At 72.4% G+C, this 48,990-nt stretch carries 44 protein-coding genes; 19 read left to right on the top strand and 25 right to left on the bottom strand.

The window, feature by feature from the left end; translation table 11 throughout:
- Nucleotides 1–456 precede the first annotated feature (456 nt).
- The 6 genes from AC060L_RS09320 (at nt 457) to AC060L_RS09295 (ending at nt 6,631) form a co-directional block, all read left to right on the top strand.
- A complete protein-coding gene (locus tag AC060L_RS09320) occupies nt 457–2,412 on the top strand; it encodes a sensor histidine kinase (protein ID WP_483798122.1) in 1,956 nt (651 codons plus the stop codon).
- Complete coding sequence (locus AC060L_RS09315; RefSeq protein WP_483798121.1) at nt 2,409–2,945, top strand: roadblock/LC7 domain-containing protein; 537 nt, start codon at nt 2,409–2,411, stop codon at nt 2,943–2,945. Before AC060L_RS09320 ends, AC060L_RS09315 begins: the two co-directional genes overlap by 4 nt.
- A gap of 98 nt (nt 2,946–3,043) precedes the next feature.
- Nucleotides 3,044–3,505, top strand: coding sequence for a DUF742 domain-containing protein (locus tag AC060L_RS09310; protein WP_483798258.1), 462 nt, complete (start codon nt 3,044–3,046; stop codon nt 3,503–3,505).
- Nucleotides 3,506–3,617: 112 nt separating this feature from the next.
- A complete protein-coding gene (locus AC060L_RS09305; protein WP_483798120.1) occupies nt 3,618–4,223 on the top strand; it encodes a GTP-binding protein in 606 nt (201 codons plus the stop codon).
- A gap of 60 nt (nt 4,224–4,283) precedes the next feature.
- Entirely contained in the window at nt 4,284–5,531 is a 1,248-nt protein-coding gene (locus AC060L_RS09300) for a styrene monooxygenase/indole monooxygenase family protein (RefSeq protein ID WP_483798119.1), read from the top strand.
- Between the two features lie 8 nt (nt 5,532–5,539).
- Nucleotides 5,540–6,631, top strand: coding sequence for an NAD(P)-dependent oxidoreductase (locus AC060L_RS09295; protein ID WP_483798118.1), 1,092 nt, complete (start codon nt 5,540–5,542; stop codon nt 6,629–6,631).
- Here AC060L_RS09295 and AC060L_RS09290 read toward each other — a convergent pair whose 3' ends face one another.
- Complete coding sequence (locus AC060L_RS09290; RefSeq protein WP_483798117.1) at nt 6,632–7,255, bottom strand: DJ-1/PfpI family protein; 624 nt, start codon at nt 7,253–7,255, stop codon at nt 6,632–6,634. It lies immediately after the preceding gene.
- Nucleotide 7,256: 1 nt separating this feature from the next.
- Nucleotides 7,257–8,234: a GlxA family transcriptional regulator gene (locus AC060L_RS09285; RefSeq protein ID WP_483798116.1), complete on the bottom strand. Its 978-nt coding sequence runs from the start codon at nt 8,232–8,234 to the stop codon at nt 7,257–7,259.
- A gap of 391 nt (nt 8,235–8,625) precedes the next feature.
- Here AC060L_RS09285 and AC060L_RS09280 point away from each other — a divergent pair, with 391 nt between their 5' ends.
- Nucleotides 8,626–10,974 carry a HelD family protein gene (locus AC060L_RS09280; RefSeq protein ID WP_483798115.1) on the top strand — a complete coding sequence of 783 codons (2,349 nt, stop codon included), beginning with the start codon at nt 8,626–8,628 and terminating at the stop codon, nt 10,972–10,974.
- Here the strand turns inward: AC060L_RS09280 and AC060L_RS09275 are convergent.
- On the bottom strand, nt 10,965–13,823 hold the full coding sequence (locus AC060L_RS09275) for an NACHT domain-containing protein (RefSeq protein ID WP_483798114.1): 2,859 nt from the start codon (nt 13,821–13,823) through the stop codon (nt 10,965–10,967). The two genes, AC060L_RS09280 and AC060L_RS09275, sit on opposite strands and share 10 nt — an antisense overlap.
- Before the next feature lie 90 nt (nt 13,824–13,913).
- Here AC060L_RS09275 and AC060L_RS09270 point away from each other — a divergent pair, with 90 nt between their 5' ends.
- Nucleotides 13,914–14,066, top strand: coding sequence for a hypothetical protein (locus tag AC060L_RS09270; RefSeq protein WP_483798113.1), 153 nt, complete (start codon nt 13,914–13,916; stop codon nt 14,064–14,066).
- Nucleotides 14,067–14,073: 7 nt separating this feature from the next.
- On the opposite strand, the gene AC060L_RS09265 is transcribed toward AC060L_RS09270, so the two are convergent.
- The gene (locus tag AC060L_RS09265) at nt 14,074–15,060 is read right to left on the bottom strand and encodes a quinone oxidoreductase family protein (RefSeq protein ID WP_483798257.1); all 987 of its coding nucleotides are present in this window, start codon (nt 15,058–15,060) and stop codon (nt 14,074–14,076) included.
- A gap of 217 nt (nt 15,061–15,277) precedes the next feature.
- On the opposite strand from AC060L_RS09265, the gene AC060L_RS09260 reads away from it, so the two are divergent.
- Both AC060L_RS09260 and AC060L_RS09255 read left to right on the top strand, forming a co-directional pair.
- On the top strand, nt 15,278–15,547 hold the full coding sequence (locus tag AC060L_RS09260) for an ArsR/SmtB family transcription factor (protein WP_483798256.1): 270 nt from the start codon (nt 15,278–15,280) through the stop codon (nt 15,545–15,547).
- A 31-nt stretch (nt 15,548–15,578) separates the two neighbouring features.
- Nucleotides 15,579–16,130: a GNAT family N-acetyltransferase gene (locus AC060L_RS09255; RefSeq protein WP_483798112.1), complete on the top strand. Its 552-nt coding sequence runs from the start codon at nt 15,579–15,581 to the stop codon at nt 16,128–16,130.
- Nucleotides 16,131–16,146: 16 nt separating this feature from the next.
- Here AC060L_RS09255 and AC060L_RS09250 read toward each other — a convergent pair whose 3' ends face one another.
- From AC060L_RS09250 to AC060L_RS09210, 9 genes are all read right to left on the bottom strand, one after another.
- Nucleotides 16,147–16,791, bottom strand: a complete 645-nt coding sequence (locus AC060L_RS09250; RefSeq protein ID WP_483798111.1) for a class I SAM-dependent methyltransferase — start codon at nt 16,789–16,791, stop codon at nt 16,147–16,149.
- 168 nt (nt 16,792–16,959) lie between these two features.
- Nucleotides 16,960–17,580: a hypothetical protein gene (locus AC060L_RS09245; protein ID WP_483798110.1), complete on the bottom strand. Its 621-nt coding sequence runs from the start codon at nt 17,578–17,580 to the stop codon at nt 16,960–16,962.
- Entirely contained in the window at nt 17,577–18,920 is a 1,344-nt protein-coding gene (locus tag AC060L_RS09240; RefSeq protein WP_483798109.1) for a DUF58 domain-containing protein, read from the bottom strand. Before AC060L_RS09240 ends, AC060L_RS09245 begins: the two co-directional genes overlap by 4 nt.
- The gene (locus tag AC060L_RS09235; RefSeq protein ID WP_483798108.1) at nt 18,917–19,999 is read right to left on the bottom strand and encodes an AAA family ATPase; all 1,083 of its coding nucleotides are present in this window, start codon (nt 19,997–19,999) and stop codon (nt 18,917–18,919) included. The genes AC060L_RS09240 and AC060L_RS09235 overlap by 4 nt, the downstream gene beginning before the upstream one ends.
- Nucleotides 20,000–20,053: 54 nt before the next feature.
- Nucleotides 20,054–20,590, bottom strand: coding sequence for a hypothetical protein (locus tag AC060L_RS09230; RefSeq protein WP_483798107.1), 537 nt, complete (start codon nt 20,588–20,590; stop codon nt 20,054–20,056).
- Complete coding sequence (locus AC060L_RS09225) at nt 20,590–21,486, bottom strand: DUF4129 domain-containing protein (protein WP_483798106.1); 897 nt, start codon at nt 21,484–21,486, stop codon at nt 20,590–20,592. The genes AC060L_RS09230 and AC060L_RS09225 overlap by 1 nt, the downstream gene beginning before the upstream one ends.
- A 294-nt stretch (nt 21,487–21,780) precedes the next feature.
- Nucleotides 21,781–22,401 carry a hypothetical protein gene (locus AC060L_RS09220; protein ID WP_483798105.1) on the bottom strand — a complete coding sequence of 207 codons (621 nt, stop codon included), beginning with the start codon at nt 22,399–22,401 and terminating at the stop codon, nt 21,781–21,783.
- Nucleotides 22,401–23,378: a DUF4129 domain-containing protein gene (locus tag AC060L_RS09215; RefSeq protein ID WP_483798104.1), complete on the bottom strand. Its 978-nt coding sequence runs from the start codon at nt 23,376–23,378 to the stop codon at nt 22,401–22,403. The genes AC060L_RS09220 and AC060L_RS09215 overlap by 1 nt, the downstream gene beginning before the upstream one ends.
- Before the next feature lie 202 nt (nt 23,379–23,580).
- Complete coding sequence (locus tag AC060L_RS09210; protein ID WP_483798103.1) at nt 23,581–24,207, bottom strand: hypothetical protein; 627 nt, start codon at nt 24,205–24,207, stop codon at nt 23,581–23,583.
- Nucleotides 24,208–24,455: 248 nt separating this feature from the next.
- On the opposite strand from AC060L_RS09210, the gene AC060L_RS09205 reads away from it, so the two are divergent.
- Both AC060L_RS09205 and AC060L_RS09200 read left to right on the top strand, forming a co-directional pair.
- Entirely contained in the window at nt 24,456–25,301 is an 846-nt protein-coding gene (locus AC060L_RS09205) for a helix-turn-helix domain-containing protein (protein WP_483798102.1), read from the top strand.
- A complete protein-coding gene (locus AC060L_RS09200; protein WP_483798101.1) occupies nt 25,298–25,507 on the top strand; it encodes a DUF397 domain-containing protein in 210 nt (69 codons plus the stop codon). Before AC060L_RS09205 ends, AC060L_RS09200 begins: the two co-directional genes overlap by 4 nt.
- 95 nt (nt 25,508–25,602) lie before the next feature.
- Here the strand turns inward: AC060L_RS09200 and AC060L_RS09195 are convergent, their stop codons facing one another.
- From AC060L_RS09195 to AC060L_RS09165, 7 genes are all read right to left on the bottom strand, one after another.
- On the bottom strand, nt 25,603–25,989 hold the full coding sequence (locus AC060L_RS09195; RefSeq protein ID WP_483798100.1) for a hypothetical protein: 387 nt from the start codon (nt 25,987–25,989) through the stop codon (nt 25,603–25,605).
- A 131-nt stretch (nt 25,990–26,120) separates the two neighbouring features.
- On the bottom strand, nt 26,121–27,014 hold the full coding sequence (locus AC060L_RS09190; RefSeq protein WP_483798099.1) for a C1 family peptidase: 894 nt from the start codon (nt 27,012–27,014) through the stop codon (nt 26,121–26,123).
- A 301-nt stretch (nt 27,015–27,315) separates the two neighbouring features.
- Entirely contained in the window at nt 27,316–29,877 is a 2,562-nt protein-coding gene (locus AC060L_RS09185) for an ABC transporter permease (RefSeq protein WP_483798098.1), read from the bottom strand.
- A 75-nt stretch (nt 29,878–29,952) separates the two neighbouring features.
- Entirely contained in the window at nt 29,953–30,714 is a 762-nt protein-coding gene (locus AC060L_RS09180) for an ABC transporter ATP-binding protein (protein WP_483798097.1), read from the bottom strand.
- 244 nt (nt 30,715–30,958) lie between these two features.
- Nucleotides 30,959–31,693, bottom strand: a complete 735-nt coding sequence (locus AC060L_RS09175; RefSeq protein WP_483798096.1) for a succinate dehydrogenase/fumarate reductase iron-sulfur subunit — start codon at nt 31,691–31,693, stop codon at nt 30,959–30,961.
- Nucleotides 31,690–33,633: a fumarate reductase/succinate dehydrogenase flavoprotein subunit gene (locus AC060L_RS09170; RefSeq protein ID WP_483798095.1), complete on the bottom strand. Its 1,944-nt coding sequence runs from the start codon at nt 33,631–33,633 to the stop codon at nt 31,690–31,692. Before AC060L_RS09170 ends, AC060L_RS09175 begins: the two co-directional genes overlap by 4 nt.
- The gene (locus AC060L_RS09165) at nt 33,630–34,337 is read right to left on the bottom strand and encodes a succinate dehydrogenase cytochrome b subunit (RefSeq protein WP_483798094.1); all 708 of its coding nucleotides are present in this window, start codon (nt 34,335–34,337) and stop codon (nt 33,630–33,632) included. Before AC060L_RS09165 ends, AC060L_RS09170 begins: the two co-directional genes overlap by 4 nt.
- A 96-nt stretch (nt 34,338–34,433) precedes the next feature.
- Between AC060L_RS09165 and AC060L_RS09160 the strand changes: the two genes are divergently transcribed.
- The gene (locus tag AC060L_RS09160) at nt 34,434–35,468 is read left to right on the top strand and encodes a LysR family transcriptional regulator (protein WP_483798093.1); all 1,035 of its coding nucleotides are present in this window, start codon (nt 34,434–34,436) and stop codon (nt 35,466–35,468) included.
- Nucleotides 35,469–35,579: 111 nt separating this feature from the next.
- Here the strand turns inward: AC060L_RS09160 and AC060L_RS09155 are convergent, their stop codons facing one another.
- Nucleotides 35,580–37,352 (bottom strand): S53 family peptidase, encoded by a 1,773-nt coding sequence (locus AC060L_RS09155; RefSeq protein WP_483798092.1) that lies wholly within the window; start codon nt 37,350–37,352, stop codon nt 35,580–35,582.
- Between the two features lie 244 nt (nt 37,353–37,596).
- Here AC060L_RS09155 and AC060L_RS09150 point away from each other — a divergent pair, with 244 nt between their 5' ends.
- The 3 genes from AC060L_RS09150 (at nt 37,597) to AC060L_RS09140 (ending at nt 41,860) form a co-directional block, all read left to right on the top strand.
- Nucleotides 37,597–38,397, top strand: coding sequence for a TetR/AcrR family transcriptional regulator (locus AC060L_RS09150; protein WP_483798091.1), 801 nt, complete (start codon nt 37,597–37,599; stop codon nt 38,395–38,397).
- A 76-nt stretch (nt 38,398–38,473) separates the two neighbouring features.
- Nucleotides 38,474–39,634 (top strand): serine hydrolase domain-containing protein, encoded by a 1,161-nt coding sequence (locus tag AC060L_RS09145; protein WP_483798090.1) that lies wholly within the window; start codon nt 38,474–38,476, stop codon nt 39,632–39,634.
- 345 nt (nt 39,635–39,979) lie between these two features.
- A complete protein-coding gene (locus tag AC060L_RS09140; protein ID WP_483798089.1) occupies nt 39,980–41,860 on the top strand; it encodes a hypothetical protein in 1,881 nt (626 codons plus the stop codon).
- Nucleotides 41,861–41,955: 95 nt separating this feature from the next.
- On the opposite strand, the gene AC060L_RS09135 is transcribed toward AC060L_RS09140, so the two are convergent.
- Both AC060L_RS09135 and AC060L_RS09130 read right to left on the bottom strand, forming a co-directional pair.
- A complete protein-coding gene (locus AC060L_RS09135; RefSeq protein WP_483798088.1) occupies nt 41,956–42,348 on the bottom strand; it encodes an SCO5389 family protein in 393 nt (130 codons plus the stop codon).
- 214 nt (nt 42,349–42,562) lie between these two features.
- Nucleotides 42,563–44,608, bottom strand: coding sequence for a transglycosylase domain-containing protein (locus tag AC060L_RS09130; protein WP_483798087.1), 2,046 nt, complete (start codon nt 44,606–44,608; stop codon nt 42,563–42,565).
- Nucleotides 44,609–44,731: 123 nt separating this feature from the next.
- On the opposite strand from AC060L_RS09130, the gene AC060L_RS09125 reads away from it, so the two are divergent.
- Entirely contained in the window at nt 44,732–45,367 is a 636-nt protein-coding gene (locus AC060L_RS09125; RefSeq protein ID WP_483798086.1) for a DedA family protein, read from the top strand.
- A 95-nt stretch (nt 45,368–45,462) separates the two neighbouring features.
- On the opposite strand, the gene AC060L_RS09120 is transcribed toward AC060L_RS09125, so the two are convergent.
- The gene (locus AC060L_RS09120; protein ID WP_483798085.1) at nt 45,463–45,648 is read right to left on the bottom strand and encodes a hypothetical protein; all 186 of its coding nucleotides are present in this window, start codon (nt 45,646–45,648) and stop codon (nt 45,463–45,465) included.
- A gap of 237 nt (nt 45,649–45,885) precedes the next feature.
- On the opposite strand from AC060L_RS09120, the gene AC060L_RS09115 reads away from it, so the two are divergent.
- Nucleotides 45,886–46,239 (top strand): hypothetical protein, encoded by a 354-nt coding sequence (locus AC060L_RS09115; protein WP_483798084.1) that lies wholly within the window; start codon nt 45,886–45,888, stop codon nt 46,237–46,239.
- 29 nt (nt 46,240–46,268) lie between these two features.
- Here AC060L_RS09115 and AC060L_RS09110 read toward each other — a convergent pair whose 3' ends face one another.
- A complete protein-coding gene (locus tag AC060L_RS09110) occupies nt 46,269–48,374 on the bottom strand; it encodes a S9 family peptidase (protein ID WP_483798083.1) in 2,106 nt (701 codons plus the stop codon).
- A gap of 276 nt (nt 48,375–48,650) precedes the next feature.
- Here AC060L_RS09110 and AC060L_RS09105 point away from each other — a divergent pair, with 276 nt between their 5' ends.
- Nucleotides 48,651–48,935, top strand: a complete 285-nt coding sequence (locus AC060L_RS09105) for a hypothetical protein (RefSeq protein WP_483798082.1) — start codon at nt 48,651–48,653, stop codon at nt 48,933–48,935.
- Nucleotides 48,936–48,990: the final 55 nt, after the last annotated feature.

Below are 48,990 nucleotides of genomic sequence, written 5' to 3'. Positions count from 1 at the left end.
CGGCGAGTACTTGTCGTTGTCGCGACTTCCCTTTCTCTCTTTTTTTTCCCTCCCCCCCCCCCCCCCCTGGGCCCGCTGGTCGGCGCCACCGGTTGGCTTCGCCAATTGTTACTGGTGAGTATCCGTCAAGGGTGCGTAAGGGAAGCCAACGGCGTTCCACTATTCGGGAATTATCCGGCTCGGGATATCTGAGATCTCCGTCACATTCCGATCTCCGCAGTCGCCGCTTGACGGTCAGTGATGCATTGGTGACCTGCGGAGATGTGGGCCGGGCTGAACCTGGTGTGGATGATCCGACAATGCAGCGATTATAGTTGATCTTGTTTTTGGGGCGTGATCTGCGATTCACTCTTGTTCCGTGTGAGCGGCGGAACGGGGTGCGGCCGTCTTCCAGAGAGTAAGAACCGGGGCCAGGATCGGGCTCGGTTGCTTGAGGCGACGAGATTGAGAGCACCGTTGCGTAGAAGGATCGCGCGTCAGAAGCCCGCGCGCCGCCGCCCGGTCCGGGTGCCGGCCGGCCGGCTCCCGCGCCGCCTCGCCGGACCCCTGATCACGCTGCCGGCGCTGACCGCGCTCTGCGGCAATGCCGCCAACGGCAGCGCCGGTGGGTTCTGGGCCGCCGGTGCCGCCGCAGGCGTGGTGCTGCTCGGCGGTACCGCGGTGGTGGTCCGCCGGGTCACCGCCCGTCCGCTGGAGCAGGCCCGTGACCTCGCCACCCGCAACCTCGCGGCGCTGCTGGACGAGCGCGCCGGGCTGCTGGAGGAGCGCAACGCGCTGGTCGCCGAGCGCGACGCGCAAGCCGACAAGGCGCAGGCGCAGCTCGTCGAGCGCCAGCTGCTGGCCCGCCAGCACGAGGAACTCCAGCGCCAGCACCTTGAGTTGACCCGCGAGTGGAGCGAACTCGGCTCCGCCCAGGGCCAAAGCGCCCAGCGGATGGAGGAACTGCTGCGCGAGTGCGAGCTGTTGCTCGCCGAGCGGGACGGTCTGGCCAAGGAGCGCGACGAGCTGGTCGGCAGCGTGGACGCCACCTTCGTCAACCTCGCGATGCGCACGCTGACCCTGGTCGAGCGCCAACTCGTGCTGATCGAGGCGCTGGAGGGCCGCGAGTCCGACTCGGCGCAGCTGGAGAGCCTGTTCCGGCTCGACCACCTGGCCACCCGGATGCGCCGCAACAGCGAGAACATGCTGCTGCTCGCGGGGCTGGAGAACAGCCAGCGCAGCCGCAAGACCGTCACGCTGCTGGACGTCGTGCGCGCCGCGGTCTCCGAGATCGAGCGCTACGAGCGGGTCAAGCTCGGGTTCCTGGCCGCCGTCCGCCTCAGCGGCGCGGTCGCCGACGACAGCAGCCACCTGCTCGCGGAACTGCTGGAGAACGCCACCGCGTTCTCGCCGCCGCAGGAGCAGGTCGAGATCGGCGGCTGGCTGCTGGACAACGGCGAGGTGATGGTCTCGGTCACCGACCGCGGCATCGGCCTGCCGGCCGAGCGGCTGCGCGCGCTCAACGACCAGCTCTCCGAGCCGGCCGAGCCGAGCGCCGACCGGCGCGACGCGCTGCTGGCCGGCGCGCTCAGCGGGCGCAGCATGGGCCTGTTCGTGGTGGCCCGGCTGGCCCGTCGGCACGACATCCGGGTGCAGCTGCGGGAGAACGCCCAGGGCGGCGGCATCACCGCGATGGTGGTGCTGCCGCGCGAGGCGCTGCACCAGGACGGCGTCACCACAACGGACCTGGACGACCAGCGCCGGGCCGAGCGGACGGCGGCGCAGGCCGCCGAGCAGGCCCGGCTCGCGGCGGAGCAGGCGGCGGAGGCTGCCGAGGCGGCCGCGGTGCTGCCCCCGCAGCGCGACGGCGGCCGGGACGGTGGCCGGCCGTCGGCACAGCAGGCGTGGCGGGGCGAGGTGGCCCCGGATGCGGCGCTGCCCGCGCTGCCCCGGCGTAAGCCGGCGGGCGCGGCTGCGGCAACTGACGCCGAGTCTGCGCCGGTTGCCGCACCCGCCCCGGTTGCCGAGCCTTCCGCCCCCGTCCCTGCGCCCGTCCCTGCGCCCGTCCCTGCGCCCGCCCCCGACGCGGCGGCCACCGGTCCGGTGCCTGCCGCGCCCGCCGGCCCGGTCACCGAGCTCGGCCTGCCGCGCCGGGTGCCGAGCGGCGGCGGGCTGCCGGGCACCGGGGAGGCGCCGACCTCCGGCCTGCGCCGGATCGCCGCCGAGTCCTCGGACACCGTGATGCTCCGTGCCATACCCAGCCAGACGGCCGGGCCCGCCGCCAGTGCGGACCCCGCCACGCCCGCCCCCACCGCCGCCCCCACCGCGCCCCGCTCCCGTACCTCCGCCGAGGAGCTGCGCCGCAGACTCGGTGGCTTCCAGAGCGGGCTGCGCCAGGCGGCCCGCGAGTCCGCCGAGGGACAGGACCGATGACCGACTTCGACTCCAGCTCCGCCTGGCGCAACCCCGGTGACGCCGGGTCGCCCGTATCGCAGGGCGGTTTCGCGACCCCGCCGGCCGTCACCGGCACCGCGGCGGCCCCCGTGCAGGCACCGGCCAGCCAGGGGGCGATGAACGTCCGCTGGCTGCTCGGCGACTTCCTCGGCTCGGTCGCCGGCGTCGAGGACGCCGTGGTGGTCTCCTCGGACGGCCTGCTGCTGGCCGACTCCCAGCAGGGCAGGCGCGCCGAGGAGCTCTCCGCCATCGTCTCGGCGCTGACCAGCCTCGCGGGCGGCCTGGCCCGGGCGATCGAGTACGGCGGCGTCAAGCAGACCATGGTGACCATGAACGACGGCCACCTGGTCGTGATGGCCATCAGCGACGGCTCCTGCCTCGGCGTCTACGCCGCGCTCAGCTGCGATCTGGGCGTCCTCGCCTACCAGATGGCGCTGCTCGTCGAGCGCGCCGGCCATGCGCTGACACCCCAGGTGCGCAGCGAGCTGCACCGCGCGATGGCCGTCCGATGACCCCTGACGACGCACTGCACGCCGACCCGCTGCACGCCGACCCGCTACGCACTGACCGCTCGCCCAACCTGTCCAATGACCTCGTGGAGGTGGGAAGCATGTCCGGCACCGCCGGCATCAGCCTGAGTTCCGGTGGAGCGACCGCTCCCGGTACCGCCCGGCACAGCCGGCGGACCGACGCCGCCCGCCCCGGCCAGGGGCGTTCCTCCCGGGTGCGCCCGTACGCGATCACCCGTGGCCGGACCAGGTTCGGCCGCGTGCTGCTGGTCGAGACCCTGGTGTCGGCGCTGAACCGGCCGGCCGACCCGGCCGACCGCACGCTGCCGGAGCTGGCCGCGATCTGCGACGTCTGCCGTGGCCAGATGCGCTCGATCGCGGAGATCTCGGCGCTGCTGCGGATCCCGCTCGGAGTGGTCAAGGTGCTGGTCAGCGACCTCGCCGACCAGGGCCGGATCCGGGTGCACGGCGCGGACTCGGCCGACGAGTCCTCGCTCGACGAGCTGCCGGGGGCCAAGCGGGTGCTGCTGGAGAGGGTGCTGGGTGGACTTCGCAAGCTCTGAGCACGGTCCCGCCGAGCTCGGCCCTCCGCAGGGGGCCCGGCACGGTGGGTCCCAGCCCGGACCCCGGCACGACAGCAGCTCCCGTAGCAGCATATCTGATGGATCGTCACACATGTCTGGCAACACGGTCATTCCCCCCGGTGTCCCGCTGGTCGCCGGTTCCGCCACCTCGACCAAGATCGTGGTGGCGGGCGGCTTCGGCGTGGGCAAGACCACGTTCGTCCGCTCGGTCTCCGAGATCCCGCCGCTCACCACCGAGGCGGTGATGACCGAGGCGAGCGTCGGCATCGACGACACCGCCGCGGTCCCGGCCAAGACCTCCACCACGGTGGCGATGGACTTCGGCCGGATCAGCCTCGAATCCGACCTGGTGCTCTACCTGTTCGGCACGCCCGGCCAGGGCCGGTTCTGGTTCATGTGGGACGACCTGGTGCGCGGCGCGGTCGGTGCGGTGGTGCTAGCCGACACCCGCCGACTGGCCGACTCGTTCCCCGCCCTGGACTACTTCGAGGGCAGCGGGCTGCCGTTCGTGATCGCCGTCAACCAGTTCGACGGCGCACCGGTCTACTCGGCCGAGGCCGTCCGCGACTCGCTCGCCATCCCGGAGCACATCCCGGTCCTGCTCTGCGACGCCCGGCAGCGCGCCTCCACCGTCGAGGTGCTCACCGCGCTCGTGCTGCACGCGCTGGCCGCCGAGCCGGCCGTCACGGCCGTCTGATCCATCATCACCCCACCCTCGGCTCGGCTGAGTTCACTAGCAAGAAGGCAGGCAGCAGCGATGCGCAAGATTCTGATAGTCGGCGCCGGACAGGCCGGGCTCCAGCTCGCACTGGGCCTTCAGGCCAACGGCTACGACGTCACGGTGATGACCAACCGCACCGCCGACGAGATCCGCGGCGGCCGGGTCCTCTCCACCCAGTGCATGTTCGACACCGCGCTGGGCCACGAGCGCGCGCTGGACCTCAACTTCTGGGAGGACGAGGCGCCGAAGGTCGAGGGCCTCGGCGTCTCGGTCACCGGGCCCGAATCGGCCAGAGTGATCGACTGGGTCGGCCGCCTCGACGGCTACGCGCAGTCGGTGGACCAGCGGGTCAAGATGTCCGGCTGGCTGGAGACCTTCGCGCAGCGCGGCGGCCAGGTCGTGGTGCACGGCGTGGCCGTCTCCGACCTGGACTACTTCGCCCGCACCTACGACCTCGTGCTGGTCGCCGCCGGCAAGGGCGAGCTGGTCTCGATGTTCGGCCGCGACGCCTCCCGCTCGCCGTACGAGACGCCGCAGCGCGCGCTCGCCGTCTCCTACGTGCACGGCCTCGCCCCGCGCCCGGAGCACGAGTTCCGCGCGGTGCGCTGCAACCTGGTGCCCGGTGTCGGCGAGCTCTTTGTGATCCCCGCGCTGACCACCAGCGGCGACTGCGACATCCTCTTCTGGGAGGGCATCCCCGGCGGCCCGCTGGACGCCTTCGGCGACGTCAAGGACCCGGTCGAGCACCTGCGGGTCACGCTGGACCTGATGAAGACCTTCACCCCCTGGGAGTACGACCGCACCCGCGCGGGCGTCGAGCTCACCGACGCCGGCGCCACGCTGGCCGGCCGCTACGCCCCCGTCGTGCGCTACCCGATCGGTGAACTCCCCAGCGGCGGGCTGGTGCTGGGCGTCGCCGACGTGGTGGTCGCGAACGACCCGATCACCGGCCAGGGGTCCAACAACGCCGCGAAGTGCGCCGCCGTCTACCTCCAGGCGATCCTGGCGCACGGCGACCAGCCCTTCGACCGCGCCTTCATGCAGGCCGCCTTCGACCGCTACTGGGACTCCGCCCAGCACGTCACCAAGTGGACCAACGCGATGCTCGCGCCGCCGCCGGAGCACGTGCTGAACCTGATCGGTGCCGCCGGCCAACTGCCGCCCGTCGCCAACCGGTTCGCGAACGGCTTCGACAACCCGGCGGACTTCGAGAACTGGTTCTACGACCCGGAGAAGGCCGGCGCCTACCTCGCCTCGGTCGCGCCCGCGCCGGTCGAGGGCTGAGCGGCCCGATGACGACGGCGTCCAGCAGCGGCACGGTCGCACCGCGCGTACTGCTGCTGGACGCCGCGCCCGACGACCTGCTGGACCAGGAGCTGGCCCGGCTGCTCGGCCACGGACTGGCCGTCACGCTGAACCTGCGCCGGACCCCGGACGCCGATCGCGGCCGGGTGCGCGCCGCCTGGTCCGGACGGGTCGCCTTCACCGACTTCGACCCCTTCGCCGAGCCGGAGTTGACCGCGGCCGTGGTCCGCGACGGGATCGGCTACGACGCCGTCAAGTCCCGCGGCGGCTACCCGCTGCGCGACGGCTTCCTCGCCGCGGCCACCTCGCCGGCTCTGGCGCACCCGCTGCGGGTGGTCGGCCGCGCGGGCGCCGGGACGGACCACGTCGAGCTGCCCGCGGCCGCCCGCCGCGGCGTTCTGGTCACCCACACGCCGGGCTCCAACGCCGTCGCCGTCGCCGAGTTCGCGCTGGCCCAGCTGCTGGCCCTCGTTCGGGACCTGCCGAGCCTCGACTCCGCCTGCCACGCGGGTCACTGGCAGAGCCCAGGGCCGTCCCGCTCGCTCGCCGAACTCGCCGTGGGCGTGGTCGGGTTGGGCCGGATCGGCCGCGCGTTCGCCGACCGGGCCGGCGCGCTGGGCATGTCCGTCCAGGCGCTCGCCCGTACCTCGCAGGCCCGTCGCCCGCCCGCGGACCTCCGCTCGGTCGACTCGCTGGCCACCCTGCTCGCCACCAGCGACGTGGTCTCGCTGCACGTCCCGCTCACCGAGCGGACCCGGGGCCTGCTCGGCCGCGCCGAGCTGGCGCTGATGCGCCCGGGGGCGATCCTGCTGAACACCGCGCGCGGCGGCATCGTGGACGAGACCGCGCTGGCCGAGGCGCTCGCCGACCCCGCCCACCCGCTCGCTGCGGCCGCCATCGACACCTTCGCCCACGAGCACGCGGCCTTCCGCTCCCCGCTCTTCGGCCTGCCGAACGCCCTGCTCACCCCGCACGTGGCCGGCATGACCCGCGGTGCGATGCTGACGGCCGCCCTGAGCTGCGCGGACCACCTCGCCGCCCTGCTGGCCGGCCGCCCGGACGGCGTCCCGACGGTCTGACTAGGGCCGCTGGCCGGCCAGGTAGTCCTTGGCCGCCTGCGAGGCCTTCGCGTACGAGCCGGAGTCGAACGGCGGCTGCGGGTCGTACTCGATCTGCAGCTGGATCGCCTCCGCGACCGTGCGTCCGGCGATCAGCTCGGCCAGCGTGAGCGCCATGTCGATCCCGGCCGAGACCCCGGCCGCGGTGATCGTCCGGCCCTGCACCACGACCCGCTCGGCGGTGTAGGTGGCGCCGTAGGCCTCCAGCAGCCCGACGCTGGCCCAGTGCGTGGTGGCCCGCAGGCCGTCGAGCAGCCCGGCCGCGCCGAGCAGCAGCGAACCGGTGCACACCGAGGTGGTCCATTCGGCCGTCGCGTGGATCCGGCGGATCCAGTCGAGCAGTTCCTCGTCGGCCGTGTGCCGCTGCGTTCCGTAGCCGCCGGGGACGAGCAGGACGTCGGCCGAGCCGACTTCCGCGAACGCAGCGTCCGCGGTGAGCCCGAGCGATCCGGCCCCGCCGCGGACCACACCGGTGCTGGCGGCGGTGAAGACGACCTCGGCCTCCGGCAGCCGGCGCAGCACCTCGTAGGGCCCGACGGCATCGAGGGCGGTGAAGTCGTCGAAGAGCGGGATGGCGATACGCATGTCAGTCTTCCTTCTTCCTTGGCATTCTTGAAGAGAACCGGGTCCGGTACTCGGCCGGCGTGACCCGGACGATCCGTTTGAAGCTGCGGTGCAGGGTCTCGACCGTGCCGAACCCGCAGTTGCGCGCCACCGACTCGACCCCGGAGCCGGTCGTCTCCAGCAGCCGGCGCGCGGCCTCGATCCGCGCCCGCTCCACGTACGCGGCCGGGGTGCAGCCGGTCTCGGCCCGGAACACCCGGGCGAAGTTGCGCTCGCTCATCGCGGCCCGCCCAGCCAGTGCCGGCACGCTGAGGTCGGCGTCGAGATGGTCGGTGATCCAGTCCTGGAGCTCGCGCAGTGGCGCCCGGGCCGGCCGCTGGGCGGCCAGCTGTCGGCTGAACTGCTCCTGACCGCCGGGCCGTTGGACGAACATGACGAGCTGCCGGGCGACCTCGCGGGAGAGTTCGGGTCCGTGGTCCGCCTCGGCCATCGCGAGGGCCAGGTCGAGGCCGGCGGTGATCCCGGCGGAGGTCCAGACGTCGCCGTCCCGGATGAAGATCGGGTCCGGATCGACCGTGACCCGCGGATACCGCTGCGCGAGCTCCGCGCACCGGGCCCAGTGGGTGGCCGCGCGCCGTCCGTCCAGCAGCCCGGCCTCGGCGAGCAGGAACGCCCCGCTGCAGACCGAGGCAGTCCGCCGTGCGCGGCCGGCCGCCTGCCGGAACCACGCGAGGAAGCGCTCGTCCTCACACGCCCGCAGCACGCCCTGGCCACCGACGGCGATCAGCGTGTCGATGGCCCCGCCGGCCTCCTCGATGGTCCTGGTGGGCGAGACCGCGAGCCCCCCGGTCGAGCCGACCGGCCCCGGCGCCGCAGCCACCGTCTCGATGACCAGCCCGCCGACCCGGCGCGCGACCTGCGTGAAAACCTCGTGCGGCCCGGTCAGATCGAGGATCTGGAAGTCCGGGTAGATGGCGAAGACGATGCGTCGGGCGGTCACCCGTCCATCGTGGTCTGTGCTGGATCATGGCCGCAATGACAGACACCTGACGATTCCTGCCATCGGCCGCCGTCGCCTGGCAGCGCCTGGCAGCGCCTGGCAGCGCCTGGCATCGAGCCGGCTTCGCGGGATTCGAGGGAAAGCAGAAAAAGCACCCCCCGCCACTTCCACCATATAGCGCACCGGGGGGCTTGTGGCAAGGCCCTGGTGGTGCCGCAGAATTGTCGGCCGAGGGCCGGAGCCTGCGGAAATGAGAGATGGGGGTCGGGCCGGGAAATGCCGTGAAACACCAGCGGTGGTCGGGTCCGGGCGCCTGCTGCGCATAGGGTTCGTTCTACCGCTGCGCTCAATTGTTCGAGTAATTGAGATTTCTGAGTCAATGGAGTAACTCATGGTCCCCACGTCCTCGTCCGAACTCAACGACTGGCGGAGCGCGGAGCTGCGAGCGGAGAACGCGTACGTCGGCGAGCTGTACGACCGCCTCGAAGCGCAGCGCGCACTCGCGACGGCCCGGCTGCGCGAGCTGCACCGGCAGGACAGGGGCGGCACGAGCCAGTCCCGGATGGAGCGCGACACGCTGGAGATCCACTACGTCCGCCGGCTCTCGGAGCTGCACGCCGCCGAGTACGGGCTCTGCTTCGGCCGGATCGACGACGCCGACGGCGAGCGGCGGTACATCGGCCGGATCGCCCTGGCGGACGAGGAGTACGAGCCGGTGCTGACCGACTGGCGCGCGCCGGCCGCCGAGCCGTTCTACCGGGCGACCCCCGCCGAGCCGGGCGGCGTGGCGGCGCGCCGGCACCTGCGCAGCAAGGGCCGGACCGTCGTCGACTTCGATGACGACGCCTTCGGCGTGAGCGCGTCGCAGGGCGGGGAGGGCTCAGGGTCCGGCGCCGGCGCCGGCTCTCACCTCAGTGGCGAGGGCGCGCTGCTCGCCTCACTGACGGCGGCCCGGACCGGACGGATGGGCGACATCGTCTCCACCATCCAGGCCGAGCAGGACCGGGTGATCCGCTCCGAGCTCGGCGGCGTGCTGGTGGTGCAGGGCGGTCCGGGCACCGGAAAGACCGTGGTCGCCCTGCATCGCGCCGCGTACCTGCTCTACACCCACCGTGACCGGCTGGCCAAGCGCGGCGTGCTGGTGATCGGGCCGAACACGGCGTTCCTGCGCTACATCGACCAGGTGCTCCCCGCGCTCGGCGAGAGCGAGGTCGTGCTGAGCAGCATCGGCGAGCTCTACCCGGGCGTCACCGGCACCGACACGGAGACGCCCGAGGCGGCCGCCGTCAAGGGCGATGCCCGGATGGCGCAGGTGCTCGCCGCCGCGCTGGAGGGACACCGGCAGCTGCCGGAGACCGAGTGGACCATCACGGTGGGCCGGAGGTCGGCCCACCGGGAGGAGCTCCTGCTCAGCCGGGCGCTCTGCGAGCGGGCGCACCGCGCCGCGCACAAGAGCGGCGAGCCCCACCACCAGGCCCGGGCCGCACTGGTCGAGCGGCTCTCCTCGGAGCTGGCGCTGCGGATCGCCCGCGACCGGGACGCGGACATGGACCTGGACGACGTGGTGATCATCGCCGACGGGCTCGTCGAGGAGCCCGACTTCCAGGCCGTGGTCGAGAAGCTGTGGCCGCGGCTGACCCCGGAGCAGCTGGTCACCGCACTGTTCACCTCCCCGGAGCTGCGGGCGAGCGCCATGCCGGACTTCACCGAGGCCGAGCGTGCGACCCTGCAGCGCGCCACCCTGCAGCGCGAACAGCCGGGCGGCGCCCAGCAGGCAGCTGCCGTCTGGACCACCGCGGACGTTCCGCTGCTCGACGAGGCCGCCGAACTGCTCGGCCCGCTGCCCGGCGGCTCCGCCTCCCGCCGGGCCGAACGCGCCGCCGAAGCGGCTGAGTTGGAGTTCGCGAAGATCGTCCTCGACGACTTCGGTGTCGGGCTGGCCGAGATGGACGCGCAGATGCTGGCACGCCAGTACCGCGGCGAGGAGGCGCTCCGGCCGCTGGCCGAGCGCGCGGTCGAGGACCGGACCTGGGGCTTCGGGCATGTGATCGTGGACGAGGCGCAGGAACTCTCCGCCATGGACTGGCGGTTGCTGACCCGCCGCTGCCCGGGCCGGTCCATGACGATCGTCGGCGACCTCGCGCAGACCGGCGCGCCGGCCGGGCTGAGCTCCTGGAGCGAGGCGCTCGACGAGTACACGGCGGGCCGCTGGCGCACGGTGGAGCTCACCATCAACTACCGGACCCCGGCCGAGATCATGCGGGTCACCGAGGGCGTCCTGCGGGCCGTCGACCCGGCGCTCAGCGCCCCGACCGCAGTGCGCAGCGGCACAGTCACCCCCTGGAGCCTGCGGATCCCGGAGGACGGCCGAGGCCCGGCGCTGCGGGCCGCCGTCGAGAAGGAGATCGCGGCACTGGACGGCGGCCGGCTGGCGGTCATCCACGCACCGGCCTGGCCGGAGGAACTGGCCGACGAGCTGGCCGGGTTGGCCGGCGTCGCCACCCTCGCCGACGGCCCGTCGGCGCTGGACTCGCCGGTCGTCCTGATGACGGCCGCGCAGGCGAAGGGACTCGAGTTCGACGCCGTCCTCGTCGTGGAGCCCACCGAGATCCTCGCGGCGCACACCCGCGGCGTGAACGACCTCTACGTCGCACTCACGCGTGCGACGAAGAGCCTCGGGGTCATTCACAGCCGCGACCTGCCGGAGATGCTGACGGGCCTGGAGCCGCGTCAGGGGTAGTGCTTCACCTGGCCTGGGGCGAACGCATCGGTGCCGAGGACGGTGCAGTCGCCCCAGACCTCGATGGTGAGGTCGGGGAGGGCGGCGAGGGGGGAGAGGTCGGCGGTGTCGGTGGGGAGGAGATAGCTGATGGTGAGCTTGCGCAGGGCCGGGAAGAGCTTCGGGATGTGGGCGAGTTCCAGGTCCTCGGTGGCTCGGTAGAGGCTGAGGGACGTGATGCTGGGGAAACAACTCACAAGACGGCTCTGAGGGATGCCCAGCGAGAGGTTCCGAAGGCGCGGGAGAGACTTGAGTTCCGTGAGGTCCTGCGTGCACTCCAGCGGAAGGGAGAGGCTGTGGAGCTGCTGCCAGCGACTGATGCCGTCGAGGCTGGTCCGTTCCAGGGAGTCCGACAGCAGGTGGATCTCGGTGAGGTCATCCGTGACCGGCAGTCGGCGCAGCTCCGGGTACGCGATCGGTCGCTGCAGGATCAGCTGGGTGAGGCCGTTCAGGAGCTGGAGAACCGACAGGTCGACAGACTCGTGGAGGCTCAGATTGAGCCTCGTGAGCGGGGGCTTGCGCAGTGGGGAAAGGTCCGTGACCTGGTCGCACTCGACGATGCCGAGGCTGGTGAGCTGGGGGCACTGGTTGAGGAAGTCGATATCGGTGAGCGCTGGGTTGTTGTATATGTGCAGGTCGGTTCTCAGCTGTAGCTGCGGGGTTTCGAGGATCTCCGCAGCCTCGAACGCTCCGCCGAGGGTTACGGCCGGGAAGTTCCGCGCAGCAGGGATGGCGCGTAGCTGTTCGACGTTGCTCACGAAGACTCTGCCGTCTCCGGGACAGTGGGCCAGGATCTCGCGGGAGTACTCGGCCGGGTCGAGAAGCTGTACCTCCATCCCGTAGCCGAGCTGACTCCAGAGCGCCGCACCCGGCAGGTCACGGAACCGCTTCAGGAACGGCAGGGCCGGTTCACCGCCGATCATGAGTGCCGTGCGTGCGACGTAGCTCATCTCCCGGTCGGTGAGCCCCGCGGGTCCGGGCAGCAGATCGAGCACGATCGGCCCGCAGGCCGCCAACTGCTCTGCCTGCCGGAGTGACCGGGGCGGGAGCAGTGCTGCCAGGCGCTCTTCGACCTCCGCCCGCACCCCCGGCTCCATCTCCGTTGCCAGCCCCAGGCCGGCCGCCGCCAGCAGGTGCAACCGGGTGCGGTGCTTGGCGACCTTGTCACCCCGGTCCAGCAACTTCCTTACGATCCGTGCCGCTTCGTCCGGCCGGGCGTGGGCGACGGCGATCCGCAGCACGTCCTCCCACTGCTCGTCGCTCGCGTGCTTGCCGAGCAGCCCGAAGTCGCGGGACTCCACCGCGGCCTTCGCGCCGAGGTAGTCCTGGAAGGTGCGGTGGACGAAGTCAACTGTCTCGGCGGTCGGTTGGCGCAGCAGGCCGGTGCGCGCGATCAGGTGGTCCAGCACCGGGCCGGCATCCCCCTGTGCGGCCACGGCCGGCATCGCCGGCAGCGCGGCGGCGATCTCGTGCTCGGCGTCCGCGCGCTCGGCTTCGGTCTGGCCGTTGCGGATCATCCACCAGGCGAGGCGTTGCAGGAGCTGGATGCTCTGCCGCTCGTCCAGCGTGACGCCCTCGGGGGCTCGGATGTCCCGTTCGTGGTCGCGTCGGATCATCAGCATCGAAAGCGCTGCCGCATAGAGCGCCATCCGGCCGTGCGGCAGGTGGCCACGGCGGTCCCGGTTGAGCGCGCAGACCAGGGCGCAGAGCAACGGAGTGGTGGCGAGCTGGGCGAGGTCGCGCTGGGCGCGCACGGTGTCCTTGAGCTGCTCCTCCAACTCGTCCAGGCGCACAGCCTCTTCGCGACTGGCATCGGCACGCGCCGCCTCGTGCCAGCGCTCCACGAAGACGGCGACGTCGCGAGTGTTCATCGGACGTACCGTCAGCTCGATGAAGCGGTCGCTGGTCAGCCAACCCTCCTCGACGGCGGACGGACGCGTGGTGATCGCGTAGAAGGCGCGTGGATACGCCGCAAGCAGCTCCTCCAACCAGCGGTATGTGCGGGCCTGTTCGGTCTGTGGCACCTCATCGACGCCGTCGAGCAGGATCATGCCCCGGCCGTCGGCGAGCACCCGGTCGGCCCAACCCGCAGGCTGGGTCAGGGCGAGCGGGCTGTCGAGACTGCCGAGGAAGTCTTCGGCGGCGGGAAGCGTGCTGCGTCGGGTCAGGGTGCGCAGTGGCAGCAGGAAGGGAATGCGCCCGTTCAGATGCTCAAGCTCGGGCGGGAGTTCGTTGTCGGCGGCGCAGCATGCGAGCCACTGCAAAAGGGTGCTCTTCCCGCTGCCGGCCAGGCCACGGACCAGCACTCTCTCCCGCCCTGCGATCGCCTCCTCCGCGCGCTGGACCCGGACGGAGGTCAGCTCTTCCCCGTGATCGCCGTGTGGGCCGAACTCCGGTGCCGTCGCAAGCTCCAGGCTCAGATACGCCGTGTCGAGCGGCCAGCGGGCCCGGTCGGGGCGGCTGAGGTCCAGGCCGATGATGTCGAGCCGGTTGTGCCGGTTGACCACGTACCGCAGGTAGCGGGCCTCGAACTCGGCGTCGGCGCCGGCCGGGCCGGCGGGCTTCGCGACGACGATCCGGTGCAGCCGCAGCAGCGGCTCGACGGGCGTCCGCAGGGTCTGGGCCAGCAGCGTCAGCGTGCGCTCGGACGGGATGGCCGAGCCGTTGAGGGCCTGGCTGACGGTGGTCCGGCTGAGCGCCGTCCTCGCGACCAGCTGATCGACGCTCAGATCGCGCTGCGTGCGCAGTCGCTGTAGCTGCTCGCCCAGCAGGGTCAGTGCCGCCCGTGCGCTCAGGGAGAGTTGATCCACGCGTTCATCATCGTTCAGTCGAACACCGGTGAACACGGGATCCGGCAGATTCGACCTGTCTCGTCCAGGTCGCACATCCCGGAGGCCGTCGTGCTGCTCCTGCTCTCCGCCCTCGTCGTCACCACCGTGCTGCTCGGCGTGGTGTTGCCCGCCGTCTGGTCGCGGCAGCCCGCGCGGCGCAGTGCCGCGCGGGCCGTGCTGCGGATGCTGCTCGCGGCGCTCCGGCGTCAGACCGGGAGCTGAGGTGCCGTCACTCGCCCGCGACGCGCAGCAGCAGCTTGCCGGTGGTGCCCCGGCTCTCGATCAGGCGGTGGGCCTCGGCCGCCTCGGTGAGCGGGAGTTCGGCGCTGATCAGCGGGTCCACCTCGCCGTTCGCGACCAGGGCGAAGGCGCGCTCGGCGATGTCGCGCAGGGCCTGCGGGTCGGTGGCGGCGAGGCTGAAGACCGAGAGGCCGGCGACCGAGTGGCCCGGCATCAGGTCGGCCTGGCCGACCTGCCAGGGGGCGTCGCCGCTCGCGTTGCCGAAGGAGATCTGGCGGCCGAAGGTGGCCAGTGAGGCGAGGCTCTGCCGGTGGGTCTCGCCGCCGACCGCGTCCAGCACGAGATCGACGCCCCGCCCGGCGGTGGCCAGCCGGACGGGCGTGCTGAAGTCGTCGCCGACGAAGACCTCGTCGTACCCGTGCTTCAGCGCGTACTCGGCCTTCGCCTCGCTGGAGACGACGCCGAACACCCGCCCCGCACCGGCCAGCCGGGCGAGCTGGCCGACCACTCCGCCGACGCCGCCGGCCGCGCCCTGGACCAGCACGCTCTCGCCGGCGCGCAGTCGGCCGACCTCGTGCAGCAGCGCGTGCGCGGTGGGCAGCACGGTCGGCAGCGCGGCGGCGGTGCGCAGCGAGATGGCGTCGTCGAGCACGAAGACGGTGGTGGCATCGGCGACGGCGACCTCGGCGTACCCGCCGAAGCCGGTGAACGCGGTGACCGGCCGGCCGACGCGCAGCCCGGACCGCTCGTCCACGCCGGCGCCGACGGCGCGGATCCGCCCCGAGACCTCCAGGCCGGGGACGAACGGCAGCGACTCCACCCGGTAGCCACCGGCGCGGGCCTTGATCTCGGCGAAGTTGACGCCGGCGTACGCGACATCGATGGACACCTGGCCCGGCCCCGGCTCGGGCGCCGCCACCTCGGTCGGCTTCAGGACCTCGGGGCCGCCGAACTCGTTCACCACGATCGCGCGCATGATGGCCATCCCTCGTAGAGTGTCAGCTGTGTTCGACTGTTCAATGCAGACCGAACACTTTGATAGTACGAAGAAACTCGTACATTGGGCAAGGGGAGATCGGGAGCCGACGATCGTGGACGAGCAGCAGAACCAGCAGAACCAGCAGAGTCAGCAGGACCAGAGCCAGGGCCGGCGAAGCCACCGCGCGGAGCCCGAGCACACCCATCCGCAGCACGTGTCGGTGCAGGAGGTGTTCACCGCCCTCGCCGATCCGGTGCGGCTCATGATCGTCCGTCAGCTGGCCGCGTCGGCGGACTGGGAGCGCACCTGCGGCAGCTTCGACGTCCCGGTCGGGAAGGCGGCGCTGAGCCACCACTTCGCGGTGCTGCGGTCGGCGGGGCTGATCGAGCAGCGTGACGCCGGACCCAGACGGGTGAACCGGCTGCGCCGCGCCGAGGTGGACGCGCGGTTCCCGGGCCTGCTCGACCTCGCCCTGCGTGGTTGACCGGATGCGGGGGAGCAAGCAGGCTGCGACCATGCGCGAATTCACCGTACGACGACGCCGGTCGGCCGATCTCGAGGCATGCGCGGACGCGCTGCGCGCCGTCCACCGGGCCGACGGCTACCCGCAGGAGTGGCCGGCCGACCCGGTCCGCTGGCTGACGGACTCGGATCAGCTGGCCGGCTGGGTGGCGGTGGAGAGTACGGACGGCGCCGGTGCCGTGGTCGGGCATGTGCTGCTCTGCCGCGGCTCGGGCTCCTCGGCGGGCGAGGAGTGGGCCGGCCTCGCCGAGGGGCGTACGGCGGACCAGGCCGGCGCGGTCGGTCGGCTCTTCGTCGCACCCGCCGCGCGCGGGCACCGGCTCGGCGCCCGCCTGCTCGCGGCGGCCGTCCGGCAGGCGCACGCCTGGCGGCTGCAGCCGGTGCTCGACGTCGTGACGACCGGCGCGGAGGCGATCGGACTCTATGAACGCCTCGGGTGGCAGCGGTTCGTGACGGTCGATCAGCGGTGGGGGCCGGGCCGGCTGGTGCCCGTGCACTGCTTCGCCGGACCGGAGCCGGCTGCCACCTGGGCCGCTGCGGAGTAGCGGCGGCTGCGGGGACTCAGACCGGACGGCGGGCGATCGCGTCGAACCGGTGCCAGTGCTTCTGCTCCTCGCTGAACGACGGGCCGTCCATCTCGATCTCGCTGAAGCGCAACAGCTGCAGGCCGTCGAAGAGTTGGCGTGCCGCATCGACGGTCAGGAAGGTGTGGCCGGGCTGGTCGGCCCAGGAGTCGCGGACCCCGAAGAGGTTGACCGCGATCCAGCCGCCGGGACGCAGCGCGAGCCGCAGCAGCCCCCAGAGCCTGGCGAATTCGTCCGGCCCGATGTACGGCAGCGAGAAGCCGGCGTGGATCAGGTCCGCGTGCGGCACCGAGCACAGGTCGGTGAACGAGGCCGTCTCGACGGTGAGCCGATCATGGTCCTGTGGGCGGGTGTTGGCGCGCACCCGGCCCGCGGTGTCGGGGGCGAAGTCCACCGCGTGCGTCCACCATCCGGCGCGCAGCATGGCGTCGGTCTCCCGGCCGATGCCACAGCCGAGGTCGATGGCCGTGCGCCCGTCGCCGGGGCCGGCCAGCAGCAGGACCTCCTCGCAGAGCGGCCGGACGGCGCGGTCGCGCTGCGCGGTGTTGTAGTCGTCCCAGTGGGCCGGATCGCGGGGGAGCGGGTGGAGCGACGGCGTGGTGGGATGGTGCGGCGGTTCCATGCTGCTGGCAGACCCTTCGCTCAACTGGCTGAACCCGGCGGTGCGTTGCGACCACGCTACGGCCGGGGTACGACATCGGGGCCGGATCGCGAGGATCCGGCCCCGATGGTACTGGCCTGTGGTAGCGGGGCCCGCCATGTTCAACTGCGGCCCGGGCGAAGCGTCTTGTCAGGACCTGTCGGGCGCCTCCGGCCGCCGCTCCCAGAGCGTCACGCCCACCGCGAGCGCGGCCACCGCCACCCCGACTGTGGCCAGCAGCCGGGCCGCGTCCGAGCTGTGGCCGGGCAGCAGCGCCGCGGCCAGCACCAGCGCCGACGCGGCGCAGGCCGCGAGCGCGGCGCGCGGGCCGGCCAGCCGGGTGCCCCGGGCGGTGCCACGTGCGTCCACGTAGAGCAGGTAGCCGAGCAGCAGCGTGACGTCCGCCGCGGCCGCCCAGCCCGAGGGCCGGCCGAGCGCGCCCAGCACCACGGCGACGACGGCGAGCGCGGTGTTGCGGTGGCGGGAGAGCCGGACGAGCAGCCGGGCGGAGGTCATCTTCCACGGATCGGTCACCGGCGGCCCGGCCCAGCAGCCGAAGCCGGCGGCGAGCACGAGCGGCACCGCGTCCAGCGCGGCGCCGCCGTGGCGCACCGGCCCGCAGGCGACCGCCGCGAGCGCGATCCCGAACGCGCGCTCCGGCAGCGACCACCCGCGCACCCGCGAGGCCAGTGTGGTCGGTGCGGGCGGCGCGGTCGGCGCAGGCGACTCGGACGACGTGCCCGCGCCGGGCGCTGTGGTGGAGCTGGTCAACGAGTCCTCCCATGGATCCGGCTGCGCAGCAGCGGAGCGAGCGCCAGGTCCAGCGACTCGCCAGGGGTGTGGGTCACCACCGGGATGCCCCGGTTGCGCAGCGCGAAGCGCATCGCGTCCCGGTCCGCGCGCCACAGTCGCAACGCCAACTGGCCCACCTGGTCGTCCGGTTCGACGTCCGGATCGCCGGTCGGGACCTCCACCACGACGAGCGCGCTGCCCCGGTCGGCCAGGTCGGCGAGCACGTCCAGCACCCGCTGGTCGGCCAGCGGCGTGAACGCGTAGACCAGCGCGCCGGTGGGCAGCGCCGCCGGTGGCAGCCGTTGCAGGTCGGGAGTGCGGTAGCCGAGGTCCTTGCGGACCTCCAGCACGCTTTCCACGATCCGGTAGAACTGCCGCTCGCCGGTCCCGGCGCGCAGCCACCGGGTGCTGCCGCCGATCGACACGACACCGATCCGGTCGTGCAGGCGCAGGTAGGCGCGGGTCAGGCCGGCCGCGGCCCGAACCGTCTCGTCCAGCGTGGACGCGCCGCTGACCGGGTCGCGGAAGTCGCCGAGCGCGTCGATCAGCATCACCGTGTCGGCGGCCCGCTCGGCGGTGAACTCGTTGAGCTGGATGCTGCCGCGCCGCGTGGTGGACGGCCAGTGGATCCGGCGCTGGCGCTCGCCGAAGACGTGCGGGCGGACCCCGACCACCTCGACCCCCTCGCCGCTCTGCCGGGTTGCGTGCTCGCCGAGCCGCGCGGGCAGCCGGACCGGGATCGGCGAGAGCGTGGAGCCGGTCGGCACCGGGAACACCTCGGCCTCGCCGAGCGCGACCCGCTCGGTGCGCCGGCTCAGGCCGCCGGTGTCGTAGACGTCGAGGTCGAGCGTGCCCAGGCTCCAGCGGCCCCAGCGGTCGGCCGCCAGGTCCAGCTCGACCGCGTCCGGGCCGACCCGCTCGGCGACCAGCCGCAGCCCGGGGCCGGGGACGAACCGGGGCTCCAGCCGTCCGATCTCGCCGTCGTGCCGCACGGTGGCCCGCACGGTGATCAGGTCGCCCTCGAAGCAGCGGCGCGGCGCGGCGTCCGCCTCGGCCACCACCTCGGTCGGACGGCTGCGCCCGGGAGCGGCGAGCGCGAGCAGCACCACCGGGCCGGCCGCCACCGCGAGCAGCCACGGCTCGCCGCTGAGCAGCGCGGCCGCGGCGGCCACCACCGCGACGGTCAGCAGCCGCAGCGTCCGCTCGCCGGCCCGCCAGCCGGGCACCGGCGGGGTGACGTCCGCCGGGTCGGCCACGGACTCCGGGTCGGCCACGGACTTCGGGGTGGACGGCGCGCTGAGGGGTGACGACGCGGTCATGAGCGGACGTCAGCCGGCACGGTCTGCGCCGCAGGCGCCCCTGACGTCGCAGGTGTCGCTGACGTCGCAGCTGCCGCCGACGGCTGCGCGGCCCGTGGCACCGTCTGCGGCGTCGGAACCTCCGCCACCAGCCGGGCCAGCACGTCGTCCGCCGCCACCTGGCGCACCCAGAGCTCCGGCTTGAGCGTCACCCGGTGCGCCAGCGCGGGCACCGCGACCGACTTGACGTCCTCCGGCGTCAGGTAGTCGCGGCCGTCCAGCACGGCGCGGGCCCGGGCGAGTTGGACCAGCGCCAGACCGCCGCGCGGCGAGGCGCCGACCTCGATCTGCGGGTGCGTGCGGGTCGCGGTGATCAGCGCGATGATGTACTCGACCAGGTCGTCGGCCACCTCCACCTGCTCCAGCGCGGCGCGCATCGCAAGGACCCGGGCCGGCGTGGAGAGCGCGCGCACGGTCGGCTCGGGCGTCGCCCGGTCGAGCCGGGCGCGGAGCATCGAAGACTCCAACTCCGGTGCCAGGTAGCCCATCCGGACCCGCAGCAGGAACCGGTCCAGCTGCGCTTCGGGCAGCGAGTAGGTGCCCTCGTACTCGATCGGGTTGGCGGTGGCGATCACCACGAACGGGTCGGGCAGCTTCCGGGTGGTGCCGTCGATCGAGACCTGGGCCTCGGCCATCGCCTCCAGCAGCGCGGCCTGCGTCTTCGGCGGCGTCCGGTTGATCTCGTCGGCGAGCAGCAGGTGGGTGAAGATCGGACCGGGCCGGAACACCATCTCGCCGCTGCGCTGGTCGTAGATCGGCGCGCCGGAGACGTCCGAGGGCAGCAGGTCGGGGGTGAACTGGATCCGCCGGAACTCCAGCCCGAGCGCGCCGGCGAAGGAGCGGGCCAGCAGCGTCTTGCCGAGCCCGGGCAGGTCCTCGATCAGGATGTGCCCGCCGGCCAGCACGCCGAGCATCACGAGTTCGAGCGCCTCGGGCTTGCCGACCACGGCCCGCCCGATCTCGTCGAGCACGTCGCGGGCGAGCGTGCCGGCCTGCTGCGGTGTCAGGGTCTCGGCCGTCTCGTTCGTCTCGGTCGTCACAGGGGCCTCACAGAAGGGATGGGATCAGATAGACAAGGTCGTTCGTCAGGTCGGTCAGAGCGCTTCGAGCCGGTCGACCAGCATGGCCAGCACCGGCGGCGACAGCGCGTCCCCGGCGCCGGGCGCGTCCGGATCCAGCCACGGCCAGACCTCGGGGCCGACGAGTGCGGCGGCCCGGTCGGGCTGGGTGAACAGCGAGACGTCGTGGCGCTCGGAGAGCTTGGCGGCGTAGAGGCGGCGCAGTCGTGGACGCAGCGGGTGCGGCGGGTCCTCGCCGTTCAGGCCGTTGCGGACGGTCCAGTACCAGTCGGCCAGGCTCGGCTCGCGGCTGGTCAGCAGCTTGCTGCGCCGCCGGGTGGTGCGGTCCTCGGCGCCGGCGCCGGCCACGTACCGCGCGGTCAGCAGCGCGGCGCCGCCGAACAGCGCGAGGCCGACGCCGAGTCCGGGCCAGCCGCCCGCCAGGGCCAGCAGCACCAGCGCGATCGGGACCAACTGGCCGAGCGTGACCAGCACATGGCGCACCGAACCGGGCTGCGCCGGTGGTGTGCTCGGCTCCGCTGCCGGGGTGGTGAGACTCGAGTTCCGGCTCATCAGGCCCTCGCCTCCGTCGTTTCCGTCGGTTCCTCGGCCGCTCGCTGTTCGAGGTGCTCGGCGATGGCGTCGAGTGCGGCGCGGGCGCGGCTGAGGTGGGTGGCGCCCATGGGGTGGCGGGAGAAGCGGGCTTCGCGGAAGAGTGCGGTGAGTGTGCCGGCGTCGCTCGGGCGGACGGTGCCGGTGGCGACGGCGCGCTCCAGCAGGTCGGTGGGGCTGTCGGCGATCAGGCGTTCGATGCCGGAGGCGGCGAGGGAGTCCTCCATGGCGGCGTAGCAGGCGATCACGGCGGCGCGGGCGTCGTCCCCGTGCAGCGCCCGGCGCGCGGAGGCGATCGCCTCGGCCAGCTCCTGCTCGCCGAGCCCGGTCCGGGGCACGAGGAGCGGCGGCGTCTGCTCCGCCCGCCGGCGCAGCAGGCGACGCAGCGCCAGCAGCACCGCCACCAGCCCGGCCAGCAGCGCCAGCAGCGCGGCCACCTCGACGATCACGGTCAGCAGGTTCTCGCCCGGCACTCCGTCCCCGGCCTTCGGCAGCGGCTGACGGGCGGCGGGCGGCGATCCGGCGAGGTGCACCTTGGGCGGATGGAACCGCCAGTCGTGCTGCAGCGCCAGCATCGCGAGCGGCACCCCCACCGCCATCGCCGGGAGCAGTCGCAGCGCGGCGTCCTTCAGCCGTTCGGCCCGTGGCGTCAGGCCGGTCAGATGGCCGACCTGGCCGCGGAAGTACCGGAACTGCCGCTCGGCGAGGAACAGCCAGCCGATGCCCAGCAGCAGCACCAGGCCGAACCTGCCGTACAGCGGCGCGCCGGTGCCGGCCAGCCGACCACCGGCCGGGTGCAGGACGAGCGCGGCGAGGACCAGCGCGGCCACCGCGACGACCGGCAGCCACCGGCGCAAGCCGGCCGTCCCGGCTCTCCCGTCCACCCCGCCCGGATGACCCCCGGACGGCGACGGCTCCGGTTCCGGAGCACGCTGCGCCTGCGAAGAGTCCGATGCCGACATTCGTGTCACTCCCCCCATACGGGTCCGCCCGCATGATGGTGACGGCCCGCCAGGAGCGAGCTTGGCACAGCGGCCGGGACCACGGCTGCGCGGGGGGCGTCAAGAATTCGTATCAAGACGTTTCGCCTCGCGGCCACCCCGGACCCAGGGCGACGGCGGCAGGCGCGGAACCACGGACCGGATGCCATCTCAGAGTGCTTCGAGCCGCTCGACCAGCATGGTCAGCACCGGCAGCGTGATGCTGGGCGCGGGGGCCGGGTGGTCCGGGGCGACCCACGGCCAGGCCGTCGGACCGACCAGCCCGGCGGCGCGCTCCGGCTCGGCGAAGAGCGAGACGGCGTACCGCTCGGAGAGCCGGGCCGCGTACAGGCGTTGGAGCTGTGGGCGCAGCGGGTGCTGGAAGCCGTCCTTGTCCAGGCCGTTGCGGGTGGTCCAGTACCACTCGCCGAGTCCGGGGTGCCGGCTCGCCATCAGCCGGGGGCGCCGCCGGTAGCCGCCGTCCTCGGCCCCGGCGCCGAACACGTACCGGCCGGTGAGCAGGGCGGTGCTGCCGAGCAGCGCGGCCCCGGCGGCGAGCCCGGACAGGCCGGCCGAGAGTCCCAGTGCGATCTCGACGGCCAGCGCGACGCCGCCGAGCACGGTGAGGGTGTGCCGGGCCGTGCCGTGCCGCTCCTCCGGGCCGCCGGTGCCTTCGGCACGACGATCGTCCGCGCCTGCCGAGGCCAGCGCCCCGGTGGTGTGCGCCTGCGGGGTGCCCAGCGCGGTTGCGTAGCTGGTCGGGTTCAGTGCGCGGCTCGACCGTCGGTCCATCAGGCCCTCGCCTCCGTCGTCTCCGTCGGTTCCTCGGCCGCCCGCTGTTCGAGGTGTTCGGCGATGGCGTCGAGCGCCGCCCTGGCCCGGCTGAGGTGGGTGGCGCCCATCGGGTGGCGGGAGAAGCGGGCCTCACGGAAGAGCGCGGTGAGCGTGCCCGCGTCGCTCGGGCGGACGGTGCCGGTGGCGACGGCGCGCTCCAGCAGGTCGGTGGGGCTGTCGGCGATCAGGCGTTCGACGCCGGAGGCGGCGAGGGAGTCCTCCATGGCGGCGTAGCAGGCGATCACGGCAGCGCGGGCGTCGTCCCCGTGCAGCGCCCGGCGCGCCGAGGCGATCGCCTCGGCCAGCTCCTGCTCGCCGAGCCGGTCCAGCCGCCCGCGCTCCACCGGCCCGCCGCCGTGCCGTGGCCGGTACCGGCGCAGCGAGCGCCAGATCAGCACGACGGCCACCAGCACGGCGAGCACCGCGCCGATCTCGATGAGCAGCGCCAGGTGGGCCACCAGGTCGGTCCGGCGCTCGGCGGGCTCCGGGCGGGGACCGGCAGTGAACGAGGGCGTCGGGGACGGCGTCGGGGACGACGTCAGACCTGCGTCCGGCGGGAGGTCCGGCTGCTTGGCGTTCTGCCAGGTGTAGCCGACGACCAGCAACACGGGCATCACGAGCGCGGCGCCGGGCAGCAGGCGCAGCGCGGCGTCCTTGAGCCGGTCGGCGCGCGGCGGCAGGTCCATCCGGTGGCGCGCCCCGGCACGGTAGTACTGGAAGACCCGGCCGACCGTCACCAGCCAGGCCAGCGACAGCACGATCACCAGCCCGAACTGATCGGTCAGCGGTCCCTTGCCCCCCAGCAGCCCATGCCCCGGCCGCAGCACCAACGCCCCGAACGCCAGCCCGGCCACCGCAAGCACAGCCAGCGCGGGCCGCAGCGCGGCGCGAGCATGCGGCTCCTCGGGGGCGGCGGGCTCCTCCGGTCCGGTCATCGCAGAACGTCCCCCCGTACAACACGCGGCCTGCGCGGGTCTCCCCCCGCGCCACAGTCAGGCCCGATCCGCAGCTTCGCACAGCCGATCACGATTGTCTGCAAGCGAAAGGGCAACCCTCGCGGCGCGTCCGCCACAACGTGCCACCCGCACGAGCGCGCAAGCGCCTGCGCGATGTTCGGGGACCGGGCATGACTCCGTGTCAGGTGCGCGGGGACATGGTGGTGGGGAAAGGCTGGGATGTGGCGGACAGGCCGTGAACTTGCTGTCCTTCGGTGACCGTCACGGGGATGCCATCGGCGAGGGCGGTCAGGGCGCCCTTCATCGCAGCGGACGCGGCTCCGTCGGCATCCGTGGTCACTTCGATGCCGGATGCCTGGGGTGCCATCGCGGCCGTGTAGAGGACGTAGGGAAGCGTTTTGGCCTGGCCCGCGTTAGCGATCTTGTCGATGGCGCGATCGATATCCTTCCGCGCGTACTTGCACTTGAGGATGACGACCCTGGAGGTATCGATGCCAGGGTGGGAGGCTCGGGCGGCGCGGACCAGGCTGCGAGCCTTCGCTTCGTCGGTAGCGAAGAGCCTGACGACACCAGCGTGATCATCCAGTTCGAGGTCGCCGAAGACGTCCTGGAACGCCCCGCGCCCCTGGTCGCCGAGAGCGGATTCAAGATCCTGAAGCGCAGTGAAGGTGATCGCGTCGCCCCGGCCGGTAGGTGAGACCGTGCCGGCGGGCGTTGCCACGGTCCCGTGGGTGGATGCGCAAGCGGCCATGGCGCTGAGGGCGACGACGAGTGAGGCGGCGGTGAGCGCGGCGCGCCTTCGGTTCACGGTGGCTCCTTCGAGTCCGGCTGGGTCATCGAACGTGGGTGGGCCGCCATCGGTTCCGATGACGGCTCAGCCAGAGGAGATGCTGCCGCGCGCCTGGCGGTCGTTGGTATGGCACCTGACAGTAGTCAATCAGTTACTTTGGGACACATGAGTTTCCGATCGGACGTATCGTCGGCCGCAGCGGAAGCCTGGTGGTCGCCTGGAGCTGCTTCTGCCTGACGTGCCGTCAATCGAGGTGGGGAGCAGAGATGCCCGGTCGCAAGAAGATCCTGGACCCGGCCGCGTCGACCGAGAACCTGTTCGGCGGGATGCTGCGCATGTTCCGGGAGTTGAGAGGTGTCTCGCAGCCGCAGCTCGCGGCTGCGATCTTCTGCGACAACAGCCATATCAGCCGGGTCGAGTGCGGCTTTCGGGCGCCGAAGATCGAGCTCGCGGTGGCCTGCGACGAGTACCTGAAGACCGGCGGTGCGCTGGCGTACCTGATGCCGTTCGTCCTGGCGCGGCTGGAGGCCGTCTTCCCCGAAGGCTTCATGGACTTCGTCGAGGAGGAGTCCAAGGCGTCCGAGATGAGGATCTTCGAGACCACCTACATCCCGGGCCTGCTTCAGACCGAGGCATACGCCCGCGCCCTGCTGGAAGCTGGTGGCATTCGGCGCGACGACACGCCCGACACCGTCGAGGAGCGGCTGGCGCTGCGGCTGGACCGACAGAAGATCCTGACGTCGGAGACTCCACCGTTCGTCTTCGCGGTGATCGACGAGAGCACCCTGCACCGGGCCGTTGGCGGGAGGGAGGTGATGCGCGAGCTGTGTGACCACCTGCTGGAGCTGGCGGCGCTCCCCAATGTCGCGTTGCAGGTCGCACCGATGTCGCTCGGCGAGCGGGCGCCGCTGAGTGCGCCGTTGACCCTGCTGACCCTTCCGGACGGTGTCGTCCTCGGGTACACGGAGTCCCTCTGGCGCGGGTCGTTGGAGCGGAAGCCCACCGTTCTGGCGCAGTATCAACGCCGGTACGCTCTACTCCAGATTGCAGCCCTCTCGCAGGATGCATCGGTCGAGCTGATCCGCAAAGTCAGGCAGGAGCTGTACGCATGAGTGATCTGACCGGCGCCCGGTGGCGAAAGTCGTCGTACAGCACTGATGAGGGGGGCAACTGCATCGAGGTGGCCGACGGTCAGTTCGCCGGCACCACCCCGGTCCGCGACTCCAAGGACCCTGAGGGTCCCGCGTTGCTCTTCACCGCCACCGCCTTCGCCACGTTCGTCGCAGGCGTCCGCGACGGCGAGTTCGGCACCGTTTGACGCCTGCGGCCACCGCTGCTCCGCAACGGGGGCAGCGGTCGGTGTCGTCCCTCCGAGTCCTCCCCAAGGCCTGTGACGCGTTCGCGGATCGCTTCTCAGACTGTTGCTCCGAGGAAGAAGAGTTCGTAGCTCCCGCCGCCGAAGGGTGGGAGGCCCGTGGTGCGCTCGGTGTCGAAGTGGGCGGGGCTCTCCGGGAGGAGCCCGCTGGCGTCGAGGTCCATTTCGAACGGGAATTGGGAGACGGAAGACGCGCCGTTGTTGTATTCGCAGGCGTGGAAACTGCCGTCATCCGTGACGATCCCCACCTGAACGCTCGCGCTCCCCGCGATCGGTTCGGTGATGTTGATGGCCTGGTCTTCCCCTGCGACCTTCATGATGTTGTCGAAGATCACGGCGTCGTTCATCCTGACCTGAACATGACGCGGACCTGGGCTGTCTTGGACGATCAAGTCGAAATGCACTGCTTGCTGCATGGTCGCCACCTCCGAGTGATACCCCCCTCGACTCCAGGAGACCACAGCAGCAGGGGAGGCGATACTGGTGAACGAACCAGGCGGTTCGTGCCGGCGCCGCACGGGCCGCGCCCCCCGAGGGGCGCGGCCCGCGGCGGTTCCTAGGAGACGCCGCTGCCGGTGGCGGTCATCGAGCCGACCGCGTCGGCCTCCTCGATCTGGTTGGTGACGAACTTCCACGGCACGGTGAAGTAGCCGTTGGAACCCCAGGAGGAGCCCCAGGAGTTGGCGATCTTCACGCCCTTGGAGTTGTAGCCGACGATGGCCACCTCGTGGCCGCCCAGCGGCTGGCCGCGCAGCTCGCTGCTGGTCGGGTAGTAGGTGTAGTTGGCGGCGGTGGAGGCGGTGATGTCCTCCAGGCTCTGGTACACCTCGAAGGCGAAGACCACCGGCTCGCCCTGGGCGAGCGAGCTCTTGATCTCGTTCTGGAGCGCGCTGCCGGTGTCCAGTGCGGTGTAGCCGGAGAGCACCCAGTTCGCCGCGTTCGCGGTCTCGTTGGAGTCGGGCTGGGTGGTGTAGTCGAAGTCGCCCTGCCAGTAGTCGGCCTTGGTGTCCAGGCCCTGGCTGGTCAGGATGTCGAAGTGCTGGCTCGCGTAGCTGCCCTGGTCGTTGCCCTGTGCGATCTGGGCGTAGGTGTACATCGGGGCGTGCGGAGCGCCCTTGATGCCCTGCTCGGCCTCCGTGATGCCGATCGCCGAGTAGTCGATGGCCCAGGCCACGCAGGAGCCGACCTGGCCCTGGTCGCCCACCTGCGGAAGGTAGTTGCTGAGGTCCACGCTCGCGGGCACCGAGGCCGGGAGTGCGTGCGGGGCCAACGCGGTGCCGTGGCTGTGACGGGCCACGTGGCCGAGCAACGCGCCGAGTGCGTAGTGGTGGTGGCTGTGGGCCGGGGCGGTGGGGGCCGCCATGGCCGAGGGGGCGGCGACGGCGCCGACCGCGCCGGCTATCGCCAGGACCGCGATGGCGCGGGTCCGGTTGATCGTCTTCTTGGACACGTGTGCTGTTCCTTCTCTCGTGGGGGAGGCACAGCAGGGCGGCATGTGGGTGGGGGTCCGCCCGCCGGCAGGTGAACCGCGTTGCTGGGAGCGCGGTATGACTAACCTTAGAGTTTCCTGACAAAGGCATGCCAGAGTGCAACGTGACATGACCGGAACACGACACCGCGGAACGGATGCCTGCGCGGACCCTTGCCGTCCGTCAACCTCCGTGCCCTGTAGGCGAGTCGATACGCCTTCGGGCCCACAGCGTCGAGACGCTGTGGGCCCGAAGGCGTTCCGGTGACTCGCGTGACCAGGGTCAGCTCGTCTTGATGCTGTCCAGGATGTCCAGCCGCGCCGCGCGGCGGGCCGGCCAGATCGCCGCGAGCAGGCCGACCACCGCGGCGGCCGCCAGGAAGCCGAGGATCTGGAACGGGGGAATCACCGTGGTCAGGCTCTTGAAGCTGTTGGCGATCACCCCGTTGCCGGCCCAGGCGATCAGGATGCCGAGGCCGATGCCCAGCAGGCCGCCGAGCAGGGCGATCAGCAGGGACTCCAGCCGGACCATCCGGCGCACCTCGCGGCGGCCCAGGCCGACGGCGCGGAGCATGCCGATCTCGCGGCGGCGCTCGAAGACCGACATCGCCATCGTGTTGACCACGCCGAGCACCGCGATCACCACGGACATCCCGAGCAGGCCGTACATGATGTTGAGCATCGCGGTGACCATCTGGCGGCTCTCCTTCTTCAGGTCCGCCTGGCCCTTGACCGCGATCAGCGGGTTGCCGCCGGTGGCGTCCTTGAGCGCCTGCTTGAGCGCCGCGTCGGCGCCGTGCACGCCCTTGACCAGCACCTTGTCCGGGCCGAGGCCCTCGCCGTGCGGGGCGATCGCCGCGTCGGGCGCGTACAGCCCGGTGACCTCGCTGCTGCTCGCCACGATGCCGCCGACGGTGAGGTGGCCGGTGCTGCCGTCCGGGAAGGTGCCGTCGATGCTGTCGCCGACCTTGAGGCCCTGGTTCTTCGCGTAGTCCGAGGAGGCCAGCAGCTGTCCCTGCTTCAGCGCGTCGGCCGAGCCGGCGGTCGCGGTCAGCGTGAGCAGCGAGCCGATGGACTGCGGATCGACGCCGGTGAGCCAGCTGGTCCGGTCGCCGCCGCGGTCCAGCGGGACCTGGCGCAGCACGCTGCTCTCGCTGACGCCCGGGGTCTTCGCGATCTCGGTGCCGACCTCGGGGGCCAGCGACGAGTAGTTCTGCATGGTCACCGCGAAGTCGGCCTTCAGGTCGTTGCCGGCGGCCTTGTCCACGGCCTGGTTGACCGAGGCGCCGACCACGGTGAGCGCGGTGATCAGCGTGACGCCGATGGTCAGCGCGGAGGCGGTGGCCGCGGTGCGGCGCGGGTTGCGCAGCGCGTTCTCCCGGGCCAGCTTGGCCGGGCTGCCGAAGAGCCGCTGCAGCGCGGGGGCGAGCAGTGCGATCAGCGGGCGCGACAGCAGCGGGGTGAGCACGAAGACGCCCAGCAGCGTGGCCGCGGCGCCGAGCCCGACGACGTTGGTGTCGTGGCTGCCCGAGCCGAGCGCCAGCAGCCCGACGCCGCCACCGGCGATCAGCAGGCCGATGCTGTTGCGCAGCACCAGGCTCTTCTGGGTGGTCGGCTGGTCGCCGTCGCTCAGCGCGGCGACGGGGGAGATCCGGGAGGCCCGGCGGGCCGGCAGCCAGGCGGCGACGACGGTGACCAGCACGCCCACCGCGAGCGCGGTCAGCACGGTGCCCGGCGCGATGATCAGTGGCCCGTCCGGCAGGTTGGCGTCCATCGGGCCGTTCAGCAGCGCGCGCAGACCGGCGGCGATGCCGGTGCCGGCGACCAGTCCGGCCACCGATGCGAGCAGACCGACCAGCGCCGCTTCGGCCAGCACCGAGCGGGTGATCTGCTTGCGGCTGGCGCCGACCGCGCGCAGCAGGGCGAGCTCCTTGGTGCGCTGGGCGACCAGCATGGTGAAGGTGTTGGCGATGATGAAGATGCCGACGAAGAGCGAGATACCGGCGAAGACGAGCAGCGAGTTGCTGAGGCTGCGGGTGCCCTCGGCGATCATCCGGTTCTGGTCGGCCTCCAGCTGCCGGCCGGTCTGCGCGGTGAAGTCGCCGCCGGCGGGCAGGGTCTGGTCGAGCTTGCCGAGCAGCGCCTGCGGGTCGGTGCCGGGCGCGCCCTTGACGTCGATCTGCTGGAACTGTCCCGGCTTCAGGTAGAGCTGCTGCGCGGTCGCGGTGTCGAACGCGGCGAGCGAGCCGCCGGCGGTGATCCGCGGGTCGTTGGCGTGCAGGGTGCCGGTGAGCTTGAGGTTCATCACCGGGCCGTTGACGGCCACCCGGACGGTGTCGCCGATCTGGTAGCCGCCCTTCTGCGCGGTCCTGGTGTCCAGCGCGATCTCGCCGGCGTTCTGCGGGCCGCGCCCGGCCGCCAGCGGGTAGCGGCTGTCGGCGCCGTCGGGGCCCGGCACGTAGTTGGTGCCGGTGGTGGAGAAGCCGTCGCCGATCAGCGCGCCGTGCTTGTCGGCGATGCCGGCGAAGCCGGTCACCACGCCACGGGCGTCCAGCGCGCCGGGCAGTGCGGCGATGGCGCGCCGGGTGTCGTCGGTGAGGTGCGTGCCGGGGCCCTTGGCCGCGCTCGGGTCGTGGCTGTAGCCGTTGCTCACCGCGTTGTTGTCGCTGACGGTCACCGCGATGTCGGTGTAGCTCTTGGCGTTCTGGGACTTCAGCGCGCTGCCGAGGGTGTCGGTGAAGACGAGCGTGCCGGCCACGAACGCGGTGCCGAGCAGCACGGCGAGCGTGGTCATCAGCAGCCGGGCCTTGTGGGCGAGCACGTTGCGCAAGGCGGTGCGGTACATGGGTCTCTCGTTCGGATCGCAGGCTGGCGGTCGGGCAGGCTGGCGGTCAGGCGGGGGAGCGGGGGTGACGGACCGTCAGCTGACCCGGCCCTTGGCGTCGAAGCGGCTCATCCGGTTCAGCACCGCGTCCGCGGTGGGCAGCGAGAGCTCATCGACGATCCGGCCGTCGGCGAGGAAGATCACCCGGTCCGCGTACGAGGCGGCGACAGGGTCGTGGGTCACCATCACCACGGTCTGGCCCAGCCGGCGCACCGAGTCGCGCAGGAACTCCAGGATCTCGGCGCCGGAGCGGGAGTCGAGGTTGCCGGTCGGCTCGTCGGCGAAGACGATCTGCGGACGGCCGGCCAGCGCGCGGGCACAGGCGACCCGCTGCTGCTGGCCGCCGGAGAGCTGGCTGGGGCGGTGCGAGAGCCGGCCGGAGAGGCCCACCGTCTGCACCACCCGGTCCAGCCAGGCCTGGTCCACCTTGCGGCCCGCGATGTCCATCGGCAGCGTGATGTTCTCCAGCGCGGTCAGCGTCGGCAGCAGGTTGAACGCCTGGAAGATGAAGCCGAGCTGGTCGCGGCGCAGCCGGGTCAGCTCCCGGTCGGAGAGGCCGACCAGTTCGGTCTCGCCGATCGTGGTCGAGCCGGCGGTCGCGTTGTCCAGGCCGGCCATGCAGTGCATCAGGGTGGACTTGCCGGAGCCGGACGGTCCCATGATCGCGGTGAACTCGCCGGGGCGGAAGCTCACGCTGACGTCGTCCAGGGCGACCACCCGAGTGTCGCCCGTGCCGTAGACCTTGCTCAGCCCGGTGGCGGTGGCGGCGGCGCGGACGGCGGTCAGGGTGGTGCTCATGGTGTGCTCCTGGTGCGGGGGTGGGGGCGGGGTGGGCCAGGAGGTTCGCGGCAGCCTGACCAGTGCTGCCTCCATCCTCCGGGCGCCACCGGCCCGATCCGTCGCCCCGGCGAACGGTTGCCCACACCCCGGGGGGAGGGGCGGCGGGGGCGCGTCTCCTCCTCAGGTATGACACCCGCCCCTGAGCAAGGCCCGCGCGTCCCGCGCGCGTCACACGTGTGTCCCAGTCCTGTACCAGCCGCAGCTACCGGCCGCCGCGCAGGAACTCCCGGTTCAGCATCGCGATCCCGCTCAGCGGGATGCCCTTCGGGCAGGCGGTCGCGCACTCGCCGGTGTTCGTGCAGCCGCCGAAGCCCTCGGCGTCCATCGCCGCGACCATCGAGCGGACCCGGCTGCCGCGCTCGGGCGCGCCCTGCGGTAGCACGTTGAGGTGCACCACCTTGGCCGCCGTGAAGAGCATCGCCGAGCCGTTCGGGCAGGCCGCCACGCAGGCGCCGCAGCCGATGCACTCGGCGTGCTCGAAGGCGAGCTCGGCGGCCTCCTTCGGGACGGGCGTGGCGTGCGCGTCGGGGGCGCTGCCGGTCGGGGCGGTGATGTAGCCGCCGGAGCCGATGATCCGGTCGAACGCCGAGCGGTCCACCACCAGGTCCTTGACCACCGGGAACGCGGCCGATCGCCACGGCTCGACGTCGATGGTGTCGCCGTCGGCGAAGTGGCGCATGTGCAGCTGGCAGGTGGTGGTCCGCTCGGGCCCGTGGGCCTGGCCGTTGATCACCATGCCGCACGCGCCGCAGATGCCCTCGCGGCAGTCGTGGTCGAACGCGACCGGCTGCTCGCCGCGCAGGATCAGCTCCTCGTTGAGCGCGTCCAGCATCTCCAGGAAGGACATCTCCTCGGTGATGCCCGATACTTGATAGGTCGTCAGTTCACCGCGCGCCTCGGGGGCGGCCTGCCGCCAGATCCGCAGGGTCAGGTTCACGTGTAGCTCCGCTGGGTGGGGTGGACGTACTCGAACTCCAACTGCTCCCGGTGCAGCACCGGCGGGCCGTCGTCGCCGAACTCCCAGGCGGCGACGTAACTGAACTCCTCGTCCCGGCGGGCCGCTTCACCGTCCGCGGTCTGGCTCTCGGTGCGGAAGTGGCCGCCGCAGGACTCGGCGCGGTGCAGCGCGTCCAGGCACATCAGCTCGGCCAGCTCGAAGTAGTCGACCAGCCGGTTCGCCTTCTCCAGGGCCTGGTTGAGCTCCTCGCCGGTGCCGGGGACCTTGATCCGGCGCCAGAACTCGGCGCGCAGCTCCGGAATCCGGGCCAGCGCCTTGCGCAGGCCGGCCTCGGTGCGGGCCATCCCGCAGTCGTCCCAGAGCAGTTCGCCCAGCTCGCGGTGGAACGAGTCGGGCGTGCGGTCACCGTTGACGGCCAGGATCCGGTCCAGCCGGTCGGACGCCTCGGCGGTCAGCTCGGCGAGCTGCGGGTGGTCGGCGGGGACCGGGGCGGCCGGGGTGCGGGCCAGGTAGTCGGCGAGCACCGGCGGCAGCACGAAGTAGCCGTCCGCCAGGCCCTGCATCAGCGCGCTCGCGCCGAGCCGGTTGGCGCCGTGGTCGGAGAAGTTGGCCTCGCCGATCGCGAACAGGCCCGGGATCGTGGTCTGCAGGTCGTAGTCGACCCAGAGCCCGCCCATCGTGTAGTGGATCGCCGGGTAGATCCGCATCGGCACCCGGTAGGGATCCTCGGCGGTGATCCGCTCGTACATCTCGAAGAGGTTGCCGTACTTCGCCTCGACGGCCTCCCGGCCCAGCCGGGCGATCGCGTCCGCGAAGTCCAAGTAGACGCCCTGGCCGCCCGGGCCGACGCCGCGGCCCTCGTCGCAGACGTTCTTCGCGGCCCGGGAGGCGATGTCGCGCGGCACCAGGTTGCCGAAGGAGGGGTAGATCCGCTCCAGGTAGTAGTCCCGCTCGGCCTCCGGGATCTCGGTCGGCGGGCGGGTGTCGCCGGCCGTCTTCGGCACCCAGATCCGGCCGTCGTTGCGCAGCGACTCGCTCATCAGCGTGAGCTTCGACTGGTGCTCGCCGGAGCGCGGGATGCAGGTCGGGTGGATCTGGGTGAAGCACGGGTTCGCGAAGTACGCGCCGCGCCGGTGCGCGCGCCAGATCGCGGTCGCGTTGGAGTTCTTCGCGTTGGTGGAGAGGTGGAAGACGTTGCCGTAGCCGCCGGTGGCCAGCACCACGGCATCGGCGAGATGCGTGGTCACCGCGCCGGTCACCAGGTCGCGGGCCACGATGCCGCGGGCCCGGCCGTCGATCACCACCAGGTCGAGCATCTCGGTGCGGGCGTGCAACTCCACCTTCCCGTCGGCGATCTGGCGCGAGAGTGCCTGGTAGGCGCCGAGCAGCAGCTGCTGCCCGGTCTGACCGCGGGCGTAGAACGTCCGGGAGACCTGGACGCCGCCGAACGAACGGGTGTCCAGCAGGCCGCCGTACTCGCGGGCGAACGGCACGCCCTGCGCGACGCACTGGTCGATGATCTCCACCGAGACCTGGGCCAGTCGGTGCACATTGGACTCGCGGGCCCGGAAGTCCCCGCCCTTGACGGTGTCGTAGAAGAGCCGGCGGATCGAGTCGCCGTCGTTGCGGTAGTTCTTGGCCGCGTTGATGCCGCCCTGCGCGGCGATCGAGTGGGCGCGCCTCGGTGAGTCCTGGAAGCAGAACTGCACCACGCGGTAGCCCTGTTCGGCGAGCGTGGCGCCGGCCGCGCCGCCTGCCAGGCCGGTGCCGACCACGATCACCGTGCGCCCGCGCCGGTTGGCCGGGTTGACCAGCTTCGCCTCGAACCGCCGCTGGTCCCACCGGTCTTCGATCGGCCCACCGGGCGCCCTGGTGTCGGCGATCGGATCGCCCTCGGTGTAGTCGAGGTGGTTGGTCATCGGACGGCTCCGCTCATCACGCCGATCGGGACCGCCAGGAAGCCGGCCGTCAGCAGCAGCGCCAGCAGGTCGGCGGTGAGCTTCAGGGTCCTGTCCCGGCGCTGGTTGTTGAGGCCGAGGGTCTGCGCGGCGCTCCAGAAGCCGTGCCGCACGTGCAGCCCGAGCGCGAGCATCGCCACGCAGTAGATGACGTCGCCGTACCAGGTCGAGAAGGTCGCCACCACGTTCTGGTACGGATGCCCCGCCTCGGCCCGCGGGTTCACCGTCAGCGTGGTCAGGTCCAGGATGTGCCAGACGATGAAGAGCCCGAGGATCACGCCGCCCCAGCGCATCGTCCGGGTCGCGTACGTCGCCCGCGCCCTGGTGTGCCGGTAGCCGGTGGGACGGGCCGCCAGGTCGCGGCGGCTCAGCTGGTACGCGGCGGTGCCGTGCAGCACGGCCGCGCCGAGCAGCACCGTCCGGGCGATCCAGAGGAACCACGCGTGCCCGAGGAACGGCTGCCCGATGGTGCGCAGCCACGCCGCGTAGCCGTTGAGCTCGCCCGGGCCGAGGAAGACCTTGAGGTTGCCGAGCATGTGCAGGACCAGGTAGCCGAGCAGCACCAGGCCGCTGACCGCCATGGCCGCCTTCTTGCCCACGGTCGAGCCCCACAGGGTCGCCGCGGTGGACCGGACTCGCCGGCCCGTTCCCGTTGCCAGTGCCATGGCAGCAACGCTAGGGAGCGGCCCCGGCAGACGTCCAAGACATGTTCCGGCTCACGGCGATAGGCAGCGCCTATCGTGCCCGCCTATCATGGCGGCGTGCAGCTTCAGCAGCTCCGCTACTTCACGGCCGTCGCCGAGACCCGGCACTTCACCCGGGCGGCCGAGCGCGAACACGTCGCGCAGCCCTCGCTCTCCCAGCAGATCCGAAGTCTGGAGCGGGAGTTGGGCGCCGAGCTGTTCCACCGCGGCCGTGGCAACATCGCGCTCACCGACGCCGGCGAGGCGCTGCTGCCGCTCGCCCGGCGGATCCTGGCGGACGCCGAGAGCGCTCGCAACGCGGTGCAGGAGACGGTGCAGCTGCGCCGTGGCCGGGTGCGGCTCGGCGCACCGCCGAGTCTGTGCACCAGCCTGGTCCCGGACGTGCTGCGCGCCTACCGCGCCCGGTATCCGGGCGTGCAGCTGCTGGTGCGCGAGGACGGCTCTCGGGACCTGGTCCGCACGCTGGCGGCCGGCGAGCTGGACCTGGCGCTGGTGATCACCCCGCCGCAGGGCGAGCAGCCGCAGCCCGGACTCGCCGTGACCCGGCTGCTGCACGAGGATCTGGTGCTCGTCTCGGCGCAGCGGCCGCGCCGCCGGCGGGCCCGGATCGAGGACCTGCGAGCCCAGCCGCTGGTGATGTTCCGGGAGGGCTACGACCTGCGCGAGGCCACCCTGGCGGCCTGCCGTGCGGCCGGGTTCGAACCCGAACTCGCGGTCGAGGGCGGTGAGATGGACGCGGTGCTGGGGTTCGTGCGGGCCGGGCTCGGGCCGGCCGTGCTGCCGGGCATGGTCGCGGCCCGCAGCGGGCTGGCCGTCACGCCGTTCGTGGACCCGGCCCCGGGCCGCACCATCGCCGTCGCGCACGGCGCCGAGCTGCCGCTGACCCGGGCCGCCACGGCGCTGGGGGGGGGGGGGCTGCTGGACATCCCCCCGAGACCGGAAGCGGAATGGCCGGTCGCCACCCCAACCCCCACCCCCCTCCCCCCCCCCCCCCCCCCCCCCCCCCCCCCCCCCCCCCCCCCCCCCCCCCCCCCCCAGGCCCGGCAGGCGGGCTCACTGCCACCGGGGACGCGGCTGCTGACGGGGAGCTGACCGGCGAGGAGTTGACTTGGGCTGACCACTGGTCGCTGACCACTGACGACTGACAGATAACGTCATCTGTCAGTCGTCAGTGGTCAGCTGCTATCTGTCAGCCGTCGGCTGTCAGTCGTCAGCCGTCAGTCGTCGGCCGTCAGTCGCCGCGCCCGCGGAGACCGGAGCCGATGCGGGCGTGGCCGGTGCCGGCACGGTGGCGGTCGTCGAGCTGCCGAGCGCCTTCAGCCCCGCCAGCAGCGCCTGGCCGTTCGGACTGCCGAGGCCGGTGCAGGCGTCCCACCCCGGTCCGGCCTGGTAGCCGCCGTTGCCGCCCTGGGTGATGTCGCGCAGCACCCCGTTCGCCAGCTTCGTGTACAGCAGCGGGTTCAGGAAGCCGATCGGTGCGCCGAGCCCCTGGTTGACCCGGGCGAGCAGGGCCGACCACTGCGGCGCGGCCGCGCTGGTCCCGCCGATCGGGTACACGTGCCGGCCGTCGACGCTGATGATCACCACGCCGGTCTCCGGGTCGGCGAGCGCCGAGACGTCCGGCACGCCGCGACCGGGGCCCTGCTGCGGGTTGGCCGACGGTGGCACGCCGGCGCCGGCCTGCCACGGCGGCACCGGGAAGATCCGGCTGATCCCGCCGCCGGTGCTGCCCTCCCGGTCGTCCCAGACCGTCTCGCTGACGACGGTCGGACCGTTGGCCACCAGCCGGGTGCCGCCGATGCCCAGCACATGCGGGCTGGACGCGGGGAAGTCGGCGTGCGCGCGGCCGTCGCTGCCCTGGTCGCGCGAGCCGTCGTCACCGGAGGCGCAGCAGATGCTGATGTTGCGCAGCGCGGCCTGGGCGAACGCCTGGTCGACCACGCCGATCGCCGCGCCGGTCCAGGCGGAACCGCGGTCGTCCTCGGGATTTCCGTAGCTGCACGAGAGCACGGTCGGCTTGTTGACCGTGTCGGTGACGACCGCGTTGATCACGTTCAGCCAGCCCTGCTCGGTGAACTCGCTGAAGTACACGACGATCTTCGCCTTCGGCGCGAGCGCGCCGACCACCTGGAGGTCGAGCATGATCTCGCCGGTGCTGTCGGCCGGGTCGGCCTGCGCACCGTCGGAGCCGACGTCATTGCCCGGCCCCTGCACCACCACCTCGATGATCTCCGGCATGGTGCTGTGCAGCACCTGCTCGAAGTAGGTCTTCAGGGCGGTTGCGCTGTAGCCGCCGGAGGGCGTCCCGGGCTGAGTCTGGCCGTTGAAGGCCAGGACGGCGATGGTCTGTCCGCTGCCGTCGGTGCCGGCGGGGTAGGCGTACGGGGCAGCCAGCGCGTTCGGCAGGAAGGTGCCTGCCGGCAGGCCGGCTGCGGCCTCGCTGATCGGCAGGGCCAGGCCCCGCCGGGCGAGCATGTTGCTGCCGAGCGGCCGGTTGTCCAGCCCGGCCACGCCGACGATGACGCCGGCGAGCTCGGTCGGGATGTTCACCGAGCCCTCGCGGCCGCGGTAGGTGCGCCGGCGCAGGTCGCGGTCCTGGTAGCGGTAGCGGCTGAGGGTGACCTGGAACGCCTCCGCCATCGACTGGGCAGTGCCGCTGAGATGCACGCTGCGGGCGGCCTTGTCGACCTTCTCCACCCGGAGGCGGTGTGCGGTGGCGAAGCGCCGGACCGCGGCCAGGTCGGCGTCGGCGGCCTGGAACGCGGCGGTCAGCACCGCGTCGTCCACGGCCTGGCGGCGGGTCGGTGGGACGAGTGCGAGTTCGGTGGGGCTGGGAACGGCCGGCGCGGCCGGGTCCCGGCGCAGATAGACGGTAACGGTGACGGGTTCCTGGGGATTGACCGGGCCGACGACACTCGCACCGCAGCGCGGTACGCGGTCGCTGTCGGGCAGGGCTTGGTAATGGGTGAACGTCATGGTGCCACCGGCTTTCGGGGCTTCTTGCTGACGGGCGGTTCAGGCGGGACATCGGGCTCGTCCGGGCAGGTCGGGCCGCCCGGAGTACCGCGTGAAGAGGCAAGGTGTACGGAATATCCGTACGGCAAAAACGTACACGCCACGCATCTCACGTATGCGTACATTGGAAATGTACTTTGTATACTTAGCTTCTCCCTGGAAAACGAGGGAGTCAAGGGGGTGCGGCGGGCGCGAGGAGGCCTTCATGGGTGCGAGGCGGACAGCAGGGGGAGCGGGCAGCGGCGAGGGGCGCGCACCGGAGCCGGGCGACCCCGGCCCCGATCCCGATCCCGAGACCGAGACCGAGACCGAGACCGACGCCGATCCCGAGACCGATCCCGATCCGGCGGGAGCCGGTCGCGGCCGGCTGAGCCGGCCGATGGTGCTGGCCGCCGCGATCGAGCTGGCCGACCGGCAGGGCATCGGCGCGCTGACCATGCGCCGGCTCGCGACCGTGCTGGGCGTCGAGCCGATGGCGCTGTACCGCTACGCCTCCGGCAAGGAGGCGCTGCTGGACGGCATGATCGAGGTCTTCTACGCCGAGGTGCTGGACCGGCTGGCCGCCGAGCCGCCGTGGCCGGGCTGGCGAGCAGAGCTGCAGCGGATCGCCCGGGTCTTCTGCCAGGTCTCCGACGCCCACCCGGCGGTCTTCCCGCTCGTGGTCACCCGGCCGCTGTCGATGCCGGTCGCCCGCCGTCCGGCGCCGATGCTGCGGCTCAACGAGATGCTGCTCGCGCTGATCGCCCGGGGCGGCTACGACGAGCACACCACGCTGGAGCTCTACCGCGCGCTGGTCGGCTGGGTGCTCGGCTACCTGCTGGTCGACAAGCGCGCGGTGATCGACAATCCGGACGAGCCGGACCCGCTGCTCCGGCTCGGCCTGCACCGGCTGGCCGCCACCGAGTACCCGCGGCTGCGCGCCCTGGTCCCGCTCTTCGCCGAGCACGACGCGCCGGCCGAACTCGCCGCCGGCCTCGACGTGCTGCTGGACCGGCTACCGCGCTGAGCTGCGGGGAATACAACCGGCGGTGACCGACTTGACCCGGCGTCAGGCGAAGTCGATCAGGCGCCAGGGGGATGCAGTGCAGCAGCAGACACACGAGGTGCACGGGACGGTCACCGAGGGGTTCGAGGCGGTGCGGGCAGCCTTCGCCGAGATCGCCGTCGAGCAGGGTCACGACTACGCCGCGCAGCTCACCGCTCATCTGGACGGCCGGCGGGTGGTCGACCTGTGGACCGGCCCCGACTTCGACGCCGACACGCTGACCGCCGTCTTCTCCGCGACGAAGGGCGCCGCGCACCTGGTCGTGGCCCTGCTGGTGCAGGACGGCGTGCTCGACCTGGACGAGCGGGTCAGCCACTACTGGCCGGAGTTCGCCGTCGCCGGCAAGCAGCGGGTCACCCTGCGCGAGCTGCTCGCGCACCGCGCCGGCACGATCGGCGTGGACGGCGGATTCTCGGCGGCCGAGCTGGCCGACGACCGGCTGGTCGCCGAACGGCTGGCCGGGCAGCGCCCGTTCTGGCGGCCGGGTGAGCACTTCGGCTACCACATGCTGGTGATCGGCGCGCTGACCGGCGAGGTGGTCCGCCGGGCGACCGGGCGGACGATCCAGCAGCACTACGAGGAGCGGGTGCGGGTGCCGTACGGCCTGGACCTCTACCTCGGCCTGCCCGAGGAGCTGGAGCCGCGCTTCCAGCCGACCCGGCCGATGCTGACCACCCCCGAGCAGCGGGTCCGGCTCAGTGCGGCCCCGCCCGGCCCGGAGAGCCTGTCCGGCATCGGAATGAACCTCAACCACCCGAAGTGCCCCGAGCTGTACGTGCTGCCCAACCAGCGCGAGGTCCGGGCCAAGGGCTCCGCGTCGACTGGCGGCGTCGGCACGGCGCGCGGCCTGGCGGCGATGTACGCGGCGATGATCAGCGAGGTCGACGGCCGGGCGCCGCTGCTGAAGGCGGACGTGCTGGCCGAGTTCGGTCAGGTGCACTCCAGCGGGCGGGACCTGGTGCTGCGGGTCCAGAACTCCTTCGGGCTCGGCTTCGAACTCGCCTCCGACGCCTACCCCGTGCTCGGGCACGGCTCGATAGGCCACAGCGGAGCGGCGGGGCAGCAGGCCTTCGCCGACCCGCGAGCCGGCCTCGCCTATGCGTACAACCGTCGTCGGATCGCCTACCCCGGCGGGGCCGCGCCGGAGAACGAACGCCTGGTCAAGGCGGTGCACAAGGCTGCGGAGGCGGCCCGCTGACGCTCCGTGCGGGGATCGGGCGACGAGGTCGGTGACGGGGTGGGCGATGGGGTCGGCGACGGGGTGGGTGCCCGGCGGCCGACCGGCCGGGTGCCCGGCAGGTGGCCGGCAGGTGACGGGCTGTGTGCCGGTCAGGTGACGGAGAGTGCGCTGGTCGGGCGGTGTGCGGGCGGCGCGGGGGCCGCTGGACGGTCGGTGCGTGCAAGGCTCGAACGCCCACCCGTATCCTGGCGCAGTCCTCCTCAGCCCGCCCCGCCATGAACCGGACTCCCCATGACAGTGCTCCCCGTGCAGAACGCCGATGTACCGCCCCAGGACCGAGCGTCCGTGCCAGGGGCCCCGCCCGTGCCGGACCTCCGTGACGACCTGCTCAGGTACGCCGAGCTGGGCGGTTTCACCCTCGCCGCCGAAACCCACGCCTGGTACGCCGCGATCGACACCGTGACCGGGCCCGAGGAGGCCCGGTCGGCCTCCACCGTGCTCGCCGAGATCCGCGGCGGCAACCTCGACACCCTGCGCGAGGCCGCCGCCCGCCTGGCCGGCGAGGCGATCCTGCGCGAGCCCGCCAACGTCGGCGAGGTTGTCGTGCTGACCGCGCTGCTCGGCCGGGTCCGGGAGACCGCGCTGACGCTGCGCACGGGCGCGTACGAGGCGGACCTGGACGCGCTCGCCGCCGCCACCGCGAACGGCGCCTGGCGCAAGGAGCGCGGCCTGAAGATCTCCTGGGGCCGCCGCCGCAGCCTGCGCGCCGAGGCCCGCCGCCTTGCCGTCGCCGACCGCCCGCGCCGCGACGCGCTGCACGTCGCGCTGGTCGCCGCCGCCGAGGAGCGCCTCGAATGGCAGGCGCTCGCCGCCACCCCGGGTACCGGCAGCGCCCGTCCGGTGGACGGCGGCCTGCTGGAGGCCACCGCCACGGCGGCCGAGGCGCTGGTGGGCGGCCTGCGCGAGCTGGGCCGGCTGCTGGCGGACCGTGACCTCACGGTGCTTCCGTTCGACGAGCTGGCCGAGCTGATCGACCGCCTCGCCGCCGACGAGGGCACCCTCTACCGCCTGCCCGAGCTGCGCACCCTGCGCGCGGACCTGGAGGCCGGCGGCCTGACCGAGCTGCTCGCGGAGCTGGGCGCGGCCCACGCGGACCGCGCGGCGGTGCTGGTCGCGTACGCGTGGCTGGCGGGGGAGGACGACGCGGCGGAGGCTGAGACGGGGGCCGAGGCGGAGGCAGAGACGGCTGAGGCGGACGGCACGGAGGTCGTGGCCGAGGCTGAGACCGACGTCGCGGTCGAGGTCGCGGTCGAGGTTGAAGCCGAGGTCGTGGCTGAGGTCGAGGTCGAGCACGTCTCCATCCCGGCGCAGGCGGTGGAGTCGGCGCTGGAGACGACTTCCGCCGTGCTGGAGGAGCCGGCCGTCGAGGTCGAGCCGACCGTGGACAGCGAGCCGGTCGTCGCCGAGGTCGCCGAGATCGCCGTCGAGGCCGAGCCGGTGGCAGTGGCGCCTGTCGTCGAGGCCGAGCCCGCTGCGACTGCTGTGGAGGAGCCCGTCCTCGAAGCGACGGAGCTCGCCGCACCCGAGGTCGAGGTCGAGGTCGTCGAGGTCGAGCCCGAGGCTGAGGTCGAGGCGGAGCCGACTGCTGAGGTCGAGCCCACCATGGAGTCCGCCCCCGAGCCCGCCGCGATCGTCGAGGCGGAGCCGGTGGTCGCTCCCGAGGCGACTGCCGAGGTCGAGGCTGAGATCGTGGCCGAGGTCGAACCGGTCGTTGAGGCTGAGGTTGTGGCCGAGGTTGAGCCCGAGGTCGTGGTCGAGCCCGAGGCTGAGGTCGTGGCTGAGGTTGAGCCCGAGGTTGTGGTCGTGGCCGAGCCCGAGCCGGCCGTCGAGGTCGTGGCTGAGGTTGAGCCCGAGGTTGTGGTCGAGCCCGAGGCTGAGGTCGTGGCCGAGGTCGAACCGGCCGTCGAGGTCGAGCCCGAGCCCGAGCCCGAGGCCGATCCGGCCGTCCGGCGGCCGCGTCGGCCGCGTCGGCCCGAGCTGACGCCGGGCCGGCCGATCACCGCGTACTCGGCCGAGGAGCTGCACGCGCTGGTGCTCTGGATCGACAGCGACTACGTCACCCGCACCGACGACGAGCTGCTGCGTGCCGCCATGAAGGAGCTCGGCTTCGCCCGCCTCGGCCCCCGCATCAAGGAGGCCCTGGGCGCGGCGGTGAGCGCCGCACGCCCCACCACCGCCGACTGAGCCCCCCGCTCACCCCGGGCACCCGCAACAACGCCGAAGCCCCGCCGACCGCTCCCGAGCAGTCGGCGGGGCTTCGGCGTTCCCGCCACCGGCCCTCAGCAGCTCCGCAGTTCGGGAACCTGGTTGAGCAGCTGCGCCCGCAGCGAGGTGAACGTCCGGTACTCCGCGCTCTGTTCGCCGCCGAGCGGGAACACCGCCACCCGGTGGCAGTTCATGAACGCCAGCTTGACCCCGAAGTGCTGCTCCAGGCTGCCCCGGATCGCGTCGCTGGCCAGCGCGCGGAGCAGCTGGCCGCGCTCCGCGTCGGACGGCGGCGGGACGTCATTGTCGGCGAACGGCCCGCCGCTGGTGGAGAGTTCGGAGGTCAGCGAATCGATCAGCTGGTAGGCGTACGGCAGCGAGGTGCGCACGGTGTCGACGAAGTCGGCCGGCTCGACCTCGCCCTGCTCGGCCTGGGCGAGCAGCGCGGGGGGAACGTCGAGGGACATGGGTGCTCCAGGGGCTCTGGGTCTGGGGGAGAGGGAGAAGGACGCGATGGAAATGAAAGCCATTTCCATGTAGAGATCGTGGATCATCCGGTGACGCACTGTCAAGTGACGTCACCCGGGCACGGAAAAGCGGCCGCCCCGGTTCCCTGACGACAGATCAGAGAACCGGGGCGGCCGCCCGAGGTCCGACTCCCGGGGCCGAAGCCCGAGGCGCTTACTGCAGCGGCACGTTCGCCAGCTGCCCGGGCGGCGTCCCCTGCAGGGCGCCCTCCATCGTGTCGCGCCAGATCGGGCCGGCCAGCGTGCCGCCGAAGGCCTGGTCGACGTACTTGCCGCCGATCCGCTGACCGTCCAGCGAGGTCGGGTTGTCGGTGTCGGTGACCACCGTGGCGCCCGCCAGCTCCGGCGTGTAGCCGACGAACCAGACCTGCTTGCCGTCGTTGGTGGTACCGGTCTTGCCGGCGCTGTCCCGGTCGCTCAGGCCGGCCGGGCTGCCGGTGCCGTCCTGCACCACGCCTTCGAGCATTGTGGTGATCTGGTCCGCGGTGGTGGTGGACATCGCCTGGGTGCACTGCCCGGCCGAGACGTTCAGCGTCTTGCCGTCCGCGTTGGTCACCGAGCTGATCGAGGTCGGCGTGCAGTAGGTGCCGTGCGCGGCGAAGGTCGCGTAGACGTTCGCCATCTCCAGCGGGGTCAGGTCGTTGCTGCCCAGCGCCATCGACGGCACGACCTGGAGCTTCTCGTTGCCGGCCTGCTGGGTGATGCCGAGCTTGTTGGTCATCTGCGCGACGTTGCACAGCCCGGTGTCCGCCTCCAGCGAGGCGAAGTACGTGTTCACCGACTGCGCCATGGCCGGCGCCATGGTGAACGGGCCGACCAGCGAGGTGCTGTCGTTGTGCACCGTGCCGTTGGCCGGGTAGCGGCCGCCGCTGCAGTCCTTCATGGCGGGCCAGGTCATGCTGTACGGCGAGGGGTACGACTGCGAGGGCGTGATGCCGTTCTCCAGCGCCGCGGCGGCGACGATCGGCTTGAAGGTCGAGCCGGTCGGGAACCCGATCCCGCCGCCCATCGACTTGCCGACGTTGTAGTTGATCTGGGTCTGGTTGGCGTTCACGCCGTACGGGCGGCTCTGACCCATCGCGAGGATCTTGCCGGTGCCGGGCTGGACGACCGTCATCGCGGTGGCCGCCTTGTCGCCGGCGTACACGTGACTGGTCACCGAGGCCTGCAGTGCGGCCTGCGCCTTCGGGTCCAGGGTGGTGTGGATCTGCAGGCCGCCGCGCTTCCACAGCGCCGACCGCTCGGCCGAACTCGCGCCGAACGTCGGGTCGTTGAGCACCTCCTGCTTCACGTAGTCGCAGAAGAAGCCCTCGCCCTGCTGCGCCGTGATGCAGCCCTGCTGCGGCATGCTGACGTTGAGCGTGATCGGGGTGGCGATCGCCTGGTTCGCCTGGTCCTGGGAGATGGTGCCGTACTGCGCCATCTTCTTCAGGACGGTGTCCCGGCGCTCCTTGGCGGCCTTCGGGTTCGCGATCGGGTCGTAGCCGGTCGGCGACTGCATCATGCCGGCCAGCAGCGCGGCCTGCGGCAGCGTGAGGTCCTTGGCGTGGACGCTGAAGTACCGCTGGGCGGCCGCCTCGACACCGTAGGCCTGCTCGCCGAAGAAGGTGATGTTCAGGTAGTTGGTGAGGATCTGGTCCTTGGTCAAGGTCTCCTCGACCTTGATCGCGTACTTCATCTCCTTGAGCTTGCGGCCCACGGTCTGCGCCTGCGCCGCCTGCACGGCCGCCGGGTCGTCGCCCGCCTCGTCGACGAAGACGTTCTTCACGTACTGCTGGGTGAGCGTGGAGGCACCCTGGGTGCCGCCGCCGCCGGCGTTGTTGCCGATCGCGCGCGCGATGCCCTTGAGGTCGATCGCGCCGTGCTCGTAGAACCGGTTGTCCTCGATGTCCACCAGGGCGGACTTCATCAGCGGTGATATCTGGTCGCTGGGGACCACCGTGCGGTCACGGTCGTAGACGGTGGCGATCACGCCGCCGTTCGCGTCGTAGATCGTGGAGGCCTGGGACAGCGGGGGCGCGGTGAAGTCGTCCGGCAGGCTGTTGAAGTCCTCCACCGCGCCTTTGGCGCCGAGGCCGATCCCGCCGACCGCGGGCAGCGCGATGCCCGCGGAGAGGACGCCGGCCGCCGCGCTGACGCCGATGAACTTGGCGGCGAGCTTGCTTCTGTGGACGAACGAGCCAGGGTGCGACGAAGACATGCAGAAGACTCTAAGCACACAAGATGAGTAAAACGGACGAAATGCTGCGCGTTCTCTGTCACAAGCCTGCGACAATGTCCGTCTACGGATCATCGGGATCGAACCGAGCCAGGGGTGCTGCCGATGTCACCCACCCCGGAGCTGCCGGGCCCGCTGGCCGCGCTCGCGCCGTTCCTGGAGCACTACGGCTATCTCGCGGTGGGCCTGCTCGTCCTGCTGGACAACGCCGCGCTGCCGGTGCCCGGGCAGACCGTGCTGATCCTGGCGGCCGTATACGCCGGCGCCGGGCGGCTGGACCTCGCGCTGGTGGTGCTCGTCGCCGTCGTCGCGGCCTTCGCCGGCGGCTGCCTGGGCTATCTGCTCGGCCGCTCCGGCGGCCGGGCCGTGGTGCAGCGCTTCGGCCGCTACGTCGGCCTGACCGAGCCCCGCATGCACCGCGGCGAGGAGTTCTTCCGCCGCAACGGCGGCAAGGTGGTCGTGGTCGCCCGGTTCATCGACGGGCTGCGCCAGACCTTCGGCATCATCGCGGGCACCACCGAGATGCCCTGGCGCAGGTTCCTGCTCTTCAACGCGATCGGCGCGGTGATCTGGACGGGCGTCTGGAGCGCGGTGGGCTATCTGGCCGGCAGCGACATCGATCAGGTCTACCGGGCGGCGCTGCGCTACCAGCTCTACCTGCTCGGCGCGGTCGGCGTGCTGCTGCTCGTGCTCATCGGCCGCCACCTGCTGCGCCGGCGCCGCCGCCGACGGGCCGGCTGACGCACAGCGGCGCCGGTCCCGAGCTCGTGGAGCGTCTCGCTCTCGCGAATCGTCTCGGGTACCGGCACCGGCGGCGTTTCGGGCGCGCGGGCGGATCAGGGGAGCACGCGCTCCACGGCCTTGGCACCGTCCCGCTTCAGCGCGGCGCGGGCCTTCTCCAGCAGTGCCGGCGTGGGGTCCTGGCCGGAGGCCATCACCAGGTCGATCGGGTCGACCGGGTGCTCGGCCCCGGTGTGCAGCAGGTGGTCGGGAGTCGGGGACTCGTCGATGGGCTCGGACATGGGATGCCTCCGTGACTCGGGGCGCGGTCGGCCGGTTGGCCCTGCTCTCACGAGTGTGGAGCCGAAGCACCCGCCCCCGCACCTCAGGACCCGGCCACACCGGCCAACTCGCCGCCCGGTTCTGGCCGCTTCACCCGCCCGGCCCGCCTGGGGCGTACGGGAGCGACGGGCTCCAGGTTCGCCGGATTGGCCGCCTCGGGGGCGCCCCGGTGCCGGGAGCGTGCTTAGTCTGCGGTCATGACCAGCCACGAAGTGACGTCCCGGGTCGGGGCACGTTCCCGGGAGCAGGTTGAAGAAGCGCTCGCGCGCCTCGAATACATCGGCGACACCCCTTTCGACGAGCACGCACACGCGCACCACGGGTCGCTGGACGGCTACCGCTGGGCACTCGGGTGCAGTCAGCTCGCGCCGGTGACCCAGAGCAGGTCCAGCGGCCCCGAGGGCCCCTGCCCCGCGCAGCTCGGCGCCGAGCAGCAGGCCGCCCAGGTCCGCCAGCTGGACCTGCGCCAGGAGACCGAGGCCCGTGACTACGCCCGCGGCGTGCACGACGCGCTCGCCTGGGTCTCCGGGCGCAGCGACGTCCAGCCGTAGCCCCTGCGCACCGGACGGCCCGGTGGCGGTCAGCGCTTCGTGAGGTGGCGCTGCAGGAACTCCAGCTGGAGCTCCAGCAGCCGGGCGAACACCTCGCCGGCCGGCGCGGAGTGCGTGACCCCGCTCAGCGGCAGCACCTCGTGCGGCCGGCCGGCGGCCAGCAGCGCGGCGGAGAACCGCAGGGTGCTGGCGGCGAAGACGTTGTCGTCCGCCAGGCCGTGGATCAGCTGGAGCGGGCGGGTCAGCTTCGGCGCCTCGCGCAGCAGCGAGCATTGCTCGTAGTGCTCCGGGTGGCTGTCCGGGTGGCCGAGGTAGCGCTCCTTCCAGCCGGTGTCGTAGAGCATCTGGTCGGTGACCGGCGCGCCGGCCACGGCGGCGTGGAAGACGTCGGGCCGGCGCATCACCGCGGTGGCGGCGAGCCCGCCGCTGAACGACCAGCCGCGGATGCCGACCCGGCCGAGGTCCAGTTCGGGGCGCTCGGCGGCGAGGCCGTGCAGGGCGGCGATCTGGTCGGCCAGCGCCGCGCTGATCGGGTCGCCGTAGATCTCCTTCTCCCAGCGCGGGCCGCGCCCGGGGGTGCCGGCGCCGTCGATCACCAGCACGGCGAAGCCCTGCTCGGCGAACCACTGCGAGGTGAACGCGGGCGCGCTCTGCTCGGCGGTCGCCTTCCGCACGCCGGGACCGGCGTACGAGTCGATCAGCACCGGCAGCGGCTCGTCACCGGCCCGGTGCCAGGACGGCAGGAAGAGCAGCGTGCTCAGCCGGCGCGGCCCGACGGCGGTCAGCATGGCCCGCAGCTCCAGCACCGGCTGTTCGGCGTGCGAGGCGATCGGCACCGCCGGGGCCGACGGCTCGTCCAGCCGCCGGACGGCGGTGCGAAAGCCCGGCCGGTCCAGCGTGCGGGCCTGGTGCACCAGCGTGCCCGCGCGCAGCACGCCGGTGTGCACGCCCTGCTCCTCGCTGAGCCGGCGCGGGCCCTGGTCGGCGCGGTACGTCCACAGGTGGACCTCGGTGGGCTCCTCGGAGGCGGTGAAGAACACGGTGTCGCCGTCCACCCCGAGCACCGCGTTCAGCTGGAGGCCGGGCGGGGTGACCGGGACGCCACCGACCGCCAGGTGCCGGGTCTCGTCCTGCTCGGTGCAGCCGACCAGCACGCCGGCGGCGGTGCGGGCGGGCAGTCCGGTGACCAGCTGCACCCAGTGCTGCTCCTGCCGCTCGTGCAGCGTGCGGGTGGCGCCGTCCTGCGGGTCGATGGCCAGCACCCGCATCGTCTGCTGGTCGCGGGTGAGCACGGCGGCGAACGGGCCGTGCGCGTCCCAGCCGGCGGCGGTGAGGTACTCGAAGCCGGCCCGGTCCCAGCGGACCTCGGTGCGCCGGCCGGCCAGGTCGGCGATCCAGAGCGAGACGTCGGCGTTGGTGGTGCCGGCGCTCGGGTAGCGCATGGTGCGCGGTGGGGTGGCCGGGTCGGCCGGGTCGGCGATGTGCCAGAGCGCGACCGCGCGGTTGTCCACCCGGGTGACCAGCAGCCGCTCGCCGTCCGGCGCCCACCAGTGGGCGCGGTGCCGGTACATCGACTCGCTCGCCACGTGTTCGGGCAGCCCGAAGAAGACGTCCGGGCCCTCGTCCGGCTCCGGTGCGGCGACGGCGCGGTCCCCGGTGCCGTCGGCGGCGATCACCCGCAGCGCACCGTCGCAGACGTAGGCGATGTGCCGGCCGGTCGGGTCCGGGCGCGGGTCGACCACGGGCGTGCGGGCGGGCAGCCGGCGGGCGGCGCCGGTGGCGGTGTCACAGGTCCAGAGCTGGCCGGAGAGCGCGAAGACGGCGAGCCGCAGCGCGCTGTCGGTCGCGTAGTCGGTGATCCCGCCGCCCTGCTGGCGGCTGCGTTCGCGCCGGGTCCGCTCGGCTGCGGAGAGCTGCTCCGTGGCGCCGCCGAGCAGCTCGGCGGAGTCGACCAGCAGTCGCTCGCGGCCGGTCGCCGCATCGAGCGCCCAGAGGCAGCCGAACGGGTCGTCGCCGGCCCGGCTGCGCAGGAAGAGCACGGTGTCGCCGTCGGGTGAGACGGTGAACCCACCGGGCACGCCCAGGGTGAAGCGGCGGGTCCGGCTGATCTGCTGGGGGAGTGTGATCGTCGGCATGCTGACACTCTGTCACTCGTTCGGCCGCGTTCCAACGGCGGGTCCGCGAACTCCCTGCGTGCGGCGGGTCGGTGTGTGCGGTGGGCGAGTGCGGCGGCTCGGTGTGGCAGTACGGCCGAAAGTGGTGGTACCGGCGAGGCCGATCCGTGCAGCCGGGGTGCGCGCGGGGTCCGGCGGGGCCACCCTGGGCACATGGACGGAGTCGACCGGGCACACAGGGTGACCGGAGCTCGAATCCGCCCAGAACCCTGGAGATCTCACCCTGGAGCTGACCCGATGACCTCGGACCTGACAACCCACCAGCTCACCTCGGCCCGGCCGCCGATCCCGATCGACTACCACCCGATCGAGGGCCCGGCCCAGCAACTGCTGGTGAGTGGTGAGCAGTTGCACGCCGATGCCTGCCTCTACTGTGGCACCGCGCAGCAGCAACTGCACACCGCCGGGCACGCCTACACGCACAGTGGCGGGCTGGCCTGGGTGGTGGTGGCCTGCGCCGCCCACCTGGCACTCGGGCGCGCGGAGGTGCAGGCCGCCCAGGCCGCGCAGGCCGGGCACTGACGCCGCTGCGGGGTTTCCCCCGTGTTGTGGGGGTGGGCTCCAGAGACAACACCTT

The sequence above is a fragment of the Kitasatospora sp. NEAU-69 genome, assembly GCF_057158765.1.
The sequence above is the reverse complement of the archived record's forward strand: the minus strand, read 5'-3'. Positions and strand labels throughout refer to the sequence as shown.

Excerpts from the sequence above, each read along its gene's own strand:
- AC060L_RS09290 (WP_483798117.1), bottom strand. The coding sequence starts at position 7,255 with ATGCGTATCGCCATCCCGCTCTTCGACGACTTCACCGCCCTCGATGCC.
- AC060L_RS09135 (WP_483798088.1), bottom strand. The coding sequence starts at position 42,348 with ATGTCCCTCGACGTTCCCCCCGCGCTGCTCGCCCAGGCCGAGCAGGGC.
- AC060L_RS09180 (WP_483798097.1), bottom strand. The coding sequence starts at position 30,714 with ATGAGCACCACCCTGACCGCCGTCCGCGCCGCCGCCACCGCCACCGGG.
- AC060L_RS09185 (WP_483798098.1), bottom strand. The coding sequence starts at position 29,877 with ATGTACCGCACCGCCTTGCGCAACGTGCTCGCCCACAAGGCCCGGCTG.
- AC060L_RS09265 (WP_483798257.1), bottom strand. The coding sequence starts at position 15,060 with ATGCGCGCGATCGTGGTGAACGAGTTCGGCGGCCCCGAGGTCCTGAAG.
- AC060L_RS09295 (WP_483798118.1), top strand. The coding sequence starts at position 5,540 with ATGACGACGGCGTCCAGCAGCGGCACGGTCGCACCGCGCGTACTGCTG.
- AC060L_RS09250 (WP_483798111.1), bottom strand. The coding sequence starts at position 16,791 with ATGGAACCGCCGCACCATCCCACCACGCCGTCGCTCCACCCGCTCCCC.
- AC060L_RS09125 (WP_483798086.1), top strand. The coding sequence starts at position 44,732 with ATGTCACCCACCCCGGAGCTGCCGGGCCCGCTGGCCGCGCTCGCGCCG.
- AC060L_RS09300 (WP_483798119.1), top strand. The coding sequence starts at position 4,284 with ATGCGCAAGATTCTGATAGTCGGCGCCGGACAGGCCGGGCTCCAGCTC.
- AC060L_RS09310 (WP_483798258.1), top strand. The coding sequence starts at position 3,044 with ATGTCCGGCACCGCCGGCATCAGCCTGAGTTCCGGTGGAGCGACCGCT.
- AC060L_RS09110 (WP_483798083.1), bottom strand. The coding sequence starts at position 48,374 with ATGCCGACGATCACACTCCCCCAGCAGATCAGCCGGACCCGCCGCTTC.
- AC060L_RS09200 (WP_483798101.1), top strand. The coding sequence starts at position 25,298 with ATGAGTGATCTGACCGGCGCCCGGTGGCGAAAGTCGTCGTACAGCACT.
- AC060L_RS09230 (WP_483798107.1), bottom strand. The coding sequence starts at position 20,590 with ATGAGCCGGAACTCGAGTCTCACCACCCCGGCAGCGGAGCCGAGCACA.
- AC060L_RS09150 (WP_483798091.1), top strand. The coding sequence starts at position 37,597 with ATGGGTGCGAGGCGGACAGCAGGGGGAGCGGGCAGCGGCGAGGGGCGC.
- AC060L_RS09215 (WP_483798104.1), bottom strand. The coding sequence starts at position 23,378 with ATGACCGGACCGGAGGAGCCCGCCGCCCCCGAGGAGCCGCATGCTCGC.
- AC060L_RS09105 (WP_483798082.1), top strand. The coding sequence starts at position 48,651 with ATGACCTCGGACCTGACAACCCACCAGCTCACCTCGGCCCGGCCGCCG.
- AC060L_RS09315 (WP_483798121.1), top strand. The coding sequence starts at position 2,409 with ATGACCGACTTCGACTCCAGCTCCGCCTGGCGCAACCCCGGTGACGCC.
- AC060L_RS09155 (WP_483798092.1), bottom strand. The coding sequence starts at position 37,352 with ATGACGTTCACCCATTACCAAGCCCTGCCCGACAGCGACCGCGTACCG.
- AC060L_RS09280 (WP_483798115.1), top strand. The coding sequence starts at position 8,626 with ATGGTCCCCACGTCCTCGTCCGAACTCAACGACTGGCGGAGCGCGGAG.
- AC060L_RS09170 (WP_483798095.1), bottom strand. The coding sequence starts at position 33,633 with ATGACCAACCACCTCGACTACACCGAGGGCGATCCGATCGCCGACACC.
- AC060L_RS09115 (WP_483798084.1), top strand. The coding sequence starts at position 45,886 with ATGACCAGCCACGAAGTGACGTCCCGGGTCGGGGCACGTTCCCGGGAG.
- AC060L_RS09130 (WP_483798087.1), bottom strand. The coding sequence starts at position 44,608 with ATGTCTTCGTCGCACCCTGGCTCGTTCGTCCACAGAAGCAAGCTCGCC.
- AC060L_RS09305 (WP_483798120.1), top strand. The coding sequence starts at position 3,618 with ATGTCTGGCAACACGGTCATTCCCCCCGGTGTCCCGCTGGTCGCCGGT.
- AC060L_RS09255 (WP_483798112.1), top strand. The coding sequence starts at position 15,579 with ATGCGCGAATTCACCGTACGACGACGCCGGTCGGCCGATCTCGAGGCA.
- AC060L_RS09220 (WP_483798105.1), bottom strand. The coding sequence starts at position 22,401 with ATGGACCGACGGTCGAGCCGCGCACTGAACCCGACCAGCTACGCAACC.
- AC060L_RS09120 (WP_483798085.1), bottom strand. The coding sequence starts at position 45,648 with ATGTCCGAGCCCATCGACGAGTCCCCGACTCCCGACCACCTGCTGCAC.
- AC060L_RS09240 (WP_483798109.1), bottom strand. The coding sequence starts at position 18,920 with ATGACCGCGTCGTCACCCCTCAGCGCGCCGTCCACCCCGAAGTCCGTG.
- AC060L_RS09165 (WP_483798094.1), bottom strand. The coding sequence starts at position 34,337 with ATGGCACTGGCAACGGGAACGGGCCGGCGAGTCCGGTCCACCGCGGCG.
- AC060L_RS09205 (WP_483798102.1), top strand. The coding sequence starts at position 24,456 with ATGCCCGGTCGCAAGAAGATCCTGGACCCGGCCGCGTCGACCGAGAAC.